Origin of the sequence: Pseudomonas sp. AU12215 (genome assembly GCF_001675465.2) — a bacterium.
Classification (GTDB): domain Bacteria; phylum Pseudomonadota; class Gammaproteobacteria; order Pseudomonadales; family Pseudomonadaceae; genus Pseudomonas; species Pseudomonas nitroreducens.
This window is the reverse complement of sequence record NZ_MACM02000008.1, coordinates 57,112-111,408: the sequence shown is the minus strand read 5'-3', so window position 1 is coordinate 111,408 and position 54,297 is coordinate 57,112. Positions and strand designations below refer to the sequence as shown.

Here is a 54,297-nt window from a genome sequence, read left to right as displayed (position 1 = left end):
AGCCAGGTCTCCGAGTCCTGGATGCTCGAAGACGGCATCGTCAAGGAAGGCAGCTTCCACATGGACCAGGGTGTCGGCGTGCGCGCACAGTCCGGTGAGAAGACCGGCTTCGCCTACAGCAACGCGATCAACCACGAAGCGCTGATCCAGGCTGCCCGCGCTGCACGCTCGATCTCCCGAGCCGGGCAGAATGGCAAGGTGCAGGCGTTCAAGGCCGTGGTGCCGACCCGCCTGTATGCCGGCGAGAACCCGCTGGATGTGATGAGCCGCGCCGAGAAGGTAGAGCTGCTGCAGAAGATCGACGCCGCCACCCGCGCCCTTGATCCGCGCATCCAGCAGGTCACCGTCAGCCTCGCCGGTGTCTGGGACCAGGTACTGATCGCTGCGGCGGATGGTTCGCTGGCTGCGGACATCCGACCGCTGGTGCGTTTCAACGTCAGCGTCATCGTCGAGCAGAACGGCCGCCGTGAGCGCGGTGGGCATGGCGGCGGCGGTCGCACGGACTACAAGTACTTCCTGCAGGAAGACCGCGCCATGAGCTACGCGCGCGAGGCGCTGCGCCAGGCGCTGGTCAACCTGGAAGCGGTGCCCGCGCCGGCCGGCAGTCTGCCGGTGGTGATGGGCGCCGGTTGGTCCGGCGTGCTGCTGCACGAGGCCGTGGGCCACGGCCTGGAAGGCGACTTCAACCGCAAGGGCAGCTCGAACTACAGCGGTCGCATCGGCGAGAAGGTCGCTTCCAGCCTGTGCACCATCGTCGATGACGGCACCATCGCCGGCCGTCGCGGTTCGCTGTCGGTGGACGACGAAGGCACGCCGACCCACTGCAACGTGCTGATCGAGAACGGCATTCTCAAGGGCTACATGCAGGACAAGCTCAACGCCCGCCTGATGGGCGTGGCGCGCACCGGCAACGGTCGTCGCGAGTCCTACGCGCACCTGCCGATGCCGCGCATGACCAACACCTACATGCTGGCCGGGGAGAGCGATCCGCAGGAAATTATTGCCAGCGTCGAGCGTGGCATCTACTGCGCCAACCTTGGCGGCGGCCAGGTGGACATCACCAGCGGCAAGTTCGTCTTCGCCACCAGCGAGGCCTACCTGATCGAGAACGGCAAGATCACCCGCCCGGTGAAGGGCGCGACGCTGATCGGCAACGGCCCGGAAGTGATGAGCCGGGTGTCCATGGTCGGCAACGACCTGGCGCTGGACAGCGGCGTGGGAACCTGCGGCAAGGACGGCCAGTCCGTGCCGGTCGGTGTCGGCCAGCCGACCCTGAAGATCGACGCGATCACCGTTGGCGGCACGGGCGCCTGAGGCCGTTGCCCGTGAGGCTTGGAGAGAGGGACGCGGCTGCTCAGCGCAGGCCGCGTTTGAGCTCGTCCAGCTCGCGGATGTACTTGAAGATCTTCCGCGCCGCGGCCGGAGGCTTGTTGTGAGCGGCCTCGTGCTGGGCGTGGCGGATCAGCTGGAGCAGGTGCTGGCGGTCGCTTTCCGGGTATTCGCCGAAGAACGCGGACAGCGCTGCGTCACCGCCGGTGATCAGGTGGTCGCGCCAGCGCTCCAGGGCGTGGAAGCGTTCGTTGTACTGGCGGGTCGAGGTGTCTACCTGTTCCAGCAGGGCGAGGATGGCCTCGACGTCCTGGTCGCGCATCAGCTTGCCGATGAACTGCCGATGGCGTTTCTTGGCAGCGTTGGCCTTGTGCTTGGGTGCTTCTTCCAGCGCGCGGCGCAGCGGATCGGTCAGCGGCATGCGGTCGAGCATGTCGGCCTTGAGCGTCGTCAGGCGCTCGCCGAGCTCCTGCAGCGCGTGCATTTCGCGTTTTACTTGCGACTTGCTCTTCTCATCGAAGGACGAGTCGTCATCGTGAATTTCAGCCATGGCGGGGGTCTCTTTGAAAACGCCGCCATGATAACGAGTCAGGGGCCGCTTGTCCGGCCCGCGCCGGTTGCCGCCGCCTGATGGCGGGGCCGGAACATGAACAGGAGAGGCATGCAATGAGCGAACACAACCCGGCAGTGAGCCCGGAGGTCCTTCCCGAACTGCGCGAGCAGGTCGAGCGGATCATCGCCGAGGCTTCCCGGCAGGGCGCCAGCGCCTGCGAAGTGGCGGTGTCGGTGGAGCAGGGGCTGTCCACCTCGGTGCGCCAGGGTGAAGTCGAGACCGTCGAGTTCAATCGTGACCAGGGCTTCGGCATCACTCTTTACGTTGGCCAGCGCAAGGGCTCGGCGAGCACCTCGGCAACAGGCGCGGACGCCATCCGTGAAACCGTGGCGGCGGCGTTGGCGATTGCCAAGCATGCCTCCGAAGACGACTGCGCCGGCCTGGCGGACCCTGCGCTGATGGCGCGGGACCTGCCGGACCTGGATCTTTACCACGGCTGGTCGATCACCCCCGACCAGGCCATCGAGCGCGCGCTGGCCTGCGAGGCTGCCGCGTTCGCCACCGACAAGCGCGTCACCAAGGCCGACGGCACCACGCTGAACACTCATCAGGGCTGCCGCGTCTACGGCAACAGCCATGGCTTTGTCGGCGGCTATGCGAGCACCCGCCACAGCCTGAGTTGCGTGATGATCGCCGAAGGCGAAGGGCAGATGCAGCGCGACTACTGGTATGACGTTAACCGCCGTGGTGAGCTGCTGGCGACTCCCGAATCCATCGGCCGCCGTGCTGCCGAGCGAGCTGCCAGCCGGCTCGGCGCGCGCCCGGTGCCGACCGCCGGGGTGCCGGTGCTGTTTGCCCCGGAAGTCGCGGTCGGCCTGTTCGGCCACTTCCTCGGTGCCATCTCCGGCGGCAGTCTGTACCGCAAGTCTTCCTTCCTCGAAGGTGCGCTGGGGCAGCGACTGTTCCCGGAATGGCTGACCCTGGACGAACGCCCGCTGCTGCGCGGCGCGCTGGGCAGTGCCTCGTTCGACAACGACGGCCTGGCGACCTATGCCAAACCCTTCGTCGAAGGCGGCGAGCTGGTCTCCTATGTGCTCGGCACCTACTCCGGGCGCAAGTTGGGCATGCCCAGCACGGCCAACTCCGGCGGCGTGCACAACCTGTTCGTCAGCCATGGCGACGAGGACCAGGCCGCGCTGATCCGTCGCATGGGACGTGGCCTGCTGGTCACCGAGCTGATGGGGCAGGGCGTCAACCTGGTGACCGGCGATTACTCGCGTGGTGCCGGCGGTTACTGGGTGGAAAACGGCGAAATCCAGTTCCCGGTGCAGGAAGTCACCATCGCCGCCAACCTGCGCGACTTGTTCCGCAATATCGTCGCCATCGGCAACGATGTGGAGCATCGCGGCAACCTGCACACAGGCTCCGTCCTCATTGAAAAGATGATGGTCGCCGGCAACTGATCCACCCACCGCGGCCTTGCTGGCCGCGGCTTTCAGTCCTTCCCAAAGCCGTTCTCCAGACAGGCCGTCCAGCGCATTGCGTTCGGGCGGCTTGTTTTTTTGATTCTCACAAACAATAATCAATCTCATTATCGATTGAGGGATTGCCATGTTTGCCGAGATCGACAGCTCGCTCACCGATCGCTGGTACCGCCTGGGGACCCGCATCCGCTGCGCCTTGGAGCCGGATGAGCCGCGTCTGGTCGAGCAGTACCTGTGCGAGGCGCGTTACCTGGCGGCCTGGGAACCGGTGCCGGCTTGGCGCCTCTTCGAGAAGTGCTTCCAGTTGCTGCTCGACAGCAGCCGCGACATCGCACTGCCCTGGCACTGGCGGGTGCTCTGCCTGGATCACGCCTATCTCCCTCTACGCGAACTGCAACGCCTGGCGACCTCTACCGCCCAGCGCCAACGCCTGTGCCTGCTCGGCCGGCGGATGGCACAGCAGGAGATGGCGCCTTCCCTGAGACTGCAAGAAGGAATCGAGAATGACTGACAGCCGTATCGAACGCGACAGCATGGGCGAACTGGAGGTGCCGGTGGCGGCGCTCTACGGTGCCCAGACGCAGCGGGCGGTGAACAACTTCCCGGTGAGCGGCCAGCGCATGCCGCGTCCGTTCATCCGCGCGCTGCTGCTGGCCAAGGCCGCCGCGGCGCGGGCCAATGTCAGCCTGGAACAGCTGGACGCGGAAACCGGCGCTGCCATCGTCGCTGCCTGTGAGGAGTTGTTGGCGGGCGACCTGCAGCAACACTTCCCGGTGGATGTGTTCCAGACCGGCTCGGGTACCAGCTCGAACATGAACGCCAACGAGGTGGTTGCGACCCTCGCCGGCCGCCGCCTGGGAAAACCGGTCAACGCCAATGACCAGGTCAATTGCGGGCAGAGCAGCAACGACATCATCCCTTCGACCATCCACATCAGTGCGGCGGTAGAGATCCACCAGCACCTGCTGCCGGCCCTGGATCACCTGCACGCGACCCTGGAGAAGAAGGCCAAGTCCGTGCACTCGTACGTGAAGACCGGCCGCACTCATCTGATGGATGCCATGCCGGTGCGCCTGAGCCAGGTGCTTGGCGGGTGGGCGCAACAGGTGCGCCAGGCGTCTCTGGGCATAGAAGGGCAACTGCCGGCGTTGCAGCAACTGGCTCAGGGCGGCACTGCCGTCGGAACCGGCGTGAACGCTCACCCGCAGTTCCCCGCGCGCTTCTGCGAAGAGCTCAACGGACTGACCGGCCTGGCATTCCGCCCCGGTGATGATTTCTTCGCGTTGATCGGTGCTCAGGATATCGCCGTGGCCACCTCCGGCCAGCTCAAGGCGCTAGGCGTGGCGCTGATGAAGATCGCCAATGACCTGCGCTGGATGAACTCCGGCCCGCTGGCAGGCCTTGCCGAGATCGAGCTGGAGGCGCTGCAGCCGGGTTCCTCGATCATGCCGGGCAAGGTCAATCCGGTGATTCCGGAAGCCACTGCCATGGTCGCCGCCCAGGTCATGGGCAACGACACCACCATCGCCATTGCCGGGCAGTCGGGCAACTTCGAGCTCAACGTAATGCTGCCGGTGATCGCCGACAACCTGCTGCACAGCATCCACCTGCTGGCCAACGTCAGCCGTCTGCTGGCGGACAGGGCCATCGCCAGCTTCAAGGTCAACGAGGCGAGCCTGCGCGAGGCGCTGTCGCGCAACCCGATCCTGGTCACCGCGCTGAACCCGATCATCGGCTACCAGAAGGCCGCGGAGATCGCCAAGCAGGCTTACCGCGAAGGGCGGCCGATCATCGACGTCGCGCTGGAAAACACGGACCTGGACCGTGCCCGCCTCGAGCAACTGCTCAATCCCGAGAAGCTCACCGCCGGCGGACTCTGAGTCCGCCCCACCCGCTGGAGGAACCTGCCATGCGCCACTGGCAACGCACCATCGAACTGGGCAACCGCTGCTTCATTCGCAACGAGTTGATCGATGCCCGTGAGCACTACCTCCATGCGCTGGCGCTGGCCCAGGTCCTGCTGGACCGCTGGCACGACCCGGAGGAAGCCGTGATGGCGTTTGTCATCTCCCACCACAACCTCGGCGACCTGCACCTGCAACTGGGACAGCCGGAGGAAACCGCCGAGTACCTGTGCGCCTGCCACGAGCGCCTATTGGTATTAGGCGAAGACCTGCGCAAATGCTCGGATCTGCGTGTGGCCGCGGTGCAGCACAGCCGCCGTACCTACGTCGAACTGCTCAACTTCATTGGCGAGCACGGTACCTATCCGCGTACCCAGCGCCTGCTGCGTCGCCAAGGCGCGGTCGAGTTGCGCCCGGGGCTGTTCACTGCCGTTCAATCGATGCGCTACCACTGAAGAAGGTTCGAAGATGCCTCACGTCCTGCCCGCCTTGCCCTATGCCTTCGACGCCCTGGAACCGCACATCGATGCGCAGACCATGGAAATCCACCACAGCAAGCACCACCAGACCTACATCAACAACCTGAACGCTGCGCTGGAAGGCACAGAGTTCGCCGAAGTTCCGCTGGAAACGTTGCTGCAGAAGCTCGACCGCCTGCCCGAGGCACTGCGCGCGCCGGTGATCAACAACGGCGGCGGCCACGCCAACCACTCGTTGTTCTGGACCGTGATGGCTCCTGACGGCGGTGGTCATCCGCAGGAGGAGTTGGGCCAGGCCATTGACGCTCAACTGGGCGGCTACGAGGCCTTCTGCCAGGCGTTCACCAAGGCGGCATTGACTCGCTTTGGTAGCGGCTGGGCGTGGCTGAGCGTCGATCCGCAGGGCCAACTGGTGGTGGAAAGCACCGGCAACCAAGACAGCCCGCTGATGCAGGGCAACTTGCCGATCCTCGGGCTGGACGTCTGGGAGCACGCGTACTACCTGCGCTATCAGAATCGCCGGCCGGAATACATTGCCGCGTTTTACAACGTCGTCGCCTGGCCGGAGGTGCTCCGACGTTACCGCGAGGCACGGCAGGCGCGGGGGCAAGGATGAAACCGAAGGGCGTCCCATGCGTCTGATCGTGCAGAGTCTGCGTGAAAGCGGAGGACGCAATTTGCGTTGGTTGCTGGGGCTGATCATTGTCCTCGGCGGCGGTCTGCTGGTGGCCCAGCACCTGATGCTGCTGGCGCGCTTGTCGCTTTCCCCGCAGCTGTACCTGGCCTTGCATGGCGGCATGCTCTGTGCGCTCGGGACTGCCCTGGGCGCGCTGCCCGTGCTGCTGGTGCGCAGCATGCCGGCGCGAATCGCTGACGCCATGCTCGGTTTCGGCGCCGGCGTGATGCTGGCGGCCACCGCATTCTCGCTACTGCTTCCCGCGCTGGAGGCGGCTGAAGCCTCGGGCCGGCCCACCTGGCTGGCCTCGGTGCTGGTCAGCCTCGGCCTGGCGCTGGGGGCCTTCGGTCTCGCGGTGTTCGGCCGAGTACTGGAAGATGCGCAGGCCAATATCCGGGGCGTCTCTGATGGAAAGGTTCCTGCGCGCATCCTGCTGTTCGTTGCTGCCATCGTCCTGCACAACATTCCCGAGGGCATGGCCGTCGGAGTCGCCGCCGGGGGAGAGGTGCAAGGCGCCAGCGGATTAGCGCTGGGCATCGCGCTGCAGGACGTGCCGGAAGGGCTGGCGATTGCGCTGGTACTGGCCGGGGCAGGCGTGTCACGCGGCAAGGCGGCGTTGGCGGGCGCGGCGTCCGGGCTGGTCGAGCCGCTGTTCGCGGTGCTCTGCGCCTGGCTGATCGGCATCTCGCGGATGTTCCTGCCCTGGGGGCTGGCCGCGGCAGCGGGAGCGATGCTCTATGTGGTGGTGCGCGAGATCATCCCCGAATCACAGCGGCGCGGCCATGCGGCGCAGGCCACCCAGGGGCTTATCATCGGCTTCTGTCTGATGATGGTGCTGGATACGTCGCTGGGCTGATCGAAGGCCCGGCGAGTCACTCGCCTTCGTCGAAGTAGTTGTTGATCAGTTCGACCAGCGCCTTGAGCGCCTCGTCTTCCTGCTCGCCTTCGGCAGCGAGGTGCAGATTGGTGCCCTTGCCGGCGGCGAGCATCATCACCGCCATGATGCTCTTGCCGTCTACCGTACTTTCCGGATTGCGCCCTACGCGAACCTGACAGGGATAACGTCCTGCCACGCCGACGAATTTGGCCGCCGCACGGGCGTGCAGGCCAAGCTTGTTGATGATGGTGATTTCGAGGGCGGGCATCGCGAGGGGCTGTCCTTTTGTTGTCTGTCGCTGCTTAGCTCAGGTCGCGGTGGCGAATCTGTACGTTGGTGAGGGTTTCCTTGAGGGCCTGACCGATGCGCTCGGCAATATAGGTCGAGCGATGCTGGCCACCGGTGCAGCCGATGGCGATGGTCACATAGGCCCGGTTGCTCGCGGCGAAGCGCGGCAGCCATTTGTTCAGGTAGGCGAGGATATCCTGGTACATCTCTTCTACATCCGGTTGCGCCGCCAGGTATTCCTGGACTTCCACTTCCAGCCCGGTGTGCTCGCGCAGTTCCGGTTTCCAGTAGGGATTGGGCAGGCAGCGCACGTCGAACACCAGGTCCGCGTCCACCGGCATGCCGCGCTTGAAGCCGAAGGATTCGACCAGGAAGGCGGTGCCCAGTTCGGGCTTGTTCAGCAGGCGCAGCTTGAGCACGTCGCGCAGCTGATACAGGTTGAGATTGGTGGTGTTGAGCTTGAGATCCGCCAGGTCGGCGATCGGTGCCAGCAGGTGCGTCTCGTCGGCGATGGCTTCGGCCAGTGAGCGGCTGTCGGTGGTCAGCGGGTGGCGCCGGCGCGTCTCGGAGAAGCGCTTGAGCAGCGTTTCATCATCGGCATCGAGGTACAGCACGTCGCACTGGATGTGCTTGTCGCGAGCTTCCTGCAGCAGCTCGGGAAAACGCTGCAGCTGGCTGGGCAGGTTGCGCGCGTCGATGGAGACGGCGACCTGCGGGTGCAGCAGCTCGGTGTGCAGCAACGCACGCTGGGCCAGGTCCGGGAGGAGGCTGGCCGGCAGGTTGTCGATGCAATAGAAGCCGTTGTCCTCGAGCACGTTGAGCGCTGTGCTCTTGCCCGAGCCGGATCTTCCACTGACGATGATCAGGCGCATGATCAGTGCCCGTTGTTCTGGAAGTCCACGACGATCCGGTACAGGTCCTCGCCGTTGGCGGCGTGACGCAAACGTTCGCGGACGTCGGAGCGGTCGAGCATGGAGGCGATCTGCCGCAGCAGTTCCAGGTGCTCCTCGGTGGCGGCTTCCGGCACCAGCAGCACGAACACCAGGTCGACCGGCGCGCCGTCGAGGGCGTCGAAATCTACCGGGTGATCCAGGTGCAGGATGGCGCTGATCGGCGACTGGCAGCCGGGGAGGCGGCAGTGCGGAATGGCGATGCCATTGCCGAAGCCGGTGGAGCCCAGGCGTTCCCGGGCCACCAGGCTGTCGAAGATGTCTTGGGAATCGAAACCCGGCAGCTCGCGAGCCACCAGGTTGGCGATTTGTTCGAGGACACGTTTCTTGCTGCCGCCCGGCACGTTCACGAGGGAACGGCCGGGGGTCAGGATTTGCTCAAGTCGGATCATAGGGAGGGGTTAACGGACGCCAACACCTTGCTGGCGTTCGAGGTATTTTTCCTTGTGCTTGATCAGTTGGCGGTCGAGCTTGTCGGTGAGCAGGTCGATGGCCGCGTACATGTCTTCATGTTCGGCGCAGGCCACCACTTCGCCACCGGCGATGTGGAGGGTGGCTTCAATTTTCTGCTTCAGCTTCTCGACCTCCATGATGACCTGAACATTGGTGATCTTGTCGAAGTGGCGCTCCAGTCGGCCAAGTTTCTCGCCGACATAGTCGCGCAGGGCGTCGGTCACATCCAGTTGATGTCCACTGATGTTGACTTGCATACCGCTTTCTCCTTGTTGCCCGTGTGTAAGTGGCAGGTTATGGGGCCTGCCGCCGGAACACCTTGGCGTGGATCAACGTCACACCAGCCGCTTGCGCTCGCTCGAGGGAGAGATTCCTAGGGACTCCCGGTACTTGGCGACGGTACGACGTGCCACTTGAATGCCCTGTGCTTCCAGTAAACCAGCGATCTTGCTGTCACTCAATGGCTTTTTCGGACTTTCCGCCGCGACCAGTTTTTTGATGATGGCGCGGATCGCGGTGGACGAGCACTCGCCGCCCTCGGAGGTGCTGACGTGGCTGGAGAAGAAATACTTGAGCTCGAAGATGCCACGCGGCGTGTGCATGAATTTCTGCGTGGTGACGCGGGAGATGGTCGATTCGTGCATGCCCACGGCTTCCGCGATGTCGTGCAGGACCAGTGGTTTCATCGCTTCCTCGCCGTATTCGAGGAAGCCGCGCTGGTGCTCGACGATCTGGGTCGCCACCTTCATCAATGTCTCGTTGCGGCTCTGCAGGCTCTTGATGAACCAGCGCGCTTCCTGCAGCTGGTTGCGCATGAAGGTGTTGTCGGCGCTGGAGTCGGCGCGGCGCACCAGGCCCGCATACTGCGAGTTCACGCGCAGGCGCGGTACCGCTTCCTGGTTCAGTTCCACCAGCCAGCGCTCGTTGTGCTTGCGCACGATGACATCCGGAACCACGTATTCGGCTTCGCCGGACTCGATCTGCGAACCGGGGCGCGGGTGCAGCGACTGGATCAGTTCGATGGTCTCGCGCAGCTCGTCTTCCTTGAGCTTCATGCGCCGCATCAGCTGGCTGTAGTCGCGGCTGCCGAGCAGGTCCAGGTGGTCGTTGACCAGGCGGATGGCCTCGGCCAGCAGGTAGGTCTTGGTGGGCAGCTGGCGCAGCTGCAGGAGCAGGCATTCGCGCAGGTTGCGGGCACCGACGCCGGCGGGCTCGAGCTGCTGCACACGGCGCAGGACGACTTCCACTTCGTCCATCTCCACGCCCAGTTCAGGGTCAATGGAGGCGAGGATGTCGTCCAGGGACTCTTCGAGGTAACCGTCGTCGTTGATGCCGTCGATGATGCTCAGGGCGACCAGGCGATCGGTGTCGGACATCGGCGCCAGGTTCAGTTGCCAGAGCAGATGGCTCTGCAGGCTTTCGCCGGCGGAGGTACGGGAAGTGAAGTCCCACTCGTCGTCATCGTTGCTGGGCAGGCTGCTGGCGCTGGTCTGGTAGATGTCTTCCCAGGCGGTGTCGACCGGCAGCTCGTTGGGAATACGCTCGGCCCACTGGTCCTCGTCGAGGCTGTCGGCGTTGGGCGTGGTGCTTTCCTGGAAGTTGTCCTGGGAGTTGTTGCTGGTGCCGTTGGCGCCAGATTCGGCGCCGTCGGCCATGGGATCGCTGTTGTCGTAGTCCTCACCTTCTTCCTGGCGCTCCAGCATCGGGTTGGACTCCAGGGCTTCCTGGATTTCCTGTTGGAGGTCCAGCGTGGAGAGCTGGAGCAGTCGGATGGCCTGTTGCAGCTGCGGGGTCATCGTCAGCTGCTGGCCCATCTTGAGGACTAGCGATGGTTTCATGGCTGGAACTAGGCACCTTGTTCGCTGGCGCAAAGCGCGCCATATCCACGACTACGGACGCCGGGGCGCCGCGAGGAAGCAAATTATATGCCTGAGTTTGGGCGCTTTGCCTAGGGGCTGTCGACCTTTCGTTACAACCCGGTTGCGCCAGGGGCGATTGGGCGGCCGAATGCGGCGCGGAACAACCGGCGAACCGGGCCGCGCGAAGAGGGGGAGGCGGGGTGGCCGCGCCCTGGCAGGGCGCGGCGCAGGGCCTTAGAGGCGGAACTCGTGGCCCAGGTAGACTTCCTTCACCAGGTCGTTGGCGAGGATGCTCTCGGCGCTGCCTTCGGCGATCAGTTGACCGTCGTTGACGATGTACGCCGTTTCGCAGATATCCAGGGTTTCGCGGACGTTATGATCGGTGATCAGGACACCGATGCCCTTGGCCTTGAGGTGATGGATGATCTGCTTGATGTCGCCCACGGAGATCGGGTCGACACCGGCGAAAGGTTCGTCCAGCAGGATGAACTTCGGCGAACTGGCCAGTGCACGGGCGATCTCCACGCGGCGACGCTCGCCACCGGAAAGGCTCATGCCGAGGTTGTCGCGGATGTGGTGGATGTGGAACTCCTCGAGCAAGCCTTCCAAGGCTTCCTGGCGTCCGGCGCGATCCAGGTCGCTGCGGGTTTCGAGGATGGCGCCGATATTGTCCGCCACCGACAGCTTGCGGAAGATCGAGGCTTCCTGCGGCAGGTAGCCGATGCCGGCGCGGGCGCGTCCGTGCATGGGCAGGTGGGTGACGTCCTGCTCGTCGATGCGCACGACACCCTGATCGGCGCGAACCAGGCCGACGATCATGTAGAAGCAGGTGGTCTTGCCCGCTCCGTTGGGGCCGAGCAGGCCGACGATCTGCCCGCTCTCGATGCTCATGCTGACATCGCGGACGACTTGCCGGCTCTTGTAGCTCTTGGCGAGGTGCTGGGCGGTTAGCGTAGCCATTACTGCGCTTGATCCTGCTTTTTCTTGGGCTGGATGACCATGTCGATACGCGGGCGCGGCGTGGTCACCTGGGACCCGGTGGCGCGGCCTGCGTTGACGATCTGGCGCTGGGTGTCGTAGACGATCTTCTCGCCCTCGAAGGTATTGCCTTCCTGGATCACCTTGGCCTGGTCGATCAATACGACGCGGTTCTGGGTGACGAAGTACTGGATCGTCAGGCCGTAGGCCTGAGTGATCTGCTTGTCCGGCGCCGGCTTCTGCTCGAAGTAGGCAGGCTTGCCGACCGAGGTGACGACTTCGATGTCACCATTCTTGTTCTGCTTGAGCGTGACGGTGTTGCCAGTCAGCTTCATGCTGCCCTGGGTTACCACCACGTCGCCGCGATACACGGCTACGCCCTGCTTGTCGTCCAGTTCGGCGCTGTCGGCCTGAACCCGGATCGGCTGTTCCCGGTCGGTGGGAAGAGCCCAGGCGGCACTGCTGCCGATGGCGGCGGCGAGGCTGAAAAGAAGGGGGAGGGTGTTAACGAGCCTCATGCTGACCTCTTACGTTGGACAGCAGGAGCATCCGGCTGTCTTTCAGATACGCTTTCATGCCAACTGCCGTGGTGACACCGTTGGGTTCAGTGATCTTCACGGGCTGGTCAGTCTGCGCATAGTCCTTGTCTGGGAACACCGTCATGCGCGAGGTGTTGAGCAGGAGCGTGCGTTGCTGTGCGTCGGTGCGCGCAACACGCACGTCATCGATCAGCTCGACCTGCTTGCCTTCGGGGGCCACTTCGGCGTGAACGCTCTGGACATGCCACGGCTGAGACTCGTTCTCCCGGTGGAAGTAGAGGTCAGGCGTAGTGACCAGGGTCACGTCGGTTGCTTTCAGGTGTTCGAGTTTGTCGGCGGTCATCTCGTAGGCGAGGGAGCCGTCGATGCGGTACTGAACGCTCTTGGCGTTGACCACGTAGAAGTCGATGGCGTCGCTGGTCTGCGACTTGAGTTGCCGCTCGTTGAAATCCAGACGCACGTTCCAGTAATAGCCGAGGGCGATCAGCAGGATGGCGATCAGGGCGAGCAACAGCTTCTGTTGGAGTGTCTTGGGCATGTTCGGCTCTAGAGGTACGCGTTCTGGGCAGCTTCGAGGTTGCCCTGAGCGCGCAGGATCAGTTCGCAGAACTCGCGGGCGGCGCCTTCGCCGCCACGGGCCTGGGTAACGCCGTCGGCATGCTGGCGCACGAAGGCGTCGCCGCTGGCGACCGCCATGCCCAGGCCGGCGCGGCGGATGGCCGGCAGGTCGGGCAGATCGTCGCCCAGGTACGCGACTTCTTCATAGCCTAGACCCAGTTCGGCGAGCAACTCGTCCAGGGCGACCAGCTTGTCCTCGCGGCCCTGGAACAGATGGTTGATGCCCAGGTTCTTCGCCCGCCGCTCGACCACCGGGCTCGAGCGGCCGGTGATGATCGCGGTGCTTACGCCGGAGTTCATCAACATCTTGATGCCCTGGCCGTCCAGGGTGTTGAAGGTCTTGAACTCGCCGCCGTCGGGCAGGAAGTAGAGCTTGCCGTCGGTGAGCACGCCATCGACGTCGAATACCGCCAGGCGGACCGCTTTCGCGCGTTGCAGCAGGTCGGCGGTCATTCAGATGACTCCCGCGCGGGTCAGGTCGTGGACGTGCAGGACGCCGACCGGGTGGTCCTTGTCGTCGACAACCACGAGTACGTTGATCTTGTGGTCGTCCATGATCTTCAGGGCTTCGGCAGCGAGCATATCCGGGCGGGCAGTCTTGCCGTGCACGGTCATCACCTGATCGATGGTGACCGTGCGCACGTCCAGCCCCTTGTCCAGGGTGCGGCGCAGGTCTCCATCGGTGAAGACCCCGGCGAGCTTGCCGTCTTCGCCGAGGATGACGGTCATGCCCAGGCCCTTGCGGGTCATTTCCAGCAATGCGCCACTGAGCGAAGTGCCGGGGGAAACCTGCGGCAATGCTTCACCCACGTGCATGATGTTTTCCACTTTCAGCAACAATCGACGGCCCAGCGCCCCGCCTGGATGCGAGAAGGCGAAGTCTTCGGCGGTGAAGCCGCGCGCTTCGAGCAGGGCGATGGCGAGCGCGTCGCCGATCACCAGAGACACCGTGGTGGAGGAGGTCGGCGCCAGGTTCAGCGAGCAGGCTTCGTGCTCCACGCTGGCGTCGAGGTTCACCGCAGCAGCCTTGGCCAGCGGTGATTCGGCGTTGCCGGTCATGCTGATCAGGGTGATACCCAGGCGCTTGATCAGCGGCAGCAGAGTGACGATTTCCGCGGTGGAGCCGGAGTTGGAGAGGGCCAGGACGACGTCGTCCTTGGTGATCATGCCCATGTCGCCATGGCTGGCCTCGGCCGGGTGCACGAAGAACGACGGTGTGCCGGTGCTGGCCAGGGTGGCGGCGATCTTGCGTGCGATATGGCCGGACTTGCCCATGCCGACCACGACGACGCGCCCCTTGCAGTTCAGCAACAGTTCGCAGGCCAGCGAAAAATCGGTGCCGATGCGCGGCAGCAGGGCGTCCACCGAGTCACGCTCGAGGCGGATGGTGCGTTGTGCCGACTGGATGAAATCGTGTTTCTGGCTCATGTTCGAAAGGCGCGGGGCAAAATGAAGTGCGAGATTATAACGGGAAAGCGACAAAGGCTTCATCACTGGCAACTCAATGTTGAACGCATTTTGCTGAACTGGGCCTTAACAGCGGCTTAGCAGCCCTTGGGGCGCGGCTTCACGGGGTGTTATAGTTCGCGGCCGTTCGGCCTGCCGCGCCGTGTTTCTGCCGTATGACAGACGGGGCAACGGACAGCGCCGTGATGAAAGGAGTTCTATGAGCACCAATGACCAATACGCGGTCGAGCTGAAGGGCCTGAGCTTCAAGCGTGGCACGCGTAAGATTTTCGATAACGTGGACATCCGCATTCCACGCGGCAAGGTCACCGGGATCATGGGGCCGTCGGGGTGTGGCAAGACCACCCTGTTGCGACTGATCGCCGCCCAACTGCGTCCGGCGAGCGGCGAAGTGTGGGTCAACGGCCAGAATCTCCCCACGCTGGGGCGCAGCGACCTGTTCGACATGCGCAAGCAGTTCGGCGTGTTGTTCCAGAGCGGTGCGCTGTTCACCGATCTCGATGTCTTCGAGAACGTTGCCTTCCCGCTGCGCGTGCACACCGAGCTGCCCGAGGACATGATTCGTGACATTGTCCTGATGAAGCTCCAGGCCGTTGGCCTGCGCGGGGCGGTGGAGCTGATGCCCGATGAGCTGTCCGGCGGTATGAAGCGCCGTGTGGCGCTGGCCCGCGCCATCGCGCTGGACCCGCAGATCCTCATGTACGACGAGCCCTTCGTGGGTCAGGACCCGATCGCCATGGGCGTGCTGGTGCGCCTGATCCGCCTGCTCAACGATGCCCTGGGCATCACCTCCATCGTTGTGTCCCACGATCTGGCGGAAACGGCGAGCATCGCTGACTACATCTATATCGTCGGTGACGGCCGTGTGCTCGGTCACGGAACGCCGGCCGACCTGCAGGGTCTCGATGATCCGCGAGTGCGCCAGTTCATGAAGGGCATCCCGGATGGGCCGGTGCCGTTCCACTATCCTGCTCGCGATTACCGCGCCGACCTGCTGGGAGAACGTTGATGCGCAAGACTTCATCGCTCGAGCGAGTTCGCCTGCTCGGGCGCGCGGGCCTCGATGTCCTCGAGTCGCTGGGCCGTTCGAGCCTGTTCCTGGTCCACGCCATTTTCGGCCGCCGGGTGCACAGCGGCGCCTTCCAGTTGCTGGTCAAACAGCTGTATTCGGTGGGTGTGCTGTCCCTGGCGATCATCGTCGTGTCCGGCCTGTTCATCGGCATGGTGCTGGCGCTGCAGGGCTACAACATCCTGGCGAGCTACGGTTCGGAACAGGCGGTCGGCCAGATGGTTGCGCTGACGCTGCTGCGTGAACTGGGGCCGGTAGTCACCGGTCTGCTGTTCGCCGGGCGTGCAGGCTCCGCGCTGACGGCCGAGATCGGCAACATGAAATCCACCGAGCAGTTGTCCAGCCTGGAGATGATCGGCGTCGACCCGCTCAAGTACATCATCGCTCCGCGCCTTTGGGCCGGCTTCATCTCGATGCCGCTGCTGGCAGCTATCTTCAGTGTGGTCGGCATCTGGGGCGGCGCCCTGGTCGCCGTGGACTGGCTGGGTGTGTATGACGGTTCGTACTGGTCGAACATGCAGAACAGCGTGCAGTTCACCAAGGACATTCTCAATGGCGTGATCAAGAGCGTGGTGTTCGCTTTCGTCGTGACCTGGATCGCCGTGTTCCAGGGTTATGACTGCGAACCCACCTCAGAGGGGATCAGCCGCGCCACCACCCGTACCGTTGTGTATGCCTCCCTGGCCGTGCTGGGGCTGGACTTCATCCTGACCGCCTTGATGTTTGGAGACTTCTGATGCAAACCCGCACCCTGGAAATCGGTGTAGGCCTGTTCATTCTGGCCGGCCTGCTGGCCCTGCTGCTGCTGGCCCTGCGTGTCAGCGGACTGACCATCGGCAATTCCGGCGATACCTACAAGCTGTATGCCTATTTCGACAACATCGCCGGCGTTACCGTTCGTGGAAAGGTCACCATGGCGGGTGTCACCATCGGCAAGGTCACTGCGGTGGACCTGGACCATGACAGCTATCGTGGTCGTGTGACCATGGAGATCAATCGTCAGGTCAACAACCTGCCGGACGACTCTACCGCCTCCATCCTCACTGCTGGCCTGCTGGGCGAGAAGTACATCGGCATCAGTGTCGGTGGCGACGAAGAGCTGCTGAAGGATGGCGATACCATCAAGGACACCCAGTCGGCACTCGTGCTGGAAGACCTGATCGGCAAATTCCTGCTGAATTCGGTCAACAAAGACGACTCGAAGAAATGAGGGCTCACTCCATGTTGAAAACCTTGCGCCGTGGCTTCCTGGTCCTGCTCGCGGTCCTGCCGCTGTTCGCCCAGGCCGAGCAGACTGCTCAGCAGGTCGTGCAGCAGACCGTCGACAGCCTGCTGTCGGACCTGAAGACCAACAAGGCCAGCTACAAGGCCAATCCCCAGGCGTTCTACGACACCCTGAACCGCATCCTCGGCCCGGTCGTGGATTCCGAGGGCATCGCCAAGGGCGTGATGACCGTCAAGTACTCCCGCCAGGCGACGCCGGAGCAGGTCAAACGCTTCGAGGAAACCTTCAAGAACAGCCTGTTCCAGTTCTACGGCAACGCGCTGCTGGAGTACGACAACCAGGACATCCGCGTGCTGAACAGCGGCAAGCAGGAGCAGGATCGCGCTTCGGTGAACATGGAAGTGGTCGGCAGCAATGGCGCCGTCTATCCGGTGCAATACACCATGGTCAACCAGGGTGGCGATTGGCGCCTGCGTAACGTGATCATCAACGGCATCAACATCGGCAAGCTGTTCCGTGACCAGTTCGCCGACTCCATGCAGAAGAACCGCAACGACCTGGAGAAGACCATCGCCGGTTGGGGCCAGGTCGTCGCCAAGGCCAAGGATGCGGCCAAGGGCCAGCCGGAAGGCAGCGCAGAATGAGTCAGGGCAGTATCACGGAGCGCAGTGAGGGCGACCTAGCCCTCGCCGGCGTGCTGGACTACAGGACCGGCCCGGCGCTGCGCGAGCAGGGCAGAAGCCTGATCGCCGCCAGCAAGGCCGCGTCGCTGCGCCTGGACTGCTCGGCGGTGGAACACTCCAGTAGCGTCGGATTGTCGCTGCTGCTGTCCTACACCCGTGATGCGCGCAAGGCTGGCAAGACGCTGCAGATCTCTGGGATGCCCAAGGACATGCAGGAAATCGCCAAGGTTGGCGAGCTTCTCGAGATTCTGCCGTTACAGCATTGAAACAGTGAGAAAGCCCTCCGTCCGCGACTTCCCCTGCCGGGGTTCGCAGGCGGGGGGCTTTTTTGTATCATGGCCGACCCGCGCGCGTAGGGCGCCGAACGAGGTTGAGCATGCAGGCCGTAGAAGTCAAAAACTTCCTGGAATCGAAACTGCCAGGTACCCAGATCGAAGTGGAAGGCGAAGGCTGCAATTTCCAGCTGAACCTGATCAGCGACGAGCTCGCCGGCCTGAGCCCGGTCAAGCGCCAGCAACAGATCTATGCCCACCTGAACGAGTGGATCGCCTCCGGCGCCATCCATGCCGTCACCATGAAATTCTTCAGCCGCGCCGCCTGGGCCGAGCGTTCCTGAGCCCACGGGGAAATTAGCAATGGATAAACTGATCATTACCGGCGGTACTCGTCTCGATGGCGAGATTCGCATCTCCGGCGCGAAGAACTCTGCGCTGCCGATCCTCGCCGCAACCCTGCTGGCGGACACCCCGGTGACCGTCTGCAACCTGCCGCACCTGCACGACATCACCACCATGATCGAGCTGTTCGGCCGCATGGGCGTGCAGCCGATCATCGACGAGAAGCTCAACGTCGAAGTCGACGCCAGCACCATCAAGACCCTGGTGGCACCGTACGAGCTGGTGAAAACCATGCGTGCGTCGATCCTCGTGCTCGGCCCGATGGTCGCCCGGTTCGGCGAAGCCGAAGTCGCCCTGCCCGGCGGCTGCGCCATCGGTTCGCGTCCGGTTGACCTGCACATCCGCGGCCTGGAAGCCATGGGCGCAGAAATCGCCGTCGAAGGCGGCTACATCAAGGCCAAGGCCCCGGCCGGCGGCCTGCGCGGCGCGCACTTCTTCTTCGATACCGTCAGCGTGACCGGTACCGAGAACATCATGATGGCCGCTGCACTGGCCAATGGCCGCTCCGTGCTGGAAAACGCCGCGCGCGAGCCTGAGGTCGTCGACCTGGCTAACTTCATCAACGCCATGGGCGGTGATGTGCAGGGTGCCGGTACCGATACCATCGTGATCAACGGTGTAAAAAGCCTGGGTGGCGGTGCCAAGTACAACGTCATGCCCGACCGCATTGAAACCGGCACCTACCTGGCGGCGGCGGCTGCCACCGGCGGCCGCGTCAAGCTCAAGGATACCGATCCGACCATCCTCGAAGCGGTGCTGGCCAAGCTGGTCGAAGCCGGCGCGCACATCACCACCGGCAGCAACTGGATCGAGCTGGACATGAAGGGCAACCGGCCGAAGGCGGTGAACATCCGCACTGCGCCGTACCCGGCATTCCCGACCGACATGCAGGCCCAGTTCATCTCCATGAACGCCATCGCCGAAGGCACCGGCGCGGTCATCGAGACCGTGTTCGAGAACCGCTTCATGCACGTCTATGAAATGAACCGCATGGGCGCGCAGATCCTGGTCGAAGGCAACACTGCCATCGTCACCGGCGTTCCGCAGCTCAAGGGCGCACCGGTCATGGCGACCGACCTGCGCGCATCCGCCAGCCTGGTGATCGCTGCCCTGGTGGCCGAAGGCGACACCATGATCGACCGCATCTACCACATCGACCGTGGCTACGAGTGCATCGAAGAGAAACTGCAACTGCTCGGGGCGAAGATTCGCCGCGTGCCGGGCTAGGGCAGAATCAGACGATGCTGACGATTGCCCTGTCCAAGGGCCGTATCCTCGACGACACCCTGCCGCTGCTTGCAGCGGCAGGCATCGTGCCGACCGAGAATCCGGACAAGAGCCGCAAGCTGATCATCCCCACCACCCTCGATGACGTGCGCCTGCTGATCGTGCGCGCCACCGACGTGCCGACCTACGTCGAGCATGGCGCCGCCGACCTCGGCGTGGCGGGCAAGGACGTGCTCATGGAGTACGGTGGCCAGGGCCTGTACGAGCCGCTGGACCTGAAGATCGCCAACTGCAAGCTGATGACCGCCGGTGCGGTCGGTGCGCCGGAGCCCAAGGGGCGTCTGCGCGTGGCCACCAAGTTCGTCAATGTCGCCAAGCGCTACTACGCCGAGCAGGGTCGCCAGGTCGACGTGATCAAGCTGTACGGCTCCATGGAGCTGGCACCGCTGATCGGCCTCGCCGACAAGATCATCGACGTGGTCGACACCGGTAACACCCTGCGTGCGAACGGCCTGGAGCCCCAGGAACTGATCGCGCACATCAGCTCGCGCCTGGTGGTGAACAAGGCCTCGATGAAGATGCAGCATGCTCGCATCCAGGCGCTGATCGACACCCTGCGCGAAGCCGTCGAAGCTCGACACCGTCACTGATACCCACCGCGACCCCGGTCGCGGCAGAGCCCGCCAAGGATGGCGGGAATGCCGAAAACGCAGGGAGCAGCTTTTCGGCCCTATCCGTGTCATAGCCAAATTTTCTCGGGTGCCCGCACGGAAGGCTTGATAGTCTTGCGGCGCCCGAGATCATGCCAATTAAAGAGGCCAGCTATGACCGCACCCTTCGCTATCCGTCGACTCAACGCCGCCGATCCGGACTTCGCGCGTCATCTGGACCATCTGCTCTCCTGGGAAAGCGTGTCCGACGATGCGGTGAACCAGCGCGTGCTGGACATCATCGCTGACGTGCGCAAGCGCGGTGACGCTGCCGTAGTGGAATTCACCCAACGCTTCGACGGTGTCGACGCCAAGACCATGGCCGACCTGATCCTGCCGCGCGAGCGCCTGGAGCTGGCTCTGACCCGCATCACCCCGGCTCAGCGCGAAGCTCTGGAAGTCGCCGCCGAGCGCGTACGCAGCTACCACGAGAAGCAGAAGCAGGACTCCTGGCGCTACACCGAAGCCGATGGCACCGTGCTCGGCCAGCAGGTCACCCCGCTGGATCGCGCCGGCCTGTACGTGCCGGGCGGCAAGGCGTCCTACCCGTCTTCCGTGCTGATGAACGCCATTCCGGCCAAGGTCGCCGGCGTCGCCGAAGTGGTGATGGTGGTACCGACCCCGCGCGGCGAAATCAACGAAATCGTCCTGGCTGCCGCCTGCATCGCCGGCGTCGACCGCGTCTTCACCATCGGCGGCGCCCAGGCCGTGGCCGCGCTGGCCTACGGCACGGAGAGCGTGCCGCAGGTGGACAAGATCGTCGGCCCGGGCAACATCTATGTCGCCACCGCCAAGCGCCACGTGTTCGGCCAGGTCGGCATCGACATGATCGCCGGCCCGTCGGAAATCCTCGTGGTCTGCGACGGCGGCACCGATCCGGACTGGATCGCCATGGACCTGTTCTCCCAGGCCGAGCACGACGAGGACGCCCAGTCGATCCTGGTCAGCCCGGACGCCGCCTTCCTCGACAAGGTCGCCGCCAGTATCGAGAAACTGCTGCCGACCATGGAACGCGCCGAGATCATCCGTACCTCGCTGACCAACCGTGGCGCGCTGATCCTCGTTGCCGACCAGGAGCAGGCCTGCCAGGTTGCCAACCGCATCGCCCCGGAACACCTGGAGCTGTCGGTGGCCGACCCGGAAAGCTGGCTGCCGAAGATTCGCCACGCCGGCGCCATCTTCATGGGCCGCTACACCGCCGAGGCGCTGGGCGACTACTGCGCCGGCCCGAACCACGTGCTGCCGACCTCCGGCACCGCGCGTTTCTCTTCGCCGCTGGGCGTGTACGACTTCCAGAAGCGCTCCTCGATCATCTTCTGCTCCGCGCCGGGCGCTTCCGAGCTGGGCAAGACCGCGTCGATCCTGGCCCGTGGCGAGTCGCTGACCGCCCACGCGCGCAGCGCCGAATTCCGCATCCTTGACGGCAAGAGTGAGTAACCCATGAGCAAATTCTGGAGCCCCTTCGTCAAGGAACTGGTGCCCTATGTTCCTGGCGAGCAGCCAAAGCTGGCCAAGCTGGTCAAGCTGAACACCAACGAAAACCCCTACGGCCCGTCGCCGAAGGTGGTCGCCGCGATCCAGGCCGAGCTGAACGACACGCTGCGCCTGTATCCGGACCCGAACGCTGACCGCCTGAAGCAGACTATCGCCGAATACCACGGTGTGAAGACCGCCCAGGTCTTCGTCGGCAACGGCTCGGACGAAGTCCTGGCCCACGCCTTCCACGCGCTGTTCCAGCACGGCAAGCCGCTGCTGTTCCCCGACGTGACCTACAGCTTCTATCCGGTCTACTGCGGTCTCTACGGCATCGAGTTTGAAGCGCTGCCGCTGGACGAGCAGTTCCAGATACGCGCCGAGGATTACGCACGCCCGAACGGCGGCATCATCTTCCCCAACCCCAACGCGCCCACCGGTTGCCTGCTGCCGCTAGGAGCCATCGAGCGCCTGCTGCAAGCCAGCCCGGACAGCGTGGTGCTGGTGGACGAGGCCTACGTCGACTTCGGTGGCGAGACCGCGATTTCCCTGGTCGACCGCTACCCGAACCTGCTGGTGGCGCAGACCCTGTCCAAGTCGCGTTCGCTGGCGGGCCTGCGGGTCGGTTTCGCGGTGGGGCATGAAGACCTGATCGAAGCGCTGGAAAGGGTGAAGAACAGCTTCAACTCCTACCCGCTGGACCGCCTGGCGCTGGCCGGTGCGGTGGCGTCCTTCGAGGACCAGGCCTACTTCGAGCAGACCTGCAGCGCGGTTATCCACAGCCGCGAGAAGCTGGTGGCCGAGCTCAAGACCCTGGGCTTCGAGGTGCTGCCGTCGGCGGCGAACTTCATCTTCGCCCGCCACCCGCAGCGTGACGGTGCTGAACTGGCCGCGGCCCTGCGCGAAGAGGGCGTGATCGTGCGTCACTTCAAGCAGCAGCGGATCAACCAGTTCCTGCGCATCAGCATCGGCACCGAGGAGCAGAACCAGGCTCTGATCGATGCCCTGCGACTGAAGTTGTAAGGCTTTCGCTGGTAACGAAAACGGCGCCCGAGGGCGCCGTTTTTCATGACTCCGGAAAAGAGCCCGGTATCAATTGGCGTTGGGCGCGGGCGGCGGGCGCAGGCCGACTTCGGCGTTGAGTGTTACCGGCTTGCCGTTGCGCAGCACTTCGATGGTGATCTTCTCGCCCGGCTTGGTGCGCGCCACCTGGTTCATCGAGCGGCGGCCATCGCTGGCGGCCTCGCCATCAATGTTCAGGATGATGTCGCCCGGCAGCAGGCCGGCCTTGGCGGCGGGGCCGTCGCGGTAGACGCCGGCGACGACGATGCCGGCCTTGTCCTTGAGGTCGAAGGATTCGGCCAGTTCCGGGGTCAGCGGCTGCACTTCCACACCGAGCCAGCCGCGGATCACCTGGCCGTGCTCGATGATCGACTGCATGACTTCCAGAGCCAGCTTGGTCGGAATGGCGAAGCCGATGCCCTGGGAGCCGCCGGATTTGGAGAAGATCGCGGTGTTGATGCCGATCAGGTTGCCGTTGGCGTCCACCAGCGCGCCGCCGGAGTTACCGGGGTTGATCGCCGCATCGGTCTGGATGAAGTCTTCGTAGGTGTTCAGGCCCAGCTGATTGCGGCCAGTGGCGCTGATGATGCCCATGGTGACGGTCTGGCCGACGCCGAACGGGTTGCCGATGGCCAGGCAGACATCGCCGGTGCGGATGCCATCGGAGCGGCCGAGCATGATCGAAGGCAGGTCCTTGAGGTCGATCTTCAACACTGCAAGGTCGGTTTCCGGGTCGCTGCCCACCAGGCGGGCGATGGTCTCGCGGCCATCACGAAGGGCCACGACGATCTGGTCAGCGCCGGAGGTCACGTGGTTGTTGGTCAGCAGATAGCCTTCGGGACTCATGATCACTGCCGAACCCAGGCTCGATTCCATGCGCTTCTGTTGCGGCAGGTTATCGCCGAAGAAGCGCCGGAACAGCGGGTCGTCGAGCATGGAGTTGTTCGGCTTGCTGACCATCTTGGTGGTGTAAAGATTGGCCACTGCAGGCGAGGAGCGGGTCACGGCGTCAGCGTAGCTGACCGGGCCTTGCTGGATGCGGCTGAGCAGTGGAGCCTGTTGCAGGTGCACTTCCTGCTGCGGAAGGCCGACCCATTGCGGGTTATGCTGGATGATCAGCAGCGCCAACAGGACGCCAACCAGCACGGGCCAGCCGAGAAAACGCAGGGCCTTCAGCATCGAAGAAAATCCTTGGGGTTGCTTGGCCGGGGGATGGCCGATAGGGTGGCGGCCATTATACGGGCGGCGAGCCAAGAAAATAGACGCTCGCAGCCGATGTTGGAGGAATTTCGATGGCTATCGCACTGAGCACGCTGGTCGAGGAAGCGGACCGTTTCCTGGAGGCAGCGAAGATCCAGGATTACTGCCCCAACGGCCTGCAGGTCGAGGGCCGGCCGCAGGTGCGGCGCATCGTTTCCGGTGTCACCGCCAGCCAGGCGCTGCTGGATGCCGCCGTGGAAGCGGACGCCGATGTGGTGCTGGTCCACCACGGCTATTTCTGGAAGGGCGAGGATGCCCGGGTGGTCGGCATGAAGCAGCGACGCCTGAAGACCCTGCTGAACCATGACATCAGCCTGCTGGCCTATCACCTGCCGCTGGACCTGCATGCCGAGGTGGGCAACAACGTGCAGCTCGGCCGTCAACTCGGTTTCGAGATCGAAGGGCCGCTGGAGCCCGGCAACCCGCGCTCCATCGTCCTGGTAGGCTCGCTGGTCGAACCCATGCTGCCGAGCGATCTGGCGCTCCATGTGCGCGATGTGCTGGGTCGCGAGCCGTTGCTGGTGGATGGCGGCCAGCCGATCCGTCGCATCGCCTGGTGCACCGGTGGCGCCCAGGGCTACATCGACCAGGCGATCGCCGCGGGCGTCGATGCTTATCTGACCGGCGAAGTCTCCGAACAGACTGTGCACAGCGCGCGGGAGAATGGCATCAGCTTCATCGCCGCCGGCCACCACGCTACAGAGCGCTACGGTGTGCAGGCGCTGGGGGATTACCTGGCCAGGCGCTTTGCCATCGAGCACCTGTTCATCGATTGCCCGAACCCTGCCTGACTCTTCGGCGCCATGAAAAAAGCCGGCTCAAGGAGCCGGCTTTTTTCATGGCGCCTCAGCGGTAGCCGTGACGCTGGCGGTCCACCGCCTTGCCCAGTTCCCACACCGCCATGGCGTAGTGCGTGCTGTGGTTGTAGCGGGTGATCACATAGAAATTCGGCAGGCCGTACCAGTACTGGTAGGTGTTGCCCATGTCCAGGCGCAGCAGGCTGGCGGTCTGGTGGTTGCCCAGCGAGCCCTGCGGGCGCAGGCCGGCAGCGGACAGGGCGCTGATCGAGTACTGAGTCTTGAAGCCATCTTCCAGCGAGCGGGCCTGGCCGATGGCCGGGATCGCCACCGCATCGCCGGTGACCCAGCCGTGCTGCTTGAAGTAGTTGGCCACGCTGCCGATGGCGTCGCGCGGATTCCACAGGTCGCGGTGGCCGTCGCCGTCGAAGTCCACTGCGTACTGGGTGAAGGAGGAGGGCATGAACTGCCCGTAGCCCATGGCGCCGGCGTAGGAACCGCGCAGCTCCAGCGGATTGTCGCCTTCCTTGCGCGCCTGCAGCAGGAACTGCTCCAACTCGCCGCTGAAGAATTCGGCGCGGCGCGGGTAGGAGAACGACAGGGTGGCCAGTGCGTCGATGATCCGCGTCTTGCCCATCACGCGGCCCCAGCGGGTTTCCACGCCGATGATGCCGACGATGATTTCCGGTGGCACGCCGTAGGTGCGCGAGGCGCGTTGCAGGTCCGCCTCGTACTGGTCCCAGAACAGTACGCCCTTCTGCACGTTATCCGGGGTGATGAATTTCTTCCGGTAGCGCAACCAGGCGCCGTTCGGGCCGCTGGGCGGGGTGTAGGTCGGGGCCTGGCGGTCCATCAGGCGGATCACCCAGTCCAGTTCCTGGGTTTGGGCAAACAGGTCGTGCAGGTCCTGCCGGTTGAAGCCGTGCTTGCTCACCATCATGTCGATGAAGCGATTGGCGTTGGCATTATTCGCGTAGTCACCGCGCAGCGGGGTGATCGGTTGTACTGAGCCGAACGCCGGGTGGGCGCTGGGCGTGATCAGGGTGGGGGGCTTGGGCTTCTGGGCCGGTTGTGGTGCGGGAGTCGGTTTGCTGCTGCACGCAGAGACCAGGACGAGTAAAGGCAGGGCGAAAGCGATGCGGCGCATGGGGAATCTTCTGGGGCAGGAAAACGTGCCGGCTATGCTAGCGCAGTGCCGCGCGGGCACAAGCCGGGACATTGCGAGACTGTTGCAGGAAAAGTCCTTCAGTCTTGCGACACCAATGTCGGGCGATGGCATCTCAAGCGTCGATGAAATGGAGTTCAGGGCCTTCCTCAAACACCTCGTCGGCGGGCGCGAAGCGCTGAGGGTGACTGAGCGCGTATGGCTATATAAGTATATTTTTTCGGTATAACCCGCCCGCCGGTTAGAGCCTTGCGCTGTGATAGAGTGCGCGCTCGTCTACGGCCCGCCGGCCGTCCATAAGCAATTCCGTGAGTAGCCATGGTCGACAAACTGACGCATCTGAAACAGCTGGAGGCCGAGAGCATCCACATCATCCGCGAGGTCGCCGCCGAATTCGACAACCCGGTGATGCTGTACTCGATCGGCAAGGACAGCGCGGTGATGCTCCACCTCGCGCGCAAGGCCTTCTTCCCCGGCAAGCTGCCGTTCCCGGTGATGCATGTCGACACCCGCTGGAAATTCCAGGAGATGTACCGCTTCCGCGAGAAGATGGTCAGCGAATACGGCCTGGACCTGATTACCCACATCAATCCCGATGGCGTGGCGCAGGACATCAACCCGTTCACCCACGGCAGCGCCAAGCACACCGACATCATGAAGACCGAGGGCCTCAAGCAGGCGCTCGACAAGTACGGCTTCGACGCCGCCTTCGGTGGTGCCCGCCGCGACGAGGAGAAATCCCGCGCCAAGGAGCGGGTGTACTCGTTCCGCGACAGCAAGCACCGCTGGGACCCGAAGAACCAGCGTCCGGAACTGTGGAACGTCTATAACGGCAAGGTGAAGAAGGGCGAGTCGATCCGCGTCTTCCCGCTCTCCAACTGGACCGAGCTGGACATCTGGCAGTACATCTACCTCGAGCAGATCCCGATCGTTCCGCTGTACTTCGCCGAAGAGCGCGAAGTCATCGAGATGAACGGCTCGCTGATCATGATCGACGACGAACGCATCCTCGAGCACCTCACGCCCGAGCAGAAGGCCAGCATCCAGAAGAAGATGGTGCGTTTCCGCACCCTGGGCTGTTACCCGCTGACCGGCGCGGTGGAGTCGACCGCTACTTCGCTGCCGGAAATCATCCAGGAAATGCTGCTGACGCGGACTTCCGAGCGCCAGGGCCGGGTCATCGACCATGATGCCGCCGGCTCGATGGAAGAAAAGAAACGTCAGGGCTACTTCTAAGGTTCTCGCACCATGTCGCATCAATCCGATCTGATCAGCGAGGACATCCTCGCCTACCTGGCCCAGCACGAGCGCAAGGAACTCCTGCGCTTCCTCACCTGCGGCAACGTCGACGACGGCAAGAGCACCCTGATCGGGCGCCTGCTGCACGACTCCAAGATGATCTACGAGGACCACCTCGAGGCCATCACCCGCGACTCGAAGAAAGTCGGCACCACCGGCGATGACGTCGACCTGGCGCTGCTGGTCGACGGCCTGCAGGCCGAGCGCGAGCAGGGCATCACCATCGACGTGGCGTACCGCTACTTCAGCACCGCCAAGCGCAAGTTCATCATCGCCGACACCCCCGGCCATGAGCAGTACACCCGCAACATGGCTACCGGTGCTTCCACCTGCGACCTGGCCATCATCCTGATCGACGCCCGCTACGGCGTGCAGACCCAGACCCGCCGGCACAGCTTCATCGCCTCGCTGCTGGGCATCAAGCACATCGTCGTCGCCATCAACAAGATGGACCTCAAGGGCTTTGACCAGGGCGTGTTCGAGCAGATCAAGGCCGACTACCTGCAGTTCGCCGACAAGATCAACCTCAAGACCAATTCCCTGCACTTCGTGCCGATGTCGGCGCTGAAGGGCGACAACGTGGTCAACAAGTCCGAGCGCTCGCCGTGGTACACCGGCCAGTCGCTGATGGAAATCCTCGAGACCGTGGAAGTCGCGGGCGACCGCAACCTCGACGACATGCGCTTCCCGGTGCAGTACGTCAACCGTCCGAACCTGAACTTCCGTGGCTTCGCCGGCACCCTGGCGAGCGGCATCGTGCGCAAAGGCGACGAAGTCATTGCCCTGCCGTCGGGCAAGGGCAGCAAGGTCAAGTCCATCGTCACCTACGAAGGTGAGCTGGAGCAGGCAGGTCCGGGCCAGGCCATCACTCTGACCTTGGAAGACGAGATCGACGTCTCCCGCGGCGACATGCTGGTGCATGCCGACAACCGTCCGCAGGTCACCGACGGCTTCGACGCCATGCTGGTATGGATGGCCGAAGAGCCGATGCTGCCGGGCAAGAAGTACGACATCAAGCGCGCCACCAGCTATGTCCCGGGCTCGATCCCGAGCATCACCCACAAGGTGGATGTGAACACCCTGGAAGAGACCGCCGCCAGCGAACTCAAGCTCAACGAGATCGCCCGCGTGAAGGTCAGCCTGGATGCTCCGATCGCGCTGGACGGCTACGAACAGAATCGCACCACCGGTGCCTTCATCGTGGTCGACCGCCTGACCAACGGCACCGTCGGCGCCGGCATGATTGTCGCCGCGCCGCAGGCCGGGCAGGGGGCTTCCGTCCACCACAGCAACGGCCATGTAGCCCGTGAAGAGCGTGCTGCGCGATTCGGCCAGCAGCCGGCTACTGTGCTGTTCAGCGGCCTCTCCGGCGCCGGCAAGAGCACCCTGGCCTATGCGGTGGAGCGCAAGCTGTTCGACATGGGTCGCGCGGTCTATGTGCTGGACGGCCAGAACCTGCGCCACGACCTCAACAAGGGCCTGCCGCAGGACCGCGCCGGTCGCAACGAGAACTGGCAGCGTACCGCCCATGTGGCCAAGCAGTTCAACGAAGCCGGCCTGATCAGCCTGTGCGCCTTCGTCGCCCCGAGCGCCGAAGGCCGCGCGCAGACCAAGGCGCTGATCGGAGCCGAGCGCTTCATCACCGTCTACGTCCAGGCTTCCCCGCAGGTCTGCCGCGAACGCGACCCGCAAGGCCTGTACGCCGCCGGCCAGGACAACATCCCGGGCGAGTCCTTCCCCTACGATGTGCCGCTGGATGCCGATCTGGTGATCGACACCCAGAGCCAGTCGGTGGAAGAGGGCGTCAAGGCGGTCCTCGACCTGCTGCGCCAGCGCGGCGCGATCTGATCGCACAGCGCTGAACTGAAGAAGCCCCGCACCTGCGGGGCTTTTTCATGCCTGACGTTCTTGTGGGAGCCGCTGTGGCGGGCGGCCCGGTCGATTGTCATGCGCAAAGCCTTCGCTGGCAGATGGCTATTGCCGTTGATCGATACCTGCATATAATGCGACTGATTATTATTTGCTGAATGGCAGGTGCGGTGGTGTCGCTACTGGGTCGTACACAACTCGCGGATCACGACATGCACCGCCTCTACGCCGATCACCATGGCTGGCTGCAAGGCTGGATCCGTCGCAAGACGGGCTGCTCGCAGCGTGCCGCCGACCTCGCCCAGGACACTTTCCTGCGCGTGCTCACGGTGCGTGCCAAGGGCGTCGCGGTGTATCTCGAGCAACCGCGCACCTACCTCGCGACCATTGCCCGCGGCCTGGTGATCGACCAGTGGCGCCGCCTGCAGCTGGAGCAGGCGTGGCTGGAGTCCTTGGCCGCCCAGCCCGAGGCGGTGCAATCGTCTCCTGAACAATTGGCGCTGATCCTGGAAACATTGCAGCAGGTGGACGCGATGCTTCTGCGTCTGCCCGCCAGAGCTCGCCGGGCCTTCCTGCTGGCGCAGATCGATGGCTTGCCGTACCGGGAAATCGCTGTGGAGCTGGGGGTGTCCGAGCGCATGGTGAAGAAATATCTCGCCCAGGCGTTCCTGCACTGCGCGGTGCTGGAAGCCGAGCTGGACGGAGTGCTGGTGGAGTGAACGGTCGCGACGACAAGCTCAGCCACGCCAGCCTGCAGCAGGCGGCGAACTGGTACGTGCTGCTGCAGGATGAAAATCCCAGCGTGCAACTCCATGCGCAATGGCGCCAATGGCTCGACCTGCACGCCGAGCACCAGGCCGCCTGGCACTACGTCGAGCGCATAGGCCAACGATTCGCACCGCTACAGGGGGAAAGACAGCTGGCGGGGCGGGTGCTCAAGGCCAGTGGCGAGCGCCAGCTCTCGCGTCGCCAGGGCCTCAAGGGACTGCTGGTGCTCAGCGGCGGCCTGCTGCTCGGCTGGGGCTCCTGGCGCAGTACCGCGTTGCCGAGGTTGGTGCAAGGATGGAGTGCCGATTACAGCACCAGTACTGCCGAGACTCGCGAGGCTATCCTTGCCGATGGCACCCATCTCTGGCTGGCGGCGATCAGTGCGGTGGATGCCGACTTCGGTCCGGACCAGCGCCTGTTGCGGCTGCGTTTCGGCGAAGTGCTGGTGGACACCGCCAGGGATGCCGCGCACCGGCCCTTCCTTGTCGATACCGAGCAGGGGCGTCTGCGCGCACTGGGCACGCGCTTTGCGGTCAGGCAACTGGGCGACTCTACGCGCCTCAACGTCTACACCGGCGCAGTGGAAATCCGCACCGCGGAGAGTGGCGAGAAGCGAGTACTGGAAGCCGGCCAACGCGCTGACTTCACGCGCATCGCCATCGGCGAGGTGTTGCCGGCACAGACGGCAGGGGATTCCTGGGTACGCCACGTGCTCACCGCCGAGAACATGTCGCTGGGGCAATTGGTCGAAGAGCTGGGCCGTTATCGCCACGGCTACCTGGGTTGTGATCCGGCAGTCGCGCAGTTGCCGGTGATGGGGGCCTTCCCCCTGGACGACAGTGACCAGGCGCTGCGCCTGCTGGCAGCGGCATTGCCGGTCAAGGTCCAGCGCCTGACACCGTGGTGGGTGAGCATCGAGTCCGTCTGACGTCTCACGAAAAAAACTTTCCGCCTCGGTTCCCTTTTCAGTTCCCCGTTCGGTCATTCCTCAGAAACGTACTTTTACCCACTGCACCGAACCAGGGAATTCCATGCATTCGCTCATTTCCTCCTCGCGCCCCTTCGTCCGGCGGCCGCTGGCGCTGGCCATCTCGTTGTCGCTGTGCAGCCTCGTTGCGCTGAACCCGATTCAGTCGGCTCAAGCGGCTTCGGGCACGGAACAGGCTGTTCTGCGCGAATACCACATCGCTCCGGGGGCCCTGGCGGCCTCGCTCAACCAGTTCAGCGGCCAGGCTGGCATCTACCTGGTTGGCCACAACGATCTGACCGCCGGCAAGACCAGCAAGGGGCTTGATGGTCGCTATAGCATCGAGCGCGCCCTGGCGTTGCTGCTCGATGGCACAGGCCTGCAGGCAGTGCCGCAGGCGTCCGGCGGCTACGTCCTGCAACCGGACCCGAACGGTACCGTATTGCAGATGGATTCGACCTCGATCATCGGTAGCGGTACCGGCGCCGAGCAACTGGACGACAACGGCTACAACGCCAAGGTCAGCTCCACGGCGGGCAAGACCAGCACTTCCCTGGCGGAGACACCTCGCTCGATCTCCGTCGTGACCCGCCAGCGCATGGTCGATCAGCAATCGCAGACGCTGACCGATGTGCTGGGCTATGTGCCGGGGATCTTCGCCCCGCCGTTCGCTGCCGGTGATGGCTTGGCCGGCGATCTGTTCTTTATCCGCGGCTTCAATGCCACCGACTGGGGCTATGGCCTGCTGCGCGATGGCTTGCGGGTGCAGGGCAATCGCTACGACACCACCAGCGAGCCCTATGGCCTGGAGCGCGTCGAGGTCTTTCGTGGGCCGACCTCGATCCTCTACGGGGAAAATGCTCCCGGAGGCATCGTCAACCTGGTGAGCAAGCGGCCCACCGCCGACCCGCGCGGCGAGGTCCAACTCACCTACGGGTCCCATGACCGCAAGCAGCTGGGCGTGGACGTTTCCGGCCCGCTGACCGATGAAGGCAACATTCTCGGTCGCGTGGTGATGCTCGGCCGCGACGCCGATACCCAGGTCGATCACCAGCCGGATGACCGCATCTATATCGCGCCATCGATGACCTTCAACTTCGACGATGCCACCACTCTGACACTGCTCTCTACCTACCAGCGCGACCGCACGCTGATGGAGCTGGGCTATCCGGCGGCCGGCACGCTGCTGCACAACCCCAATGGCAAGATCGACAAGGACACGCTGTCGGGCAACCCGGACTGGGACAGGTTCGAGCGCGAAGCCTGGACCCTGGGCTACGAGTTCAGCCACCAGATCGACGATACCTGGCAGTTCCGCCAGAACTCACGCTACATGCAGTCGCGTATCGACCGCCGCGAAATGTGGCCGGGGAGCCTGAACAACGCTGGCTTCGGTACCAACGTCAACAACACGGCGTACGACCGCTACAACAAGTCGATGACTTACTCGCTGGACAACCAGTTCGAGGGGCACTTCCAGTCCGGCGAGCTGGCCAACACGGTGCTGGTGGGCGCGAGTTTCGACCGTACTTCATTCAACCAGGACTGGGACGCCGGTGCCGGCGGTTCGGTGAACGTGTTTGACCCGGTGTGGACAGTCAAGCCAAGCACGCCGATCCATGTTCAGGACGCGCTGCTGGAACAGAAGATGTATGGCCTCTACGGCCAGTTGCAGACCCGCTACGACAACTGGGTCGCTCTGTTGGGCGGGCGCCTTGACGAGGTCAACAGCCAGTACCGCAACCGCGCCGGCACCACCAACGGGCTGGCAGACCTGGACTACTGGGACCATGACTTCACCTGGCAGGCGGGCCTGATGTACCAGTTCGACAATGGCCTGTCGCCGTATGCCAGCTACTCCACCGCCTTCGCTCCGACCCAGCAGACGTCGAGCAAATCGGGCACTCTCGACCCGACGACCAGCGAGCAGTACGAGGTGGGCGTGAAGTACGAGCCCAAGGGCTGGAATACCTCGATGACCGCCTCGGTCTACGATCTGCGCAAGACCGACGATGTGATCTACGACAGCACGGTCGGCGACTACCGGCAGGTGGGTGAAAGCCGTTCCAAGGGGCTGGAGCTGGAGGTCAACAGCGACATCACCGAAAATCTCAGCCTGACGGCGTCCTATACCTACACTGATTCGCGGATTACCAAGGATGCCCCCGGTTCACTGTTGGAGGACCACCAGATTACCGGCGTGCCGCGCAACCAGGCGTCGGCCTGGGGTACCTACCGCTTCCTCGACGGCTATCTCAAGGGGTTTCGTGTGGGTGGCGGCGTGAGGCACTTCGACAGCACCTTCGCCTACACCCCGGCATCGCTGTACGGCAAGCTGGATACCGGCGACGTGACCCTGGTGGACGCCCTGGTCGGCTACCAGCTAGACGAGCACTGGTCCGCAGAAGTGAATGCGAAGAACCTGCTGGACAAGGAATACGTCGCCGGCTGCAACAACGCCGGGCGTTGCTACTGGGGCGAAGAGCGCTCGCTGCTGGGGAGCGTGACCTTCCGCTGGTAGTTCTGGCAGCATGAATGAAAAAGCCCCGCATCGGCGGGGCTTTTTCCTTGGCGCGGAGACCTCAGTACTTGCTTTTCAGCCCGTACGTCTCGTCCAGGGTGCCCGGGCCGTCGCCGGTCTTGGGCGCATAGTCGCGCGGCGCTTCGTTGTTCGCCGGCGGGGTCAGGCGCTCGCGGCGCTCGGGGTATTCGTCGGCGTGCAGGGCGGCCAGCAGGCGCTGTTTGGTCTGTTCGTCCAGGGCCAGGCGCTCGGCGCCCTCGGACAGGTGCTCCTGCACATCCTGATAGCTCTGGGTGAGCTTCTTCATCAGGCTGGCGGAGGTGCTGAAGTGGGTCACCACTTCGCGCTGGTAGCTATCGAAACGATCCTGCATGTCGTCCACCTGACGCTGCAGCTTGTTGGGCGCGGCGTTGGGCAGCAGGCGGGCGATCAGAAAGCCGATGCCGACCCCGACGATCAGGGCGAGTAGCGGCAGCAACCAGGTGGTGAGGGACTGTTCCACGCGAATCCTTCCTCTATAGACGGCTTTGCTTTACGTTAGCGGCTTGCACCTGTGCTTGTATACCGTGGCGAATGCTTCGCCGCCTGCGCAGGTATTGAGCTAGACGAGACGACCCGCCACGGGGTCACGGAGCTGTTGTTTGACCACCCGCGAAATCCCCCTGTTCCTCGATGGCCCCGAGGGCCAACTGGAAGCCCTGCACCTCGCCACGCCTGATGCCAAGGGCGTCGCGCTGATCTGTCATCCGCACCCGCTGTTCGCCGGCACCCTGCAGAACAAGGTGGTCGCCACCCTGCAACGCGCCGCACGGGATGCAGGATACGCCACCCTGCGTTTCAATTTTCGTGGCGTGGGTCAGAGCGCCGGCAGTTACGCCGAAGGCCGCGGTGAAATCGACGACGTGCTGGCCGTCGCGCACTGGCTGGCCGGGCAGCATCCGGGCCTGCCGCTGACGCTGATGGGCTTCTCCTTCGGCTCCTGCGTGGCCGGCAATGCTGCCGGGCGCCTGGAAGAGCAGGGCGCAGAACTCGCACAGCTGTTCATGCTGGCGCCGCCGGTGGAGCGCTTCGATGTCGACCTGCCCGAGCGCTGCCCGCTGACGGTGATCCAGCCCGAAGCCGACGAAGTAGTCACGCCCGAGCGTGTGTACGCCTGGAGTGCGGAGCTCACCAAGCCCCACGAACTGATCCGCATCCCCGAGTGCAGCCATTTCTTCCACGGCAAGCTGATCGAGCTCAAGGACCTGATACAGGCCCGGCTCGCCTAGGCCGCCAAGCCGCGTTACCATCCGGCCCGCCATTTCATTTGTGTTGATTCCTGGATTCCCATGACGACCCGTATCCTGACCGGCATCACCACCACCGGTACTCCGCACCTGGGCAACTACGCCGGCGCCATCCGCCCGGCCATCGTCGCCAGCCGCGATCCGCAGGCAGATTCCTTCTACTTCCTGGCCGACTACCACGCGCTGATCAAGTGCGATGACCCGGCGCGCATCCAGCGTTCGCGTCTGGAAATCGCCGCCACCTGGCTGGCCTGCGGCCTGGATGCTGACAAGGCGACCTTCTATCGCCAGTCCGATATTCCCGAAATCCCCGAACTGACCTGGCTGCTCACCTGCGTCAGCGCCAAGGGCCTGCTCAACCGCGCCCACGCCTACAAGGCCTCGGTGGACAAGAACGTCGAGGCCGGCGAAGACCCGGACGCCGGCGTCACCATGGGCCTGTACAGCTATCCGGTGCTGATGGCCGCGGACATCCTGATGTTCAACGCCCACAAGGTGCCGGTCGGCCGCGACCAGATCCAGCACGTGGAAATGGCCCGCGACATCGGCCAGCGCTTCAACCACCTGTTCGGCAACGGCAAGGAACTGTTCACCCTGCCTGAAGTGGTGATCGAGGAAGACGTGGCGACCTTGCCGGGCCTGGACGGTCGCAAGATGTCCAAGAGCTACGACAACACCATCCCGCTGTTCGGCAGCGCCAAGCAGCTCAAGGACGCCGTGGCGCGCATCGTCACCGACTCCCGCGCGCCGGGCGAGCCGAAGGACCCGGACAACTCCCACCTGTTCACCCTATACCAGGCGTTCTCCACCCACGAGCAACAGGCCGCGTTTCGCGCCGAACTGCTCGGCGGCCTGGCCTGGGGCGAGGCCAAGCAGCGCCTGTTCGAACTGCTCGACAACGAGCTGGGCGAGGCCCGCGAGCGTTACCACGCGCTGATTACCCGTCCGGCGGATCTGGAAGACATTCTCCTGGCTGGCGCCGCCAAGGCCCGCCGCATTGCCACTCCGTTCCTCGGCGAGCTGCGCGAGGCCGTGGGCCTGCGCTCGTTCCGCGAGCAGGTGCAGGTGGTGACCGAAGGCAAGAAGAAAGCTGCCAAGGCGGCGCGCTTCGTCAGCTTCCGTGAGGACGATGGCTTCCGCTTCCGCCTGCTGGATGCCGCTGGCGAGCAACTGTTGCTCTCCATCACTTTCGCCGACGGCAAGGCCGCCGGCCAGGTGACCAAGCGCCTGCAGTCCGAGGAACTGGATCTGCACGCCGAACTGAACGCCTTCAGCGTGCGCCTGGATGGCGAAGCCGTGGCGTACAGCCCGGAGTTCTCCACCGACGCAGAGCGCGACGCCGCCATGCAGCGTCTGCGCGAGGCTCTCGCTCCACAGGAGTGAGGCGCCGCAGGCCGGTCCGACTACCGGCCAATTGCCAAGAAACGGGGGCGCCGCTAAAGTGTGCGCCCCCGTTTTCGTTGCCTTGCTACCGATCATGACGCCTCTTCAGCGCTACCAGGAAGACCTCAAACGCCCCGATTTCTTCCACGACGCCGCGCAAGCGAACGCCGTGAAGCACCTGCAACGCCTCTACGACGACCTGGTCGCCGCCGACAAGGGCAAGTCCGGGCTGTTCGGCAAACTGCTGGGCAAGAAGTCCCAGGAGCCGGTGAAGGGCCTGTATTTCTGGGGCGGCGTCGGCCGCGGCAAGACCTACCTGGTGGACACCTTCTTCGAAGCGCTGCCCTTCAAGCAGAAGATGCGCACGCACTTCCACCGCTTCATGAAGCGCGTCCACGAGGAAATGAAAACCCTCAAGGGCGAGAAGAACCCGCTGACCATCATCGGCAAGCGATTCGCCGACGAGGCCCGGGTGATCTGCTTCGACGAATTCTTCGTCTCCGATATCACCGACGCGATGATCCTCGCGACCCTGCTGGAAGAGCTGTTCAAGAACGGCGTCAGCCTGGTGGCGACCTCCAACATCGTGCCGGATGGCCTCTACAAGGACGGCCTGCAGCGCGCCCGCTTCCTGCCGGCCATCGCGTTGGTCAAGAAGTACACCGAAGTGGTCAACGTCGACAGCGGCGTGGACTACCGCCTGCGCGCCCTGGAACAGGCCGAGCTGTATCACTGGCCGCTGTCCGAACAGGCCGACCAGGCCATGACCCGCGACTTCAAGGCGCTGATCCCGGAGTGCGCTGCAGCGACCCGCGATGACGCGCTGATGATCGAGAACCGCGAAATCCGCGCGCGCATCACCTGCGATGACGTGGCCTGGTTCGAGTTCCGCGAGCTGTGCGATGGCCCGCGCAGCCAGAACGACTACATCGAGCTGGCGAAGATCTTCCACGCGATCCTGATTTCCAACGTCGAGCAGATGGGCGTGGCCAAGGACGACATGGCGCGCCGCTTCATCAACCTGGTGGACGAGTTCTACGACCGCAACGTCAAGCTGATCCTCTCCGCCGAGGTGGAGCTCAAGGACCTGTATACCGGTGGCCGCCTGGAGTTCGAGTTCCAGCGCACCCTGAGCCGCCTGCTGGAAATGCAGTCCCACGAATACCTGAGTCGCCCGCACCGTCCCTGACGGTTCGGTGAATGAAAAAGGCTGCCTTTGGGCAGCCTTTTTTGTTCTGGTTCTTCTGTAGGAGCGAGCTTGCTCGCGAACATTTTGCCGGTAGCACGGAAGCTGGGCGGTTCGCGAGCAGGCCGGCTTCTACAAAACCAGTCAGCGCTGGGCCATCTCCTGCTGCGCTTTCTTCAGTAGTTGCTGGGCGTGGGCGACTTCCAGCGCCTCCATGGCATTGATCGGCTTGATTGCCACCGCTTTCTTCAGCTGCTCCAGCGCCTTCTGCTGTTCATCTTCGCCGTACACATAACCCAGCGCGTTGGCGTACTCGTAGTGACCGATAGGCAGGTCGTCGGCGGCGCGGAAGGAGCGGGCGAAGTACTGCTCCATTTTGTCCGCGCTGACGCCGTAGGTCATCTTGCCCACCAGCTTGCCGACCTTGCGGATCACGCCGGCTTCGTAGCCACCGTAGAGTGCCAGGGCGAACGGCTGGTTCGGCTGCTTCGCCAGCAGGGCGTCCAGTTCCTTGGGAATCTCGCTGGTGTAGCCGCGCTTGAGCACCACCGGCACCGGCAGGTCCTCTGCCAGGCGAGCCTTGGCGTAGGCGCGGCCGAACTGGGCGATGGGGTCGGCGTTGAGCAGCGGGCCGGCTTCGTCGGTGTAGCTGATCACTTCTTCCAGCAGGCGTTGCTTATCGTCCTGGTTCGGTGCGAGGAACATGGCGTAGAGCACCTGGGCGAACATCCCCGGCACCTGGCCGCCGACACCCAATGCCAGGCCGTCCTTCTTGGCCTGGGCGAAGTCGCCGCGGAACACCTTGCGCCACACGTCCTGCAGCTTCTCGGCGTAGACCTGTGCTTCTTCCGGCTTGCCGCTGAAACCGGTGCCGGCGGCGACAGTCTTCTCCAGGGCTTCGGGATGCCGGGTGGCCATGGTCACTACCCAGTCCGCGTCCGGGAACGGGTAGTTGGCGCCGAAGCCTCGGGTCAGTCGCGGCCAAGCCTCGCGCAGCTTGTCGCCGCTGTAGTCGAAGGCTTTCTGGTCGTAGGGGAAGGGTTTCCAGGTGTCGTCCGCCACAGCGTTGAGGCTGAAGACGGTCAGGAGGGCAAGCAGAAAGCGGCGCATGGCGATATCCCGTGAAGTTCTTGTTGTCGGAAGCTGCCCCGATCATAGGGCCGCCCCCGAGTCCGTGAACCCATCCTAGGGATGGCCTGTTTCAGCCTTCCTTCTGCTCGTACTGGCGCCGGTAATGATTCGGCGACAGCCCGGTGTGCTGGCGGAAAAGCCGAGCGAAAAAGCTGGCGTCGTCGTAGCCGACCTCGTAACTGATGGTCTTGATGCTCTTGCGGGTCGTGGACAGCAGGTTGCGCGCGGTCTCGATACGCAGACGCTGCAGGTAGTGCAGTGGCTTGTCGCCGGTCGCCGCCTGGAAGCGCCGCATGAAGTTGCGGATGCTCATGCCGTGCTCGCGGGCCACATCCTCGAAGCGGAACTTGTCGGAGAAGTGCTCCTCCAGCCAGTGCTGGATCTGCAGGATCGCCGGGTCGTGGTGCAGTTTCTGTCCGCCGAAGCCCAGGCGCCCTGGCGTGTAGTTGCGCTGCACCTCGTAGAGAATGTCGCGGGCCACGCCCTGGGCGACGGTGGCGCCGCAGAAGCGTTCGATCAGGTAGATGTACAGGTCGCGCACCGACGTCAGGCCACCAGCGCTGTAGATGTTGTCAGCGTCGGCGATGTGCTTGTCCTGGTTGAGCAGTACCTTGGGGTAGCGCTCGGCGAACTCGCGGAAGAAGCGCCAGTAGGTGGTGGCTTCCTTGCCGTCCAGCAGGCCCGCCTCGGCGAGCCAGAACACCCCCGAGACCTCACCGCAGAGCACGCAGCCGGCGGCGTGACGCTCGCGCAGCCAGGCCGTTACCTGTGGGTAGAGGGTCAGCAGTTCGTCGAAGTCGCCCCAGAAGGCGGGGAGAATGATCAGTTCCGGCTCGTCCAGGGCGCCGTGCACCGGTAGCAGGTCGCCGCTGAAGCTCATTACCGGCTGGCCGTCGGGGCTGACGATGCGGGTCTCGAAGCTGGGCTGCAGGCCGAGGCCCTGTTGGCGGCCGTGGCGCAGGGCGGCCATGTGGAAGAAGTCCTTGGCCTGCATCAGGGTGGAGCCGAAGACGCCATGGGTGGCGAGGATGCTGACGCGGCGCAGCACCTGGGAAACTGAATTGGGCATCGATTCTTGTACTTCTTATGGATGTCTTTGCATGACGCTAAAGCGGTCATGATGCGGCTGGATCGTCTTATTTTTTGGCGAAAGTGTCCAGTGCAGAGCGGTTCGGGCTGGCCTACAGTCGGCCTTCCAATAATTCCTACAACCGATTCGCAGGTGCACCGCATGATTCCCAGAACCCTGTTCAGTTCCGATCACGAACTGTTTCGCGACAGCGTCCGCAAGTTCCTCGAACAGGAGGCGGTGCCCTTTCACGCCCAGTGGGAAAAGGACGGCCATATCGACCGTCAACTGTGGAACAAGGCCGGGGAGGCCGGAATGCTCTGCTCGCACCTGCCCGAGGCGTATGGCGGCATGGCGGCGGACTTCCTCTACAGCGCGGTGGTGATCGAGGAGATCGGCCGTCTCGGGCTGACCGGCATTGGCTTCTCGTTGCACTCGGACATTGTCGCTCCGTACATCCTTCATTACGGCAGCGAGGAATTGAAGCAGCGCTACCTGCCCAGGCTGATCTCCGGCGAGATGGTCTCTGCGATCGCCATGACCGAGCCGGGTGCCGGCTCCGACCTGCAGGGCGTGAAGACCACCGCTGTACTGGACGGCGACGAGTACGTGATCAATGGGTCGAAGACCTTCATCACCAACGGCTGGCTGGCCGATCTGGTGATCGTGGTCGCCAAGACCGATCCGAAGGCCGGCGCCAAGGGCACCAGCCTGTTCCTGGTGGAAGCCGGCACACCGGGCTTCAGCAAGGGCAAGCGCCTGGAAAAGGTGGGCATGAAGGCTCAGGACACCTCCGAGCTGTTCTTCCAGGACGTGCGTATCCCCAAGGAGAACCTGCTGGGCAAGGAAGGACAGGGCTTCATCTACCTGATGCAGGAGCTACCCCAGGAACGCCTGACGGTCGCCCTCGGCGCCCTGGCATCGGCCGAGGCAGCGTTGAAGTGGACGCTGGAATACACCCGCGAGCGCAAGGCTTTCGGCAAGTCCGTGGCGGACTTCCAGAACACCCGTTTCAAGCTGGCCGAGATCGCCACCGAGGTGCAGGTGGGGCGTGTCTTCGTCGATCGCTGCCTGGAGCAGCACCTGGAAGGCAAGCTGGATGTGCCGACAGCGGCCATGGCCAAATACTGGACCACCGACCTGCAGTGCAAGGTGCTCGATGAATGCGTACAGCTGCATGGCGGTTATGGCTACATGTGGGAATACCCGATCGCCCGCGCCTGGGCGGATGCGCGCGTGCAGCGCATCTATGCAGGCACCAACGAGATCATGAAGGAAATCATCGCTCGCGCGCTGTAAGCGGCAGCGGCAGCGGCAAGAGAAAAGCCCGGCGATTGCCGGGCTTTTTCTTTGCGCGCGGTCAGGGTGCCGGATTCGGCTGATCCTTGTGGATCGCCTCGATGCTGGCCAGTATCTCGTCAGAGAGCTTGAGGTCGAAGCTGCCGAGGTTGGCCTCCAGTTGCTCCAGGTTGGTCGCGCCAATGATGTTGCTGGTCACGAACGGTCGGCTGGTGACGAAGGCCAGAGCCATCTGTGCCGGGTCCAGGCCATGCTCGCGGGCCAGGGTTACATAGCGGTCGCAGGCGCTGGCGGTCTGCGGATTGGTATAGCGGGTGAAGCGGCTGAACAGGGTGATCCGCGCATTGGCCGGGCGCGCGCCGCCGAAGTACTTGCCCGAGAGCATGCCGAAGGCCAGGGGCGAGTACGCCAGCAGACCGATCTGCTCGCGGATGGCGATTTCCGCCAGGCCCACCTCGAAGCTGCGGTTGAGCAGGTTGTAGGGGTTCTGGATCGACACTGCGCGTGGCCAGCCTCGCTCCTGGGCGATCTGCAGGAAGCGCATGGTGCCCCAGGGCGTTTCGTTGGACAGGCCGATATGGCGGATCTTGCCGGCGCGGACCTGCTCGTCGAGTGCTTCCAGGGTGTCTTCCAGCGCGGTGAAGCTCTCTTCCTTGTGCTGGTAGCCCAGTTGGCCGAAGAAATTGGTGCTGCGCTCGGGCCAGTGCAGTTGGTAGAGGTCGATCCAGTCGGTCTGCAGGCGCTTGAGGCTGCCATCCAGTGCCGCCACGATGTTCTTGCGATCGAGTTTTGGCTGGCCGTCCCGGATGTGGCTGATGGAGTTGCCGGGGCCGGCAACCTTGCTGGCCAGTACCCAATCGGTGCGATCACCGCGCTGGGCGAACCAGTTGCCGATGATCTGCTCGGTGCGGGTGTAGGTTTCCGCACGTGGCGGGACGGGGTACATCTCGGCGGTATCGATGAAATTCAGACCGGCGGCCTTGGCCCGCTCGATCTGGGCGAAAGCCTCGTCCTGCGTATTCTGCTCGCCCCAGGTCATGGTTCCCAGGCAGAGGGCGCTGACTTTCAATTCGGTGCGGCCGAGCGGGCGGTACTCCATGCGGGTCTCCTCATGAAAACAAGTGCGTCATACAGTTGAAAATTCTGCCGGAATCTGCATAATTCCGCAGCCTTTCATCGGTGGGGGATGCCAAAGCCTGCCGATTGATACATCTAGTCGTTACGGACGCACACCGACCCGAGCCCCAATTCGTGTCTGTCTTCGGCTGTCCTTGACTTGTCAAGGCAACCACTGTCCAGTAAGATTCGCCGTCTTATTTTCAGGCGGCCCCTGAGGCTATAACGAATGAAAACTTATACCGCGAAACCAGAAACTGTTAAGCGCGACTGGTTCGTCGTCGACGCTGCTGGCCTGACCCTGGGTCGTCTGGCTACCGAGATTGCTACCCGCCTGCGCGGCAAGCACAAGCCGGAATACACCCCGCACGTTGACACCGGCGACTACATCGTCGTGATCAACGCCGAGCAGGTTCGTGTCACTGGCGCCAAAGCTACCGACAAGATGTACTACCATCACTCGGGCTTCCCGGGCGGTATCAAGTCGATCAACTTCGAGAAGCTGATCGCCAAGGCTCCTGAGCGTGTTATCGAGACTGCCGTCAAAGGCATGCTGCCGAAGAACCCGCTGGGCCGCGACATGTACCGCAAGCTGAAAGTGTACAAGGGTGCCAACCACCCGCACACCGCTCAGCAGCCTCAAGAACTGAAGATTTAACGGGATAGCTCATTATGTCGGCGACTCAAAATTACGGCACTGGCCGTCGTAAGACCGCTACCGCTCGCGTCTTCCTGCGTCCGGGCACTGGCAAGATCTCCATCAACAACCGCTCCATCGAGCAGTTCTTCGGTCGTGAGACCGCTCGCATGGTTGTTCGTCAGCCGCTCGAGCTGACCGAGAACACCGAGAAGTTCGATATCTACGTGACCGTCGTTGGCGGTGGCGTAAGCGGTCAAGCTGGTGCAATCCGCCACGGTATCACCCGCGCACTGATCGAGTACGACGAGACCCTGCGCAGTCCGCTGCGTAAAGCCGGCTACGTCACTCGTGATGCCCGCGAAGTTGAACGTAAGAAAGTCGGTCTGCGTAAAGCGCGTAAGCGTCCGCAGTACTCCAAGCGTTAATACGACGCTTCGAAAAAAACGCCCAGATCCTTTGGACTGGGCGTTTTTTTATGTCTTCAATAAGTTCGTGCGGCAAGGTGTCGCATCCGCGTAGGCCGCGTCGTTCAAGGGTTTCAGGGGTTGTGTGACAGGCTATTACCTTGTCATCACAAGGGCTTTTCTTTACCATTTGGCGAATTTTTTGCGCGGCTCGAATTTTTACTTAAAAGCCTGATTTGAACAGGCTTGAAGCTGATGGGAGACGACTGAATGAGTAATGACGGCGTGAATGCAGGCCGGCGTCGCTTCCTTGTCGCGGCCACTTCGGTGGTAGGTGCGGCAGGAGCGGTCGGAGCTGCGGTCCCGTTCGTGGGGTCATGGTTCCCCAGTGCCAAGGCGAAGGCCGCTGGCGCGCCGGTTAAGGTCAACGTAGGGAAGATCGAGCCGGGCCAGCAAGTCGTGGCCGAATGGCGCGGCAAGCCGGTGTTCCTGGTGCACCGCACCAAGGAAATGCTGGACGCGCTGCCGACGCTCGAAGGGCAACTGGCCGACCCCGAGTCGAAGGCTTCGGAGCAGCCCGCTTACGTCGATCCCAAGGTTCGCTCGATCAAGCCTGAGCTGGCGGTGATCGTCGGTATCTGCACCCACTTGGGCTGCTCGCCGACTTTCCGCCCGGAAGTCGCCCCTGCTGACCTCGGTCCGGACTGGAAGGGTGGCTATTTCTGCCCCTGCCACGGCTCCCATTACGACCTCGCCGGCCGCGTTTACAAGGGGCAGCCTGCGCCTCTGAACCTGCCGATTCCGCCCTATACGCTGGATGGTGATGAGTTGACCATCGGTGTGGACCAGGAGAAAGCCTGATGAACAAGTTCATGGCTTGGGTCGATGCCCGCTTCCCCGCGACCAAGATGTGGGAAGACCATCTGAGCAAGTACTACGCCCCGAAGAACTTCAACTTCTGGTACTTCTTCGGCTCCCTCGCACTGTTGGTCCTGGTTAACCAGATCCTCACCGGTATCTGGTTGACCATGAGCTTCACCCCGTCGGCGGAAGAGGCTTTCGCCTCCGTCGAGTACATCATGCGAGATGTGGATTACGGCTGGATTATCCGCTACATGCACTCCACCGGTGCATCGGCGTTCTTCGTGGTCGTCTACCTGCACATGTTCCGTGGCCTGCTGTACGGCTCGTACCAGAAGCCGCGCGAGCTGGTGTGGATCTTCGGCATGCTGATCTACCTCGCCCTGATGGCCGAGGCCTTCATGGGCTACCTGCTGCCCTGGGGGCAGATGTCCTACTGGGGCGCCCAGGTGATCATCTCGCTGTTCGGTGCGATCCCGGTGGTCGGCGAAGATCTATCCCAGTGGATCCGCGGTGACTTCCTGATCTCCGGCATCACCCTGAACCGCTTCTTTGCCCTGCACGTGATAGCCCTGCCGATCGTCCTGCTTGGCCTGGTCGTGCTGCACATCCTGGCGTTGCATGAAGTCGGCTCGAACAACCCTGACGGTGTGGACATCAAGAAGAAGAAGGACGAGAACGGTATCCCGCTGGATGGCATCCCGTTCCACCCGTACTACACCGTTAAAGATATCGTCGGTGTCGTGGTCTTCCTCTTTGTCTTCTGCACCGTGATCTTCTTCTTCCCGGAAATGGGCGGATTCTTCCTTGAGAAGCCCAACTTCGAGATGGCGAACCAGTTCAAGACCCCCGATCACATCGCTCCGGTTTGGTACTTCACGCCGTTCTACGCCATCCTGCGCGCCGTTCCGGACAAGCTGATGGGTGTCATCGCCATGGGCGCCGCTATTGCCGTGCTGTTCGTGCTGCCGTGGCTGGACCGTAGCCCGGTTCGCTCGATCCGCTACAAAGGCTGGCTGAGCAAGATCTGGCTGGTCATCTTTGCGGTGTCTTTCGTCGTTCTCGGCTACTACGGCTCGCAAGCGCCGTCGCCGCTGGGCACCACGCTGTCCCGCCTGTGCACCATTCTGTATTTCGCCTTCTTCATCCTGATGCCGTTCTACACCCGGATGGAGAAAACCAAACCGGTTCCGGAAAGGGTGACTGGCTGATGAAAAAGCAATTCGCTGCATTTGTTCTGGCTCTGCTGCCCGTCTTCTGCTTCGCTGCCGAAGGCCATGGCCCGGCCCTCGACAAGGTCGATATCGACCTGACCGACAAGGCCGCCATGCAGGACGGCGCGCGTACCTTCGCCAACTACTGCATGGGCTGTCACAGCGCCAAGTTCCAGCGTTATGAGCGTGTTGGTCGTGATCTGGGTATTCCGGAAGAGCTGATGATGAGCCACCTGGTGTTCACCGGTGCGAAGATCGGTGACCACATGGACATCGGCATGAAGCCTGCTGACGCCAAGGTATGGTTTGGTGCTGCTCCGCCGGACCTGACCCTGGTAGCCCGCGTGCGTGGCGCCGACTGGCTATATACCTACCTGCGTTCGTTCTACGAAGATCCCAAGCGTCCGTGGGGCGTGAACAACAAGGTCTTCCCGAACGTCGGCATGCCGAACGTGCTGGTGAGCCTGCAGGGCCGCCAGGTCGTCGGTTGCAAGCAGGTTCAGGTCGTCGAGGATGGCAAGAAGCAGTACGATCCTCTGACCGGTACCCCGCTGACCCACGAGGCCTGCGACCAACTGACCGTCGTTCCGAAGACCGGTCAGCTGACCGAGGCTCAGTTCGACGAGAAGGTGAAGAATCTGGTGACCTTCCTGGCTTATTCGGCTGACCCGAACAAGCTGGACTCCCACCGCATCGGCACCTACGTCCTGCTGTTCCTGGCCTTCTTCTTCGTGTTCGCCTACCTGCTCAAGCGCGAATACTGGAAGGACGTGCACTAAGCACCATCCGTCGTAGTAACAAGCGCGCGCCCTACGGGGCGCGCGTGCGTTTTTCTACCTCCCACAAGAAAGTCCTGCGAGGAGGCGCGCGGCATGGCCGCTATCAACAAGCTCACCTGCTTCTCCGATCCTGCCTGCCACTACAGCCATCGCGTACGCCTGGTGCTGGCTGAGAAGAGCGTCGTTGCCGACATCATCGACGTCCCTGCCGGCAATATCCCGGCCAAACTCGCTGAAGTGAACCCCTACGGCAGCTTGCCGACCTTGGTGGATCGCGATCTCGCGCTCTACGAGTCGACGGTGGTCATGGAGTACCTCGATGAGCGTTATCCGCACCCGCCGCTGCTTCCGGTCTACCCGGTGGCCCGCGCGAACAGCCGTCTGCTGATGCATCGCATCCAGCGCGACTGGTGCAGTCTGGTGGATAGAATCCTCGATACCCGCCGCAAGGACACCGAACGCGCCTTGGCGCGCAAGGAATTGCGTGAGAGCCTGACGGGTGTATCGGCGCTGTTCGCCGACAAGCAGTTCTTCCTCAGCGACGAGCTGAGCCTGGTGGATTGCTGCCTGCTGCCGATCCTCTGGCGACTGCCGATCCTGGGCATCGAGCTGCCGCGGCCGGCAAAGCCCCTGCTGGATTACATGGAGCGTCAGTTTGCACGGGAAACTTTCCGTGCCAGCCTGTCCTCTATCGAACGTGATATGCGCTAAGGAGCCCGATGATGAACTCCAGTCGTCCCTACCTCGTGCGAGCCCTTTATGAGTGGATCGTCGATAACGGCTGCACGCCGCATATCCTGGTGAATTCCGAGTATCCCGGCGTGCGGGTGCCGCCGGGTTATGCCAGCGACGGGCAGATCGTGCTCAACGTCTCCCCGACCGCTGTGCGCCACCTGCAGATGGACAACGAGGCGGTCAGCTTCGAGGGTCGCTTCGGTGGTGTTGCCCAGGGTCTGTACATCCCGTCTCAGGCTGTAATGGCCATCTATGCGCGGGAGAACGGCCAAGGCATGGTGTTCGATCTGGAGCCGCCGGTGCCCACCGATGACGAGGAGCTGCCGGATGACGGCCCGTCCGACGAGCCGCCACGCCCCAGTGGCCGCCCGAGTCTCAAGGTGGTGAAGTGATAAAAAAGGCGACCCGAGGGTCGCCTTTTTCATGCCTGCAATAAATGGCCCGGTCAGTCGATGTACTCGAACAGGCGGACGATCTTCTGCACGCCGTCCACGCCCTGGACCACCTGGGTGGCCAGGTCGCCTTCCTTGCGGGTCACCAGGCCGAGCATATAGACGATGCCGTTCTCGGTCAGCACCTTGATGCGGGTGGACGGCACGTTTGCGTCAGCGAGCATCTGGCTCTTGATCTTGGTGGTCAGCCAGGTGTCGTTGCTGCGCGCGGCCAGGGAAGAGGGCTGCAGGATCTGCAGCTCGTTGTGCACGGTCTTGACCTTCTGCACTTCCTTGGCGGCCTGCTCGGCCTTGTTCTTCAGGTCGGCTCGCGGAGTCTGGCCGGCGAGCAGTACCACGCCGTTATAGCTGATCACCACGATGTGGGAATTGCGGTCGAGGTCCGGATCGGCCTTGGCGACGTTCACCGCCACCTTGGTTTCGATTAGTGAGTCGTCGATCTTGCTGCCCAGGGTACGGGTACCCTTGTCATCGTCGATCGGCTTGTCGCGGGTGGCGCTGACGAAGCTGCTGCAGCCACCCAGTGCCATGGTCACGGCCAGTGCGGCTGCGATCAGAGGGGTGCGGGTCATTCTTCACTCCCGAACAGTTGACGGTCGATAAGGTCGCAGAGGCAATGGATGACCAGCAGGTGGACTTCCTGGATGCGTGCGGTGACCTTGGCCGGAACGCGGATCTCCACGTCTTCGGGCAGCAGCAATGATGCCATGTTGCCGCCGTCGCGGCCGGTCAGAGCTACGACAACCATTTCGCGATCATGTGCGGCCTGGATCGCCTGAATGACGTTGGCCGAGTTGCCGCTGGTGGAAATCGCCAGCAGCACGTCGCCCGGTTGGCCCAGGGCACGGATCTGCTTGGAGAAGACTTCGTTGTAGCTGTAGTCGTTGGCGATCGAGGTGATGGTCGAGCTGTCGGTGGTCAGGGCGACCGCCGGCAGGCTCGGGCGTTCGCGCTCGAAGCGGTTCAGCAGTTCGGAGGAGAAGTGCTGAGCGTCGCCAGCGGAGCCGCCATTGCCGCAGGAGAGAATCTTGCCCTCGTTCAGCAGGGCATTGACCATGACCATGCTGGCCTGCTCGATATGCGGGATGAGCACCTCGGTAGCCTGTTGCTTGGTCTCGATGCTGGCATGGAAGAGCTGGCGGATACGGGATTGCATGTCCATCAGGTGTGACCTTTCGTCGGGCGTCTGATCAGGTGTCAAAAGCGTTGGGAATCCAGTTCAAGTGCCCTGCGGAGCTGGGGGTGCGAATGTCGATGGCGACGATGTCGAACCGGCAGGGGTGGCTGCTCCAGCGGGCGTTCTGTTGCAGGAAGAGTTCAGCGGAAATGGCCAGGCGTTGACGCTTGCGCATGTCCACGCTCTCCAGTGCTCCTCCCCAGGCAGAATGCCGGCGGGAGCGAACTTCGACGAATACTACTGTATCGCCGTCCAGCATGACCAGATCGAGCTCGCCTCGGCGGCACGTCCAGTTCTGAGCCAGGAGGCTCAATCCATGCTGTTGCAGGTGGGCCAGGGCGGCGGCTTCGGCTCGCTGCCCGGCCTTCTGGGTAGGGCTGTTGCCGATCAAATACCGCTGTTCTCCAGCGGCTGGACCTGGCCGTTCTTGAACTCTGCCCAGGGCAGGCGGCGCTCTACGCGCTGGCTGGCGCTGACGCTCAGGGTGCCGGTCAGGCCATCTAGCTGCATGCTTGGCACCGCCTTGAGCTCCGGCAGGCGCGGGGCCAGTTGGTAGGCGTCGGCGCCCATGGCGTACAGGCGGCCGAGGCTGCCGTTGGCGGCCGGCCACTGCGCTGCGACCTGCTGGCGCAGGGCGTTGTTGGGGTTCAGTAGCCAGGGGGTTTCGCAGAAGCGAATGCCGTTCAGGTCCTGGTCCTGCGCCGGATTGTTTACGCCGGTGTACAGGTTGGAGGTGGCGTAGACCGGCAGGTCGCCAGCGTACTGGAAGGCCAGGGTCGGCTTGATCTGGCGGGCCTGCTGAGGGGGGGCGGCGAGGAAGATGAAATCGATGTCCTGGCGGCGCGACGGCTGGGTGTCGACGCTACTGTCGAGCACGCCCTGCAGGCGCTTGGCGCGGCCTTCGCTCTGGCGCAGTTGTAGCAGGTCGGCGATCTGGCGAGCCAGTTCGACGGGCTGGTCGACGTGTTCGGCGGCGATCAGGGTGCCGCCGGCGGCCTGCCAGTTGCGGCTGAACGAGGCGAGTACACGGTCGCCCCATTCGCCGCGCGGCACCAGGGCCACGGCGCGGCGCATGCCGTCGTTCCAGGCGCGGTTGGCGACTTCGCGGGCTTCGTCCTCGGCGGACAGGCCGAACTGGAACAGCTGGGCAGGGCCTTCCTGATTGCCATCGGCGTAGTTCAGGGCCAGGGTGGTGATAGGCAGTTGCGGTTGACTGCTCATCTGCTTGACCAGGTTCTTCTCCAACGGCCCAACGACCAGTTGCACGCCGTCGGCCTGGGCCTGGCGGTAGAACTCATCCAGCGAGCGTACCTGGGTGCTGTCGTAGAGCTTGATATCCGGCTGCTGGCCGCCGTTGTGCTGGGCCTGGTAGTGGGCGGCGAGGAAGCCGTCCTGCAGGGCGCGGGCGACGGAGGCCAACTGGCCTTGCTGGGGCAGCAGCAGGCCGATCTTGTTCAGCGGCTGGGCAGCCAGGGATTTCAGCTTGGTCAGCGCGTCGGGCAATTGCTTGGCGGCCGGGTGGTCGGGGTTCTGCGCGACCCAGTTGTCGATGTTCGACTGCTGTTCTTTGAGGGTTGACGAGGATTTGGTGATGCGCGCCAGTTCCAGCCAGCCGTTCAGGTCGCCTTCGTTGCTGCTGGCCTGCATCTGCTCGAGTGGGAGGCTGGAAACCAGTTTCCAGATCTCCTCGTGGTTGGCCTTGCTCGCCTCTGCATTGAGCAGCGGGTCGATGAAGACGCGTTCGCGGGCGGCGCTCAGGGCCTGACCGTCGGCGGCCAGGGCGAGTGACTTGACCATGCCGGCGCGCGCCTGCAGGTCCACGGGCATTTCGCTCAGGCGCTGGAAGCTGGGATGGTCGAAAGCCTTCAGGGCGGCCTTGGTCTTGTTGCGCGCCAGTTCGAGCTGGGCGCGCAGGGTGCTGGCGAAGACCTGCTGGGCGGGCTTCAGGCTTTCCAGCGGAATCTGGTCGAGGATCTGCGTCGAGCGGCCAAGATCTTTCTGCTTGTAGGCCTGATCGGCGGCGGAAAGGCGCAGGACTGCGGCTTCATCTGGCTTGGCGGTGGAGGCCTGCTGCAGCAGCTGTTCGATGCTGGCGTCTGGGGTGCGCGGCAGTTCGCCGAGAGTGGACGACGGGGAGGACGCACAGGCGGCGAGCATGCCGGCCAGGAACAGAGCGGATAGCGGACGCAGGCGAGCGATCATATCGGGCTTCTCGTGACGCATTCAAAGAACTGCCGATTGTACCGAAGCGGCAAGGGGGACGCGATGGCGGCTGGCGGAATCGGGATACAATGCGTCTTTTCCGACACTTCCGGTGAGGTTCTCCCGCGTGACCCTAGGCACTCTCTATGTGGTGGCCACTCCTATTGGCAACCTGGACGACATCAGCGCCCGGGCGCTGAAGGTGCTGGCCGACGTGGCCTTGATCGCGGCCGAAGACACCCGTCACTCCGTGCGTCTGCTGCAGCACTTCGGCATCCAGACGCCATTGGCGGCTTGTCACGAACACAACGAGCGAGAGCAGGGCGGCCGCTTCCTTACCAAGCTTCAGGCTGGCGAGGATGTCGCGCTGATCTCTGATGCGGGCACGCCGCTGATCTCTGATCCGGGCTATCACCTGGTGCGCCAGGCGCGCGCCGCGGGCATCCCGGTGGTGCCGGTGCCGGGAGCCTGCGCGCTGATTGCCGCACTTTCCGCGGCGGGCCTGCCGTCGGATCGCTTCGTCTTCGAAGGCTTCCTGCCGGCCAAGGCCACCGGACGTCGTGGGCGCCTGGAGGCGCTGGTGGATGAGCCGCGTACCCTGATCTTCTACGAGGCGCCGCACCGCGTGCTGGAGTGCATCGAGGATATGGTGGCGATCTTCGGCGACGAACGGCCGGCGCTGCTGGCCCGTGAACTGACCAAGGCCTTCGAGACCCTCAAGGGGTTGCCGCTGGGGGAACTGCGTGAATTCGTGGCGTCCGACAGCAATCAGCAGCGGGGAGAGTGCGTGCTGCTGGTGGCCGGCAAGCCTGCGCCCGAGGGCGATGAAGCGGTCGATGCGCACACCCTGCGGGTGCTCGACCTGCTGCTGGCGGAGATGCCGATCAAGCGCGCGGCGGCGCTTGCCGCGGAGATCACCGGGGCGCGCAAGAACCAGCTTTATCAGATCGCGTTGGAGCGCCAGGGCAAGGCTTGAGCTTGTCCTGGGCGTTGACAGCCGCTAACCTTGCAGCCTGAGAGTCGATTGGACAGTCGCTGTTCCGTGGTGTTCCATCACGGGGTGGAGGAAAGTCCGGGCTCCACAGGGCAGAGTGCCAGGTAACGCCTGGGAGGCGTGAGCCTACGGAAAGTGCCACAGAAAATAACCGCCTAAGCGCGCAAGCGCCGGTAAGGGTGAAAAGGTGCGGTAAGAGCGCACCGCACGGCTGGCAACAGTTCGTGGCTAGGTAAACCCCACTCGGAGCAAGATCAAATAGGAACCCATTGGCGCGGCCCGCGTTGGGTTCGGGTAGATCGCTTGAGGCATGCAGTGATGTATGTCCCAGAGGAATGGCTGTCCTCGACAGAACCCGGCTTACAGATCGACTCTCACCACTTTTCCGCCACTTCTTCCCACATGACCATTTGTCGCTGACCGGAAGAAGTGTAGAACTTAAGAAATCACTTTAAGTATGAAAGCCCAGTGTTTTGAAAACACTGGGCTTTTCTCTTTTCTAGCGCGTCAAATTCCCTCCCCGAACCTCGCAAAAGCACGCTAAATCTCGGTCCTGTAAGGATTTTTCCCCTCCGGCTTACCTTGACGGTGGGGAGCGCGGATTTCTATAGTGTGCAGAAGTGGTATGAAGTGGGTAAAAGTGGGATCAACAGGCATGGATAGCCAACCACAGGGGAAGCGCTGACGTGTTTCGCGGAGCTAACGCCATCAGTCTCGACGCCAAAGGGCGCCTCGCGATGCCGAGTCGGTATCGTGACGAGCTCGTTTCGCGTTGCAATGGCCAGCTCATCGTCACTATCGATGCCGTCGACACCTGCCTCACCGTCTACCCCCTCCCTGAATGGGAACTCATCGAAGCCAAACTGCGCGAGCTGCCCTCGCTGCGTGAAGAAACGCGGCGTCTGCAGCGTTTGCTGATTGGTAATGCCGTTGACCTGGAGCTCGATAGCGCCGGGCGTTTTCTCGTTCCGCCGCGCCTGCGCGAGTACGCCGGCCTGGACAAGAAGGCGATGCTGGTCGGCCAGCTGAACAAGTTCCAGCTGTGGGACGAAGACAAGTGGAATGCGGTTGCCGAGGCCGACCTCGCAGCCATCAAAGAGCCCGGCGGCCTGCCGGATGAATTGCGCGACCTTATTCTGTGAGCCTGCCTGTGACCAGTACCTTCCAACACATCACCGTTCTACTCGAGGAGGCCGTCGAAGCGCTGGCCCCCCTGGAGGACGGCCGCTATGTGGACGGAACCTTCGGAAGGGGAGGGCACAGCCGGGCCTTGCTCGGGAAGCTCGGCCCGGGCGGTCAACTGCTCGGGTTCGACAAGGACCCGCAAGCCATCGCGACGGGAAAAACACTGGCGGCCGAAGACGGCCGCTTCGTCATTGTGCAAAGGTCCTTCGCCGAGATGGGCGAAGAGTTCTCCGCACGCGGCCTGCAGGGCAGCGTGAACGGCGTTCTGCTGGACCTGGGCGTGTCCTCGCCGCAGCTGGATGACCCGGAGCGTGGCTTCAGCTTCCTCAATGATGGCCCGCTGGACATGCGCATGAACCCGGATCAGGGCGTCAGCGCTGCGCAGTGGATCGCCACGGCCGCGGAAGATGAGATCGCCCGCGTGTTCAAGGATTACGGTGAAGAGCGCTTCGCCAAGCGCATGGCTCGCGCCATCGTGCAGCGCCGTGCGGAAGCGCCGTTCGAGCGTACCGCCGACTTGGCGGCCGTCATCACCGAGGCCAACCCGGCCTGGGAAAAGGGCAAGAACCCGGCTACCCGTGCCTTCCAGGGGCTGCGCATCTTCATCAACAACGAGCTGGGCGATCTGGAACGTGGTCTCGAGGCCGCGCTGGAAGGCCTGGCTGTGGGCGGTCGTCTCGTGGTGATCAGCTTCCACTCGCTGGAAGATCGCATCGTCAAGCAGTTCATGCGCAAGCAGGTGAAAGGCGAAGCGGACAACCTGCCACGCAACCTGCCGATCCAGGTCAAGCCGTTCGATCCGCGCCTCAAGCTGATCGGCAAGCCTGTCTACGCCTCCGAGGCGGAGCTCAAGGCCAACCCGCGCTCGCGCAGCGCGGTCATGCGCATTGCGGAGAAGCTCAGATGAGCCGTCTCTTCTCCAAGCGCCTGCCCACCGGCAGCTTCTTCATGCTGCTGCTGTTCATCGGCGTGCTGTTGTCGGCCATCTCCGTTTCCTACAGCGCTTACTGGAATCGCCAGTTGCTCAACTCGCTGTATACCGAGCTCAACGTGCGCGACAAGGCGCAGGCCGAGTACGGTCGGCTGATCCTCGAGCAGAGCACCTGGACGGCCCATAGCCGTATCGAAGGCCTGGCGACCGACCAGTTGAAGATGCGCGTGCCCGATCCGACCGAAATCATCATGGTGGCACCATGAGAGACCTGGCCGGCGCTCGCTACCCCTGGCGCTTCCGCGTCGTCATCGCCCTGCTGCTGGCGATGGTGGCGGCGATTGCCTGGCGGATCGTCGACCTGCACGTGATCGACCATGATTTCCTCAAGGGGCAGGGCGATGCGCGCAGCGTGCGTCACATCACCATCCCCGCGCACCGCGGCCTGATCACCGATCGCAATGGTGAGCCGCTGGCCGTCAGTACGCCGGTCGCCACCCTCTGGGCCAACCCCAAGGAACTGGTGCTCGAGCGCGAGAAGTGGGATTTCCTCGCCGACGCGCTTGGCCAGCCCAGGGCCGCGCTGTCCGAGCGACTGGAGGCGAACGCTGACAAGGAATTCATCTATCTGGTCCGGGGCCTGACCCCGGAGCAGGGCGAGGCGGTGATGGCTCAGGTGAAGGCCCACCGCATCCCCGGCGTCTATTCGGTCGAGGAATTCCGCCGCTTCTATCCGTCGGGCGAGGTTGCTGCACAGGTCGTGGGCTTCACCGATGTCGACGACCGCGGCCGTGAAGGTGTCGAGCTCGCCTTCGACAGCTGGCTGGCCGGCGTGCCGGGCAAGCGCCAAGTGCTCAAGGATCGCCGTGGCCACCTGATCCGCGACGTGCAGGTCACCCGCAATGCCAAGGCCGGCAAGACCCTGGCGCTGTCCATCGACCTGCGTCTGCAGTACCTGGCCAACCGCGAACTGCGTAACGCGCTGGTGGAGAACGGGGCCAAGGCCGGCAGCCTGGTGATCCTCGAC

60 protein-coding genes and 1 other RNA gene (2 of these 61 cut by a window edge) are annotated in these 54,297 nt (G+C 63.6%); 40 read left to right on the top strand and 21 right to left on the bottom strand.

Annotated features, from left to right (window positions below):
- A protein-coding gene (gene tldD, locus A9513_RS02990; protein ID WP_024766554.1) for a metalloprotease TldD crosses the window boundary here: on the top strand, positions 1–1,314 show its 3' portion. Its footprint begins 129 nt before the window's first position; 1,314 of the gene's 1,443 nt are visible here — the last part of the coding sequence; its start codon lies off the left edge, out of view; the stop codon is at positions 1,312–1,314.
- A 40-nt stretch (positions 1,315–1,354) separates the two neighbouring features.
- Here tldD and yjgA read toward each other — a convergent pair whose 3' ends face one another.
- Positions 1,355–1,879, bottom strand: a complete 525-nt coding sequence (gene yjgA / locus A9513_RS02985; RefSeq protein ID WP_024766553.1) for a ribosome biogenesis factor YjgA — start codon at positions 1,877–1,879, stop codon at positions 1,355–1,357.
- A gap of 116 nt (positions 1,880–1,995) precedes the next feature.
- Between yjgA and pmbA the strand changes: the two genes are divergently transcribed.
- The 6 genes from pmbA to A9513_RS02955 all read left to right on the top strand — a co-directional run bounded on the left by pmbA (position 1,996) and on the right by A9513_RS02955 (position 7,281).
- Positions 1,996–3,345, top strand: a complete 1,350-nt coding sequence (gene pmbA / locus A9513_RS02980) for a metalloprotease PmbA (RefSeq protein ID WP_065083924.1) — start codon at positions 1,996–1,998, stop codon at positions 3,343–3,345.
- Positions 3,346–3,493: 148 nt separating this feature from the next.
- Positions 3,494–3,877, top strand: a complete 384-nt coding sequence (locus A9513_RS02975) for a hypothetical protein (protein WP_024766552.1) — start codon at positions 3,494–3,496, stop codon at positions 3,875–3,877.
- Positions 3,870–5,246, top strand: a complete 1,377-nt coding sequence (gene fumC / locus A9513_RS02970; RefSeq protein ID WP_065083923.1) for a class II fumarate hydratase FumC — start codon at positions 3,870–3,872, stop codon at positions 5,244–5,246. Before A9513_RS02975 ends, fumC begins: the two co-directional genes overlap by 8 nt.
- Positions 5,247–5,275: 29 nt before the next feature.
- On the top strand, positions 5,276–5,725 hold the full coding sequence (locus A9513_RS02965) for a hypothetical protein (RefSeq protein ID WP_024766550.1): 450 nt from the start codon (positions 5,276–5,278) through the stop codon (positions 5,723–5,725).
- A gap of 13 nt (positions 5,726–5,738) precedes the next feature.
- Entirely contained in the window at positions 5,739–6,365 is a 627-nt protein-coding gene (locus tag A9513_RS02960; protein WP_024766549.1) for a superoxide dismutase, read from the top strand.
- Between the two features lie 16 nt (positions 6,366–6,381).
- A complete protein-coding gene (locus A9513_RS02955) occupies positions 6,382–7,281 on the top strand; it encodes a ZIP family metal transporter (RefSeq protein WP_065083922.1) in 900 nt (299 codons plus the stop codon).
- Between the two features lie 16 nt (positions 7,282–7,297).
- Here A9513_RS02955 and A9513_RS02950 read toward each other — a convergent pair whose 3' ends face one another.
- The 10 genes from A9513_RS02950 to A9513_RS02905 all read right to left on the bottom strand — a co-directional run bounded on the left by A9513_RS02950 (position 7,298) and on the right by A9513_RS02905 (position 14,415).
- Entirely contained in the window at positions 7,298–7,570 is a 273-nt protein-coding gene (locus tag A9513_RS02950) for an HPr family phosphocarrier protein (RefSeq protein ID WP_024766547.1), read from the bottom strand.
- A 34-nt stretch (positions 7,571–7,604) separates the two neighbouring features.
- Positions 7,605–8,462: an RNase adapter RapZ gene (gene rapZ / locus A9513_RS02945; RefSeq protein WP_024766546.1), complete on the bottom strand. Its 858-nt coding sequence runs from the start codon at positions 8,460–8,462 to the stop codon at positions 7,605–7,607.
- A 2-nt stretch (positions 8,463–8,464) separates the two neighbouring features.
- Positions 8,465–8,932, bottom strand: coding sequence for a PTS IIA-like nitrogen regulatory protein PtsN (ptsN, locus tag A9513_RS02940; RefSeq protein ID WP_024766545.1), 468 nt, complete (start codon positions 8,930–8,932; stop codon positions 8,465–8,467).
- A 9-nt stretch (positions 8,933–8,941) separates the two neighbouring features.
- Positions 8,942–9,250 carry a ribosome hibernation-promoting factor, HPF/YfiA family gene (gene raiA / locus A9513_RS02935; RefSeq protein WP_017518151.1) on the bottom strand — a complete coding sequence of 103 codons (309 nt, stop codon included), beginning with the start codon at positions 9,248–9,250 and terminating at the stop codon, positions 8,942–8,944.
- A 78-nt stretch (positions 9,251–9,328) separates the two neighbouring features.
- A complete protein-coding gene (locus A9513_RS02930) occupies positions 9,329–10,831 on the bottom strand; it encodes an RNA polymerase factor sigma-54 (protein ID WP_081754068.1) in 1,503 nt (500 codons plus the stop codon).
- Positions 10,832–11,086: 255 nt separating this feature from the next.
- Positions 11,087–11,812, bottom strand: a complete 726-nt coding sequence (gene lptB / locus A9513_RS02925; protein ID WP_037009811.1) for an LPS export ABC transporter ATP-binding protein — start codon at positions 11,810–11,812, stop codon at positions 11,087–11,089.
- Positions 11,812–12,348, bottom strand: a complete 537-nt coding sequence (gene lptA / locus A9513_RS02920) for a lipopolysaccharide transport periplasmic protein LptA (protein WP_024766543.1) — start codon at positions 12,346–12,348, stop codon at positions 11,812–11,814. The genes lptB and lptA overlap by 1 nt, the downstream gene beginning before the upstream one ends.
- On the bottom strand, positions 12,335–12,907 hold the full coding sequence (gene lptC, locus A9513_RS02915) for an LPS export ABC transporter periplasmic protein LptC (protein ID WP_024766542.1): 573 nt from the start codon (positions 12,905–12,907) through the stop codon (positions 12,335–12,337). The genes lptA and lptC overlap by 14 nt, the downstream gene beginning before the upstream one ends.
- A gap of 8 nt (positions 12,908–12,915) precedes the next feature.
- The gene (locus tag A9513_RS02910; RefSeq protein ID WP_037009806.1) at positions 12,916–13,440 is read right to left on the bottom strand and encodes an HAD family hydrolase; all 525 of its coding nucleotides are present in this window, start codon (positions 13,438–13,440) and stop codon (positions 12,916–12,918) included.
- On the bottom strand, positions 13,441–14,415 hold the full coding sequence (locus tag A9513_RS02905) for a KpsF/GutQ family sugar-phosphate isomerase (protein WP_024766541.1): 975 nt from the start codon (positions 14,413–14,415) through the stop codon (positions 13,441–13,443).
- Positions 14,416–14,653: 238 nt separating this feature from the next.
- Between A9513_RS02905 and A9513_RS02900 the strand changes: the two genes are divergently transcribed.
- From A9513_RS02900 to hisC, 10 genes are all read left to right on the top strand, one after another.
- Positions 14,654–15,463 (top strand): ATP-binding cassette domain-containing protein, encoded by an 810-nt coding sequence (locus tag A9513_RS02900; protein ID WP_024766540.1) that lies wholly within the window; start codon positions 14,654–14,656, stop codon positions 15,461–15,463.
- On the top strand, positions 15,463–16,260 hold the full coding sequence (gene mlaE / locus A9513_RS02895) for a lipid asymmetry maintenance ABC transporter permease subunit MlaE (RefSeq protein ID WP_024766539.1): 798 nt from the start codon (positions 15,463–15,465) through the stop codon (positions 16,258–16,260). Before A9513_RS02900 ends, mlaE begins: the two co-directional genes overlap by 1 nt.
- The gene (gene mlaD, locus A9513_RS02890) at positions 16,260–16,733 is read left to right on the top strand and encodes an outer membrane lipid asymmetry maintenance protein MlaD (RefSeq protein WP_024766538.1); all 474 of its coding nucleotides are present in this window, start codon (positions 16,260–16,262) and stop codon (positions 16,731–16,733) included. Before mlaE ends, mlaD begins: the two co-directional genes overlap by 1 nt.
- Positions 16,734–16,744: 11 nt before the next feature.
- Positions 16,745–17,392 (top strand): ABC transporter substrate-binding protein, encoded by a 648-nt coding sequence (locus A9513_RS02885; protein WP_065083921.1) that lies wholly within the window; start codon positions 16,745–16,747, stop codon positions 17,390–17,392.
- The gene (locus A9513_RS02880; protein WP_024766536.1) at positions 17,389–17,697 is read left to right on the top strand and encodes a lipid asymmetry maintenance protein MlaB; all 309 of its coding nucleotides are present in this window, start codon (positions 17,389–17,391) and stop codon (positions 17,695–17,697) included. The genes A9513_RS02885 and A9513_RS02880 overlap by 4 nt, the downstream gene beginning before the upstream one ends.
- A 110-nt stretch (positions 17,698–17,807) precedes the next feature.
- Positions 17,808–18,047 carry a BolA family protein gene (locus tag A9513_RS02875; RefSeq protein ID WP_017518139.1) on the top strand — a complete coding sequence of 80 codons (240 nt, stop codon included), beginning with the start codon at positions 17,808–17,810 and terminating at the stop codon, positions 18,045–18,047.
- Positions 18,048–18,066: 19 nt separating this feature from the next.
- Positions 18,067–19,335, top strand: coding sequence for a UDP-N-acetylglucosamine 1-carboxyvinyltransferase (murA, locus tag A9513_RS02870; RefSeq protein ID WP_024766535.1), 1,269 nt, complete (start codon positions 18,067–18,069; stop codon positions 19,333–19,335).
- A 14-nt stretch (positions 19,336–19,349) separates the two neighbouring features.
- Positions 19,350–19,985, top strand: a complete 636-nt coding sequence (gene hisG / locus A9513_RS02865; RefSeq protein WP_024766534.1) for an ATP phosphoribosyltransferase — start codon at positions 19,350–19,352, stop codon at positions 19,983–19,985.
- Between the two features lie 174 nt (positions 19,986–20,159).
- The gene (hisD, locus tag A9513_RS02860; RefSeq protein WP_037009800.1) at positions 20,160–21,482 is read left to right on the top strand and encodes a histidinol dehydrogenase; all 1,323 of its coding nucleotides are present in this window, start codon (positions 20,160–20,162) and stop codon (positions 21,480–21,482) included.
- 3 nt (positions 21,483–21,485) lie between these two features.
- A complete protein-coding gene (gene hisC, locus A9513_RS02855) occupies positions 21,486–22,541 on the top strand; it encodes a histidinol-phosphate transaminase (protein WP_024766532.1) in 1,056 nt (351 codons plus the stop codon).
- A gap of 69 nt (positions 22,542–22,610) precedes the next feature.
- On the opposite strand, the gene algW is transcribed toward hisC, so the two are convergent.
- The gene (gene algW / locus A9513_RS02850; protein ID WP_024766531.1) at positions 22,611–23,759 is read right to left on the bottom strand and encodes a Do family serine endopeptidase AlgW; all 1,149 of its coding nucleotides are present in this window, start codon (positions 23,757–23,759) and stop codon (positions 22,611–22,613) included.
- Between the two features lie 113 nt (positions 23,760–23,872).
- Between algW and A9513_RS02845 the strand changes: the two genes are divergently transcribed.
- Positions 23,873–24,631, top strand: coding sequence for a Nif3-like dinuclear metal center hexameric protein (locus A9513_RS02845; protein WP_024766530.1), 759 nt, complete (start codon positions 23,873–23,875; stop codon positions 24,629–24,631).
- A gap of 55 nt (positions 24,632–24,686) precedes the next feature.
- Here the strand turns inward: A9513_RS02845 and mltB are convergent, their stop codons facing one another.
- Positions 24,687–25,784: a lytic murein transglycosylase B gene (mltB, locus tag A9513_RS02840; RefSeq protein ID WP_024766529.1), complete on the bottom strand. Its 1,098-nt coding sequence runs from the start codon at positions 25,782–25,784 to the stop codon at positions 24,687–24,689.
- Between the two features lie 336 nt (positions 25,785–26,120).
- Between mltB and cysD the strand changes: the two genes are divergently transcribed.
- From cysD to A9513_RS02810, 5 genes are all read left to right on the top strand, one after another.
- On the top strand, positions 26,121–27,038 hold the full coding sequence (gene cysD / locus A9513_RS02830) for a sulfate adenylyltransferase subunit CysD (RefSeq protein ID WP_037009793.1): 918 nt from the start codon (positions 26,121–26,123) through the stop codon (positions 27,036–27,038).
- A gap of 12 nt (positions 27,039–27,050) precedes the next feature.
- On the top strand, positions 27,051–28,949 hold the full coding sequence (cysN, locus tag A9513_RS02825) for a sulfate adenylyltransferase subunit CysN (RefSeq protein ID WP_065083919.1): 1,899 nt from the start codon (positions 27,051–27,053) through the stop codon (positions 28,947–28,949).
- Between the two features lie 233 nt (positions 28,950–29,182).
- Positions 29,183–29,689: a sigma-70 family RNA polymerase sigma factor gene (locus tag A9513_RS02820; RefSeq protein WP_089285807.1), complete on the top strand. Its 507-nt coding sequence runs from the start codon at positions 29,183–29,185 to the stop codon at positions 29,687–29,689.
- Positions 29,686–30,666 (top strand): FecR domain-containing protein, encoded by a 981-nt coding sequence (locus A9513_RS02815; protein WP_024764040.1) that lies wholly within the window; start codon positions 29,686–29,688, stop codon positions 30,664–30,666. Before A9513_RS02820 ends, A9513_RS02815 begins: the two co-directional genes overlap by 4 nt.
- A gap of 103 nt (positions 30,667–30,769) precedes the next feature.
- Positions 30,770–33,226, top strand: coding sequence for a TonB-dependent siderophore receptor (locus A9513_RS02810; protein ID WP_065083917.1), 2,457 nt, complete (start codon positions 30,770–30,772; stop codon positions 33,224–33,226).
- Between the two features lie 61 nt (positions 33,227–33,287).
- Here A9513_RS02810 and A9513_RS02805 read toward each other — a convergent pair whose 3' ends face one another.
- Positions 33,288–33,728: a YhcB family protein gene (locus A9513_RS02805; RefSeq protein WP_045209602.1), complete on the bottom strand. Its 441-nt coding sequence runs from the start codon at positions 33,726–33,728 to the stop codon at positions 33,288–33,290.
- A 139-nt stretch (positions 33,729–33,867) separates the two neighbouring features.
- Here A9513_RS02805 and A9513_RS02800 point away from each other — a divergent pair, with 139 nt between their 5' ends.
- From A9513_RS02800 to zapE, 3 genes are all read left to right on the top strand, one after another.
- Entirely contained in the window at positions 33,868–34,494 is a 627-nt protein-coding gene (locus A9513_RS02800; RefSeq protein WP_038803239.1) for an alpha/beta hydrolase, read from the top strand.
- 60 nt (positions 34,495–34,554) lie between these two features.
- Positions 34,555–35,895: a tryptophan--tRNA ligase gene (locus A9513_RS02795; protein WP_024764043.1), complete on the top strand. Its 1,341-nt coding sequence runs from the start codon at positions 34,555–34,557 to the stop codon at positions 35,893–35,895.
- A 94-nt stretch (positions 35,896–35,989) separates the two neighbouring features.
- Complete coding sequence (gene zapE / locus A9513_RS02790; RefSeq protein WP_065083916.1) at positions 35,990–37,084, top strand: cell division protein ZapE; 1,095 nt, start codon at positions 35,990–35,992, stop codon at positions 37,082–37,084.
- 141 nt (positions 37,085–37,225) lie between these two features.
- Here the strand turns inward: zapE and A9513_RS02785 are convergent, their stop codons facing one another.
- Together A9513_RS02785 and A9513_RS02780 are read right to left on the bottom strand one after the other, a co-directional pair.
- Entirely contained in the window at positions 37,226–38,191 is a 966-nt protein-coding gene (locus A9513_RS02785) for a hypothetical protein (protein ID WP_065083915.1), read from the bottom strand.
- Positions 38,192–38,282: 91 nt separating this feature from the next.
- A complete protein-coding gene (locus A9513_RS02780; RefSeq protein WP_162484002.1) occupies positions 38,283–39,182 on the bottom strand; it encodes a GlxA family transcriptional regulator in 900 nt (299 codons plus the stop codon).
- A gap of 252 nt (positions 39,183–39,434) precedes the next feature.
- On the opposite strand from A9513_RS02780, the gene A9513_RS02775 reads away from it, so the two are divergent.
- A complete protein-coding gene (locus tag A9513_RS02775; RefSeq protein WP_169888205.1) occupies positions 39,435–40,580 on the top strand; it encodes an acyl-CoA dehydrogenase family protein in 1,146 nt (381 codons plus the stop codon).
- Between the two features lie 61 nt (positions 40,581–40,641).
- Here the strand turns inward: A9513_RS02775 and A9513_RS02770 are convergent, their stop codons facing one another.
- Positions 40,642–41,679, bottom strand: a complete 1,038-nt coding sequence (locus A9513_RS02770) for an NADP(H)-dependent aldo-keto reductase (RefSeq protein WP_024764048.1) — start codon at positions 41,677–41,679, stop codon at positions 40,642–40,644.
- A gap of 246 nt (positions 41,680–41,925) precedes the next feature.
- Between A9513_RS02770 and rplM the strand changes: the two genes are divergently transcribed.
- The 7 genes from rplM to A9513_RS02735 all read left to right on the top strand — a co-directional run bounded on the left by rplM (position 41,926) and on the right by A9513_RS02735 (position 46,721).
- Complete coding sequence (rplM, locus tag A9513_RS02765) at positions 41,926–42,354, top strand: 50S ribosomal protein L13 (protein ID WP_015475857.1); 429 nt, start codon at positions 41,926–41,928, stop codon at positions 42,352–42,354.
- A 14-nt stretch (positions 42,355–42,368) separates the two neighbouring features.
- Positions 42,369–42,761: a 30S ribosomal protein S9 gene (rpsI, locus tag A9513_RS02760; protein ID WP_017518120.1), complete on the top strand. Its 393-nt coding sequence runs from the start codon at positions 42,369–42,371 to the stop codon at positions 42,759–42,761.
- 249 nt (positions 42,762–43,010) lie between these two features.
- A complete protein-coding gene (gene petA, locus A9513_RS02755; protein ID WP_024764049.1) occupies positions 43,011–43,601 on the top strand; it encodes a ubiquinol-cytochrome c reductase iron-sulfur subunit in 591 nt (196 codons plus the stop codon).
- On the top strand, positions 43,601–44,812 hold the full coding sequence (locus tag A9513_RS02750) for a cytochrome bc complex cytochrome b subunit (protein WP_024764050.1): 1,212 nt from the start codon (positions 43,601–43,603) through the stop codon (positions 44,810–44,812). The genes petA and A9513_RS02750 overlap by 1 nt, the downstream gene beginning before the upstream one ends.
- On the top strand, positions 44,812–45,594 hold the full coding sequence (locus A9513_RS02745) for a cytochrome c1 (protein ID WP_065083913.1): 783 nt from the start codon (positions 44,812–44,814) through the stop codon (positions 45,592–45,594). Before A9513_RS02750 ends, A9513_RS02745 begins: the two co-directional genes overlap by 1 nt.
- 93 nt (positions 45,595–45,687) lie before the next feature.
- Complete coding sequence (locus A9513_RS02740) at positions 45,688–46,305, top strand: glutathione S-transferase N-terminal domain-containing protein (protein ID WP_024764051.1); 618 nt, start codon at positions 45,688–45,690, stop codon at positions 46,303–46,305.
- A gap of 11 nt (positions 46,306–46,316) precedes the next feature.
- The gene (locus A9513_RS02735; protein WP_024764052.1) at positions 46,317–46,721 is read left to right on the top strand and encodes a ClpXP protease specificity-enhancing factor; all 405 of its coding nucleotides are present in this window, start codon (positions 46,317–46,319) and stop codon (positions 46,719–46,721) included.
- 53 nt (positions 46,722–46,774) lie between these two features.
- On the opposite strand, the gene A9513_RS02730 is transcribed toward A9513_RS02735, so the two are convergent.
- From A9513_RS02730 to A9513_RS02715, 4 genes are read right to left on the bottom strand one after another with little or no spacing between them, the layout of a single operon-like run.
- Positions 46,775–47,353 (bottom strand): BON domain-containing protein, encoded by a 579-nt coding sequence (locus tag A9513_RS02730; protein ID WP_017518114.1) that lies wholly within the window; start codon positions 47,351–47,353, stop codon positions 46,775–46,777.
- Positions 47,350–47,943, bottom strand: coding sequence for a phosphoheptose isomerase (locus A9513_RS02725; RefSeq protein WP_017518113.1), 594 nt, complete (start codon positions 47,941–47,943; stop codon positions 47,350–47,352). The genes A9513_RS02730 and A9513_RS02725 overlap by 4 nt, the downstream gene beginning before the upstream one ends.
- A 28-nt stretch (positions 47,944–47,971) precedes the next feature.
- A complete protein-coding gene (locus A9513_RS02720; protein ID WP_024764054.1) occupies positions 47,972–48,349 on the bottom strand; it encodes a YraN family protein in 378 nt (125 codons plus the stop codon).
- Positions 48,346–50,160: a penicillin-binding protein activator gene (locus tag A9513_RS02715; protein ID WP_065083912.1), complete on the bottom strand. Its 1,815-nt coding sequence runs from the start codon at positions 50,158–50,160 to the stop codon at positions 48,346–48,348. The genes A9513_RS02720 and A9513_RS02715 overlap by 4 nt, the downstream gene beginning before the upstream one ends.
- Before the next feature lie 127 nt (positions 50,161–50,287).
- On the opposite strand from A9513_RS02715, the gene rsmI reads away from it, so the two are divergent.
- From rsmI to A9513_RS02685, 6 genes are all read left to right on the top strand, one after another.
- Positions 50,288–51,136: a 16S rRNA (cytidine(1402)-2'-O)-methyltransferase gene (gene rsmI, locus A9513_RS02710; RefSeq protein WP_176707207.1), complete on the top strand. Its 849-nt coding sequence runs from the start codon at positions 50,288–50,290 to the stop codon at positions 51,134–51,136.
- Between the two features lie 40 nt (positions 51,137–51,176).
- An RNA gene (rnpB, locus tag A9513_RS02705) (RNase P RNA component class A) lies at positions 51,177–51,533 on the top strand.
- Between the two features lie 307 nt (positions 51,534–51,840).
- Complete coding sequence (gene mraZ, locus A9513_RS02700; RefSeq protein ID WP_024764056.1) at positions 51,841–52,296, top strand: division/cell wall cluster transcriptional repressor MraZ; 456 nt, start codon at positions 51,841–51,843, stop codon at positions 52,294–52,296.
- An 8-nt stretch (positions 52,297–52,304) separates the two neighbouring features.
- The gene (gene rsmH / locus A9513_RS02695; protein ID WP_089285828.1) at positions 52,305–53,246 is read left to right on the top strand and encodes a 16S rRNA (cytosine(1402)-N(4))-methyltransferase RsmH; all 942 of its coding nucleotides are present in this window, start codon (positions 52,305–52,307) and stop codon (positions 53,244–53,246) included.
- On the top strand, positions 53,243–53,536 hold the full coding sequence (gene ftsL, locus A9513_RS02690) for a cell division protein FtsL (protein WP_024764058.1): 294 nt from the start codon (positions 53,243–53,245) through the stop codon (positions 53,534–53,536). The genes rsmH and ftsL overlap by 4 nt, the downstream gene beginning before the upstream one ends.
- Positions 53,533–54,297, top strand: the 5' end (the start) of a protein-coding gene (locus A9513_RS02685; RefSeq protein WP_065083910.1) for a penicillin-binding protein 2. 984 nt of this gene lie beyond the right edge of the window; only the first 765 of its 1,749 coding nucleotides appear in the window; its start codon is at positions 53,533–53,535; the stop codon falls past the right edge of the window. Before ftsL ends, A9513_RS02685 begins: the two co-directional genes overlap by 4 nt.

What these genes read in the sequence shown, in the direction of transcription:
- algW (WP_024766531.1), bottom strand. Translation starts at nt 23,759, where the DNA reads ATGCTGAAGGCCCTGCGTTTTCTCGGCTGGCCCGTGCTGGTTGGCGTC.
- A9513_RS02785 (WP_065083915.1), bottom strand. Translation starts at nt 38,191, where the DNA reads ATGCGCCGCTTTCTGCTTGCCCTCCTGACCGTCTTCAGCCTCAACGCT.
- A9513_RS02715 (WP_065083912.1), bottom strand. Translation starts at nt 50,160, where the DNA reads ATGATCGCTCGCCTGCGTCCGCTATCCGCTCTGTTCCTGGCCGGCATG.
- cysN (WP_065083919.1), top strand. Translation starts at nt 27,051, where the DNA reads ATGTCGCATCAATCCGATCTGATCAGCGAGGACATCCTCGCCTACCTG.
- lptB (WP_037009811.1), bottom strand. Translation starts at nt 11,812, where the DNA reads ATGGCTACGCTAACCGCCCAGCACCTCGCCAAGAGCTACAAGAGCCGG.
- A9513_RS02780 (WP_162484002.1), bottom strand. Translation starts at nt 39,182, where the DNA reads ATGGCCGCCCTGCGCCACGGCCGCCAACAGGGCCTCGGCCTGCAGCCC.
- A9513_RS02770 (WP_024764048.1), bottom strand. Translation starts at nt 41,679, where the DNA reads ATGGAGTACCGCCCGCTCGGCCGCACCGAATTGAAAGTCAGCGCCCTC.
- A9513_RS02880 (WP_024766536.1), top strand. Translation starts at nt 17,389, where the DNA reads ATGAGTCAGGGCAGTATCACGGAGCGCAGTGAGGGCGACCTAGCCCTC.
- ptsN (WP_024766545.1), bottom strand. Translation starts at nt 8,932, where the DNA reads ATGATCCGACTTGAGCAAATCCTGACCCCCGGCCGTTCCCTCGTGAAC.
- mlaD (WP_024766538.1), top strand. Translation starts at nt 16,260, where the DNA reads ATGCAAACCCGCACCCTGGAAATCGGTGTAGGCCTGTTCATTCTGGCC.
- A9513_RS02725 (WP_017518113.1), bottom strand. Translation starts at nt 47,943, where the DNA reads ATGGACATGCAATCCCGTATCCGCCAGCTCTTCCATGCCAGCATCGAG.
- A9513_RS02930 (WP_081754068.1), bottom strand. Translation starts at nt 10,831, where the DNA reads ATGAAACCATCGCTAGTCCTCAAGATGGGCCAGCAGCTGACGATGACC.
- lptA (WP_024766543.1), bottom strand. Translation starts at nt 12,348, where the DNA reads ATGAGGCTCGTTAACACCCTCCCCCTTCTTTTCAGCCTCGCCGCCGCC.
- yjgA (WP_024766553.1), bottom strand. Translation starts at nt 1,879, where the DNA reads ATGGCTGAAATTCACGATGACGACTCGTCCTTCGATGAGAAGAGCAAG.
- A9513_RS02875 (WP_017518139.1), top strand. Translation starts at nt 17,808, where the DNA reads ATGCAGGCCGTAGAAGTCAAAAACTTCCTGGAATCGAAACTGCCAGGT.
- zapE (WP_065083916.1), top strand. Translation starts at nt 35,990, where the DNA reads ATGACGCCTCTTCAGCGCTACCAGGAAGACCTCAAACGCCCCGATTTC.
- rpsI (WP_017518120.1), top strand. Translation starts at nt 42,369, where the DNA reads ATGTCGGCGACTCAAAATTACGGCACTGGCCGTCGTAAGACCGCTACC.
- A9513_RS02820 (WP_089285807.1), top strand. Translation starts at nt 29,183, where the DNA reads ATGCACCGCCTCTACGCCGATCACCATGGCTGGCTGCAAGGCTGGATC.
- A9513_RS02795 (WP_024764043.1), top strand. Translation starts at nt 34,555, where the DNA reads ATGACGACCCGTATCCTGACCGGCATCACCACCACCGGTACTCCGCAC.
- A9513_RS02960 (WP_024766549.1), top strand. Translation starts at nt 5,739, where the DNA reads ATGCCTCACGTCCTGCCCGCCTTGCCCTATGCCTTCGACGCCCTGGAA.
- mlaE (WP_024766539.1), top strand. Translation starts at nt 15,463, where the DNA reads ATGCGCAAGACTTCATCGCTCGAGCGAGTTCGCCTGCTCGGGCGCGCG.
- A9513_RS02965 (WP_024766550.1), top strand. Translation starts at nt 5,276, where the DNA reads ATGCGCCACTGGCAACGCACCATCGAACTGGGCAACCGCTGCTTCATT.
- A9513_RS02950 (WP_024766547.1), bottom strand. Translation starts at nt 7,570, where the DNA reads ATGCCCGCCCTCGAAATCACCATCATCAACAAGCTTGGCCTGCACGCC.
- A9513_RS02905 (WP_024766541.1), bottom strand. Translation starts at nt 14,415, where the DNA reads ATGAGCCAGAAACACGATTTCATCCAGTCGGCACAACGCACCATCCGC.
- ftsL (WP_024764058.1), top strand. Translation starts at nt 53,243, where the DNA reads ATGAGCCGTCTCTTCTCCAAGCGCCTGCCCACCGGCAGCTTCTTCATG.
- petA (WP_024764049.1), top strand. Translation starts at nt 43,011, where the DNA reads ATGAGTAATGACGGCGTGAATGCAGGCCGGCGTCGCTTCCTTGTCGCG.
- raiA (WP_017518151.1), bottom strand. Translation starts at nt 9,250, where the DNA reads ATGCAAGTCAACATCAGTGGACATCAACTGGATGTGACCGACGCCCTG.
- A9513_RS02735 (WP_024764052.1), top strand. Translation starts at nt 46,317, where the DNA reads ATGAACTCCAGTCGTCCCTACCTCGTGCGAGCCCTTTATGAGTGGATC.
- fumC (WP_065083923.1), top strand. Translation starts at nt 3,870, where the DNA reads ATGACTGACAGCCGTATCGAACGCGACAGCATGGGCGAACTGGAGGTG.
- A9513_RS02740 (WP_024764051.1), top strand. Translation starts at nt 45,688, where the DNA reads ATGGCCGCTATCAACAAGCTCACCTGCTTCTCCGATCCTGCCTGCCAC.
- pmbA (WP_065083924.1), top strand. Translation starts at nt 1,996, where the DNA reads ATGAGCGAACACAACCCGGCAGTGAGCCCGGAGGTCCTTCCCGAACTG.
- A9513_RS02810 (WP_065083917.1), top strand. Translation starts at nt 30,770, where the DNA reads ATGCATTCGCTCATTTCCTCCTCGCGCCCCTTCGTCCGGCGGCCGCTG.
- cysD (WP_037009793.1), top strand. Translation starts at nt 26,121, where the DNA reads ATGGTCGACAAACTGACGCATCTGAAACAGCTGGAGGCCGAGAGCATC.
- rapZ (WP_024766546.1), bottom strand. Translation starts at nt 8,462, where the DNA reads ATGCGCCTGATCATCGTCAGTGGAAGATCCGGCTCGGGCAAGAGCACA.
- hisG (WP_024766534.1), top strand. Translation starts at nt 19,350, where the DNA reads ATGCTGACGATTGCCCTGTCCAAGGGCCGTATCCTCGACGACACCCTG.
- hisC (WP_024766532.1), top strand. Translation starts at nt 21,486, where the DNA reads ATGAGCAAATTCTGGAGCCCCTTCGTCAAGGAACTGGTGCCCTATGTT.
- mltB (WP_024766529.1), bottom strand. Translation starts at nt 25,784, where the DNA reads ATGCGCCGCATCGCTTTCGCCCTGCCTTTACTCGTCCTGGTCTCTGCG.
- A9513_RS02730 (WP_017518114.1), bottom strand. Translation starts at nt 47,353, where the DNA reads ATGACCCGCACCCCTCTGATCGCAGCCGCACTGGCCGTGACCATGGCA.
- A9513_RS02845 (WP_024766530.1), top strand. Translation starts at nt 23,873, where the DNA reads ATGGCTATCGCACTGAGCACGCTGGTCGAGGAAGCGGACCGTTTCCTG.
- A9513_RS02900 (WP_024766540.1), top strand. Translation starts at nt 14,654, where the DNA reads ATGAGCACCAATGACCAATACGCGGTCGAGCTGAAGGGCCTGAGCTTC.
- A9513_RS02955 (WP_065083922.1), top strand. Translation starts at nt 6,382, where the DNA reads ATGCGTCTGATCGTGCAGAGTCTGCGTGAAAGCGGAGGACGCAATTTG.
- A9513_RS02750 (WP_024764050.1), top strand. Translation starts at nt 43,601, where the DNA reads ATGAACAAGTTCATGGCTTGGGTCGATGCCCGCTTCCCCGCGACCAAG.
- A9513_RS02975 (WP_024766552.1), top strand. Translation starts at nt 3,494, where the DNA reads ATGTTTGCCGAGATCGACAGCTCGCTCACCGATCGCTGGTACCGCCTG.
- A9513_RS02885 (WP_065083921.1), top strand. Translation starts at nt 16,745, where the DNA reads ATGTTGAAAACCTTGCGCCGTGGCTTCCTGGTCCTGCTCGCGGTCCTG.
- A9513_RS02910 (WP_037009806.1), bottom strand. Translation starts at nt 13,440, where the DNA reads ATGACCGCCGACCTGCTGCAACGCGCGAAAGCGGTCCGCCTGGCGGTA.
- lptC (WP_024766542.1), bottom strand. Translation starts at nt 12,907, where the DNA reads ATGCCCAAGACACTCCAACAGAAGCTGTTGCTCGCCCTGATCGCCATC.
- rplM (WP_015475857.1), top strand. Translation starts at nt 41,926, where the DNA reads ATGAAAACTTATACCGCGAAACCAGAAACTGTTAAGCGCGACTGGTTC.
- hisD (WP_037009800.1), top strand. Translation starts at nt 20,160, where the DNA reads ATGACCGCACCCTTCGCTATCCGTCGACTCAACGCCGCCGATCCGGAC.
- A9513_RS02745 (WP_065083913.1), top strand. Translation starts at nt 44,812, where the DNA reads ATGAAAAAGCAATTCGCTGCATTTGTTCTGGCTCTGCTGCCCGTCTTC.
- murA (WP_024766535.1), top strand. Translation starts at nt 18,067, where the DNA reads ATGGATAAACTGATCATTACCGGCGGTACTCGTCTCGATGGCGAGATT.